Annotated in this window: 55 protein-coding genes, 1 tRNA gene and 1 pseudogene (1 of these 57 running past the window's edge); 45 read left to right on the top strand and 12 right to left on the bottom strand. The window is 65.8% G+C overall.

The genetic code is table 11. The features are described from left to right. From ACFV15_RS08585 to ACFV15_RS08550, 8 genes are all read left to right on the top strand, one after another. Positions 1-1,714 carry the 3' portion of a hypothetical protein gene (locus ACFV15_RS08585; protein WP_378349566.1) on the top strand. The gene continues 623 nt to the left of window position 1, outside the view, so the window shows 1,714 of its 2,337 coding nt (coding positions 624-2,337); its start codon lies beyond the left edge, outside the window; its stop codon occupies positions 1,712-1,714. A gap of 89 nt (positions 1,715-1,803) precedes the next feature. Next, positions 1,804-3,714, top strand: a complete 1,911-nt coding sequence (locus tag ACFV15_RS08580; RefSeq protein ID WP_378349565.1) for a hypothetical protein — start codon at positions 1,804-1,806, stop codon at positions 3,712-3,714. Between the two features lie 17 nt (positions 3,715-3,731). Beyond that, positions 3,732-4,172: a hypothetical protein gene (locus ACFV15_RS08575; RefSeq protein ID WP_378349564.1), complete on the top strand. Its 441-nt coding sequence runs from the start codon at positions 3,732-3,734 to the stop codon at positions 4,170-4,172. Positions 4,173-4,229: 57 nt separating this feature from the next. After that, positions 4,230-4,592: a hypothetical protein gene (locus ACFV15_RS08570; protein WP_378349563.1), complete on the top strand. Its 363-nt coding sequence runs from the start codon at positions 4,230-4,232 to the stop codon at positions 4,590-4,592. A gap of 45 nt (positions 4,593-4,637) precedes the next feature. Further along, positions 4,638-5,567, top strand: a complete 930-nt coding sequence (locus ACFV15_RS08565; protein WP_378349624.1) for an ADP-ribosylglycohydrolase family protein — start codon at positions 4,638-4,640, stop codon at positions 5,565-5,567. Positions 5,568-5,635: 68 nt separating this feature from the next. Continuing rightward, positions 5,636-6,046: a helix-turn-helix domain-containing protein gene (locus ACFV15_RS08560; RefSeq protein WP_378349562.1), complete on the top strand. Its 411-nt coding sequence runs from the start codon at positions 5,636-5,638 to the stop codon at positions 6,044-6,046. Then, positions 6,043-6,666 (top strand): prepilin peptidase, encoded by a 624-nt coding sequence (locus tag ACFV15_RS08555; RefSeq protein ID WP_378349561.1) that lies wholly within the window; start codon positions 6,043-6,045, stop codon positions 6,664-6,666. The genes ACFV15_RS08560 and ACFV15_RS08555 overlap by 4 nt, the downstream gene beginning before the upstream one ends. 1,180 nt (positions 6,667-7,846) lie before the next feature. Continuing rightward, positions 7,847-11,200, top strand: a complete 3,354-nt coding sequence (locus tag ACFV15_RS08550; protein ID WP_378349560.1) for a hypothetical protein — start codon at positions 7,847-7,849, stop codon at positions 11,198-11,200. 183 nt (positions 11,201-11,383) lie between these two features. Here the strand turns inward: ACFV15_RS08550 and ACFV15_RS08545 are convergent, their stop codons facing one another. Next, positions 11,384-11,626, bottom strand: a complete 243-nt coding sequence (locus ACFV15_RS08545; protein ID WP_378349559.1) for a hypothetical protein — start codon at positions 11,624-11,626, stop codon at positions 11,384-11,386. Positions 11,627-11,805: 179 nt separating this feature from the next. Here ACFV15_RS08545 and ACFV15_RS08540 point away from each other — a divergent pair, with 179 nt between their 5' ends. Together ACFV15_RS08540 and ACFV15_RS08535 are read left to right on the top strand one after the other, a co-directional pair. Continuing rightward, the gene (locus tag ACFV15_RS08540) at positions 11,806-12,048 is read left to right on the top strand and encodes a hypothetical protein (RefSeq protein ID WP_378349558.1); all 243 of its coding nucleotides are present in this window, start codon (positions 11,806-11,808) and stop codon (positions 12,046-12,048) included. A gap of 148 nt (positions 12,049-12,196) precedes the next feature. Further along, entirely contained in the window at positions 12,197-13,450 is a 1,254-nt protein-coding gene (locus tag ACFV15_RS08535) for a pentapeptide repeat-containing protein (protein ID WP_378349557.1), read from the top strand. An 18-nt stretch (positions 13,451-13,468) separates the two neighbouring features. Here ACFV15_RS08535 and ACFV15_RS08530 read toward each other — a convergent pair whose 3' ends face one another. Then, positions 13,469-14,542 (bottom strand): hypothetical protein, encoded by a 1,074-nt coding sequence (locus ACFV15_RS08530; protein WP_378349556.1) that lies wholly within the window; start codon positions 14,540-14,542, stop codon positions 13,469-13,471. A 165-nt stretch (positions 14,543-14,707) separates the two neighbouring features. Between ACFV15_RS08530 and ACFV15_RS08525 the strand changes: the two genes are divergently transcribed. From ACFV15_RS08525 to ACFV15_RS08505, 5 genes are all read left to right on the top strand, one after another. Then, a complete protein-coding gene (locus tag ACFV15_RS08525; protein WP_378349555.1) occupies positions 14,708-14,995 on the top strand; it encodes a hypothetical protein in 288 nt (95 codons plus the stop codon). A 144-nt stretch (positions 14,996-15,139) separates the two neighbouring features. Next, positions 15,140-15,463 (top strand): DUF6355 family natural product biosynthesis protein, encoded by a 324-nt coding sequence (locus ACFV15_RS08520; RefSeq protein ID WP_378349554.1) that lies wholly within the window; start codon positions 15,140-15,142, stop codon positions 15,461-15,463. Positions 15,464-15,886: 423 nt separating this feature from the next. After that, entirely contained in the window at positions 15,887-16,576 is a 690-nt protein-coding gene (locus tag ACFV15_RS08515) for a DddA-like double-stranded DNA deaminase toxin (RefSeq protein WP_378349553.1), read from the top strand. Further along, positions 16,569-17,033 (top strand): Imm1 family immunity protein, encoded by a 465-nt coding sequence (locus tag ACFV15_RS08510; protein ID WP_378349552.1) that lies wholly within the window; start codon positions 16,569-16,571, stop codon positions 17,031-17,033. Before ACFV15_RS08515 ends, ACFV15_RS08510 begins: the two co-directional genes overlap by 8 nt. 109 nt (positions 17,034-17,142) lie before the next feature. After that, on the top strand, positions 17,143-17,790 hold the full coding sequence (locus ACFV15_RS08505; protein WP_378349551.1) for an HAD family hydrolase: 648 nt from the start codon (positions 17,143-17,145) through the stop codon (positions 17,788-17,790). A 6-nt stretch (positions 17,791-17,796) separates the two neighbouring features. On the opposite strand, the gene ACFV15_RS08500 is transcribed toward ACFV15_RS08505, so the two are convergent. The 3 genes from ACFV15_RS08500 to ACFV15_RS08490 form a co-directional block, all read right to left on the bottom strand. Continuing rightward, positions 17,797-19,056, bottom strand: a complete 1,260-nt coding sequence (locus ACFV15_RS08500) for a helix-turn-helix transcriptional regulator (protein WP_378349550.1) — start codon at positions 19,054-19,056, stop codon at positions 17,797-17,799. Between the two features lie 655 nt (positions 19,057-19,711). Continuing rightward, a complete protein-coding gene (locus ACFV15_RS08495; protein ID WP_378349549.1) occupies positions 19,712-20,611 on the bottom strand; it encodes a phosphotransferase in 900 nt (299 codons plus the stop codon). A 1-nt stretch (position 20,612) separates the two neighbouring features. After that, positions 20,613-21,959: a helix-turn-helix domain-containing protein gene (locus ACFV15_RS08490; protein ID WP_378349548.1), complete on the bottom strand. Its 1,347-nt coding sequence runs from the start codon at positions 21,957-21,959 to the stop codon at positions 20,613-20,615. A 194-nt stretch (positions 21,960-22,153) separates the two neighbouring features. On the opposite strand from ACFV15_RS08490, the gene ACFV15_RS08485 reads away from it, so the two are divergent. The 7 genes from ACFV15_RS08485 (at position 22,154) to ACFV15_RS08455 (ending at position 29,175) form a co-directional block, all read left to right on the top strand. Beyond that, the gene (locus ACFV15_RS08485; RefSeq protein WP_378349547.1) at positions 22,154-23,290 is read left to right on the top strand and encodes a radical SAM protein; all 1,137 of its coding nucleotides are present in this window, start codon (positions 22,154-22,156) and stop codon (positions 23,288-23,290) included. After that, positions 23,287-23,904: an exonuclease domain-containing protein gene (locus ACFV15_RS08480; RefSeq protein ID WP_378349546.1), complete on the top strand. Its 618-nt coding sequence runs from the start codon at positions 23,287-23,289 to the stop codon at positions 23,902-23,904. Before ACFV15_RS08485 ends, ACFV15_RS08480 begins: the two co-directional genes overlap by 4 nt. Next, positions 23,901-24,500 carry an AAA family ATPase gene (locus ACFV15_RS08475; RefSeq protein WP_378349545.1) on the top strand — a complete coding sequence of 200 codons (600 nt, stop codon included), beginning with the start codon at positions 23,901-23,903 and terminating at the stop codon, positions 24,498-24,500. The genes ACFV15_RS08480 and ACFV15_RS08475 overlap by 4 nt, the downstream gene beginning before the upstream one ends. Before the next feature lie 50 nt (positions 24,501-24,550). Beyond that, positions 24,551-24,982, top strand: coding sequence for a hypothetical protein (locus ACFV15_RS08470; protein WP_378349544.1), 432 nt, complete (start codon positions 24,551-24,553; stop codon positions 24,980-24,982). 57 nt (positions 24,983-25,039) lie between these two features. Continuing rightward, positions 25,040-25,891 carry a helix-turn-helix domain-containing protein gene (locus tag ACFV15_RS08465; RefSeq protein WP_378349543.1) on the top strand — a complete coding sequence of 284 codons (852 nt, stop codon included), beginning with the start codon at positions 25,040-25,042 and terminating at the stop codon, positions 25,889-25,891. Then, complete coding sequence (locus tag ACFV15_RS08460) at positions 25,891-26,322, top strand: NUDIX domain-containing protein (RefSeq protein WP_378349542.1); 432 nt, start codon at positions 25,891-25,893, stop codon at positions 26,320-26,322. Before ACFV15_RS08465 ends, ACFV15_RS08460 begins: the two co-directional genes overlap by 1 nt. A 168-nt stretch (positions 26,323-26,490) precedes the next feature. After that, entirely contained in the window at positions 26,491-29,175 is a 2,685-nt protein-coding gene (locus tag ACFV15_RS08455; RefSeq protein ID WP_378349541.1) for an MFS transporter, read from the top strand. Here ACFV15_RS08455 and ACFV15_RS08450 read toward each other — a convergent pair. Beyond that, the gene (locus ACFV15_RS08450; RefSeq protein ID WP_378349540.1) at positions 29,159-29,548 is read right to left on the bottom strand and encodes a winged helix-turn-helix transcriptional regulator; all 390 of its coding nucleotides are present in this window, start codon (positions 29,546-29,548) and stop codon (positions 29,159-29,161) included. The genes ACFV15_RS08455 and ACFV15_RS08450 overlap by 17 nt on opposite strands. Before the next feature lie 284 nt (positions 29,549-29,832). Here ACFV15_RS08450 and ACFV15_RS08445 point away from each other — a divergent pair, with 284 nt between their 5' ends. The 14 genes from ACFV15_RS08445 to ACFV15_RS08380 all read left to right on the top strand — a co-directional run bounded on the left by ACFV15_RS08445 (position 29,833) and on the right by ACFV15_RS08380 (position 41,294). Next, positions 29,833-30,006, top strand: coding sequence for a hypothetical protein (locus ACFV15_RS08445; RefSeq protein ID WP_378349539.1), 174 nt, complete (start codon positions 29,833-29,835; stop codon positions 30,004-30,006). Further along, the gene (locus ACFV15_RS08440) at positions 30,003-30,650 is read left to right on the top strand and encodes an SAF domain-containing protein (RefSeq protein WP_378349538.1); all 648 of its coding nucleotides are present in this window, start codon (positions 30,003-30,005) and stop codon (positions 30,648-30,650) included. Before ACFV15_RS08445 ends, ACFV15_RS08440 begins: the two co-directional genes overlap by 4 nt. Positions 30,651-30,721: 71 nt before the next feature. Beyond that, positions 30,722-31,297, top strand: coding sequence for a hypothetical protein (locus ACFV15_RS08435; protein ID WP_378349537.1), 576 nt, complete (start codon positions 30,722-30,724; stop codon positions 31,295-31,297). A gap of 209 nt (positions 31,298-31,506) precedes the next feature. Continuing rightward, positions 31,507-32,157, top strand: a complete 651-nt coding sequence (locus tag ACFV15_RS08430; protein ID WP_378349536.1) for a hypothetical protein — start codon at positions 31,507-31,509, stop codon at positions 32,155-32,157. A 2-nt stretch (positions 32,158-32,159) separates the two neighbouring features. Next, on the top strand, positions 32,160-32,828 hold the full coding sequence (locus tag ACFV15_RS08425) for a flagellar biosynthesis protein FlgA (RefSeq protein WP_378349535.1): 669 nt from the start codon (positions 32,160-32,162) through the stop codon (positions 32,826-32,828). Between the two features lie 6 nt (positions 32,829-32,834). Beyond that, complete coding sequence (locus tag ACFV15_RS08420; RefSeq protein WP_378349534.1) at positions 32,835-33,719, top strand: hypothetical protein; 885 nt, start codon at positions 32,835-32,837, stop codon at positions 33,717-33,719. Beyond that, the gene (locus tag ACFV15_RS08415; RefSeq protein WP_378349533.1) at positions 33,709-35,088 is read left to right on the top strand and encodes a CpaF family protein; all 1,380 of its coding nucleotides are present in this window, start codon (positions 33,709-33,711) and stop codon (positions 35,086-35,088) included. The genes ACFV15_RS08420 and ACFV15_RS08415 overlap by 11 nt, the downstream gene beginning before the upstream one ends. Further along, positions 35,081-35,944 carry a type II secretion system F family protein gene (locus ACFV15_RS08410; protein ID WP_378349532.1) on the top strand — a complete coding sequence of 288 codons (864 nt, stop codon included), beginning with the start codon at positions 35,081-35,083 and terminating at the stop codon, positions 35,942-35,944. The genes ACFV15_RS08415 and ACFV15_RS08410 overlap by 8 nt, the downstream gene beginning before the upstream one ends. Further along, the gene (locus ACFV15_RS08405; RefSeq protein WP_378349531.1) at positions 35,941-36,801 is read left to right on the top strand and encodes a type II secretion system protein; all 861 of its coding nucleotides are present in this window, start codon (positions 35,941-35,943) and stop codon (positions 36,799-36,801) included. Before ACFV15_RS08410 ends, ACFV15_RS08405 begins: the two co-directional genes overlap by 4 nt. 10 nt (positions 36,802-36,811) lie before the next feature. Beyond that, complete coding sequence (locus ACFV15_RS08400) at positions 36,812-37,021, top strand: hypothetical protein (protein ID WP_378349530.1); 210 nt, start codon at positions 36,812-36,814, stop codon at positions 37,019-37,021. Further along, positions 37,018-37,404, top strand: a complete 387-nt coding sequence (locus tag ACFV15_RS08395; RefSeq protein ID WP_378349529.1) for a hypothetical protein — start codon at positions 37,018-37,020, stop codon at positions 37,402-37,404. Before ACFV15_RS08400 ends, ACFV15_RS08395 begins: the two co-directional genes overlap by 4 nt. Further along, complete coding sequence (locus ACFV15_RS08390; protein WP_378349528.1) at positions 37,401-37,844, top strand: hypothetical protein; 444 nt, start codon at positions 37,401-37,403, stop codon at positions 37,842-37,844. The genes ACFV15_RS08395 and ACFV15_RS08390 overlap by 4 nt, the downstream gene beginning before the upstream one ends. After that, complete coding sequence (locus ACFV15_RS08385; protein WP_378349527.1) at positions 37,841-38,263, top strand: pilus assembly protein TadG-related protein; 423 nt, start codon at positions 37,841-37,843, stop codon at positions 38,261-38,263. The genes ACFV15_RS08390 and ACFV15_RS08385 overlap by 4 nt, the downstream gene beginning before the upstream one ends. 175 nt (positions 38,264-38,438) lie before the next feature. After that, positions 38,439-41,294, top strand: coding sequence for a LysM peptidoglycan-binding domain-containing protein (locus tag ACFV15_RS08380; RefSeq protein WP_378349526.1), 2,856 nt, complete (start codon positions 38,439-38,441; stop codon positions 41,292-41,294). A gap of 466 nt (positions 41,295-41,760) precedes the next feature. Here the strand turns inward: ACFV15_RS08380 and ACFV15_RS08375 are convergent, their stop codons facing one another. Both ACFV15_RS08375 and ACFV15_RS08370 read right to left on the bottom strand, forming a co-directional pair. Next, entirely contained in the window at positions 41,761-42,501 is a 741-nt protein-coding gene (locus ACFV15_RS08375) for a DUF2637 domain-containing protein (RefSeq protein ID WP_378349525.1), read from the bottom strand. Between the two features lie 832 nt (positions 42,502-43,333). Next, positions 43,334-43,912, bottom strand: coding sequence for a hypothetical protein (locus tag ACFV15_RS08370; protein WP_378349524.1), 579 nt, complete (start codon positions 43,910-43,912; stop codon positions 43,334-43,336). On the opposite strand from ACFV15_RS08370, the pseudogene ACFV15_RS08365 reads away from it, so the two are divergent. Beyond that, positions 43,913-44,593: pseudogene (locus ACFV15_RS08365) on the top strand (recombinase family protein); the annotation flags it as partial. It lies immediately after the preceding gene. Between the two features lie 165 nt (positions 44,594-44,758). On the opposite strand, the gene ACFV15_RS08360 reads toward ACFV15_RS08365, so the two are convergent. Together ACFV15_RS08360 and ACFV15_RS08355 are read right to left on the bottom strand one after the other, a co-directional pair. Further along, on the bottom strand, positions 44,759-45,046 hold the full coding sequence (locus ACFV15_RS08360) for a hypothetical protein (RefSeq protein WP_378349523.1): 288 nt from the start codon (positions 45,044-45,046) through the stop codon (positions 44,759-44,761). Between the two features lie 137 nt (positions 45,047-45,183). Then, positions 45,184-45,257 (bottom strand) — tRNA-Leu (locus ACFV15_RS08355). 180 nt (positions 45,258-45,437) lie between these two features. On the opposite strand from ACFV15_RS08355, the gene ACFV15_RS08350 reads away from it, so the two are divergent. The 7 genes from ACFV15_RS08350 (at position 45,438) to ACFV15_RS08320 (ending at position 52,207) form a co-directional block, all read left to right on the top strand. Beyond that, positions 45,438-46,049: an ANTAR domain-containing response regulator gene (locus ACFV15_RS08350; RefSeq protein WP_378349522.1), complete on the top strand. Its 612-nt coding sequence runs from the start codon at positions 45,438-45,440 to the stop codon at positions 46,047-46,049. Positions 46,050-46,319: 270 nt separating this feature from the next. Then, positions 46,320-47,495 (top strand): branched-chain amino acid ABC transporter substrate-binding protein, encoded by a 1,176-nt coding sequence (locus ACFV15_RS08345; protein ID WP_378349623.1) that lies wholly within the window; start codon positions 46,320-46,322, stop codon positions 47,493-47,495. 94 nt (positions 47,496-47,589) lie between these two features. Continuing rightward, positions 47,590-48,597 (top strand): branched-chain amino acid ABC transporter permease, encoded by a 1,008-nt coding sequence (locus ACFV15_RS08340; RefSeq protein WP_378349521.1) that lies wholly within the window; start codon positions 47,590-47,592, stop codon positions 48,595-48,597. Beyond that, positions 48,594-49,700 carry a branched-chain amino acid ABC transporter permease gene (locus tag ACFV15_RS08335; protein ID WP_378349520.1) on the top strand — a complete coding sequence of 369 codons (1,107 nt, stop codon included), beginning with the start codon at positions 48,594-48,596 and terminating at the stop codon, positions 49,698-49,700. Before ACFV15_RS08340 ends, ACFV15_RS08335 begins: the two co-directional genes overlap by 4 nt. Then, positions 49,697-50,617 (top strand): ABC transporter ATP-binding protein, encoded by a 921-nt coding sequence (locus tag ACFV15_RS08330; protein ID WP_378349519.1) that lies wholly within the window; start codon positions 49,697-49,699, stop codon positions 50,615-50,617. The genes ACFV15_RS08335 and ACFV15_RS08330 overlap by 4 nt, the downstream gene beginning before the upstream one ends. Then, positions 50,604-51,317, top strand: a complete 714-nt coding sequence (locus tag ACFV15_RS08325; RefSeq protein WP_378349518.1) for an ABC transporter ATP-binding protein — start codon at positions 50,604-50,606, stop codon at positions 51,315-51,317. The genes ACFV15_RS08330 and ACFV15_RS08325 overlap by 14 nt, the downstream gene beginning before the upstream one ends. Before the next feature lie 122 nt (positions 51,318-51,439). Continuing rightward, complete coding sequence (locus ACFV15_RS08320) at positions 51,440-52,207, top strand: alpha/beta fold hydrolase (RefSeq protein ID WP_378349517.1); 768 nt, start codon at positions 51,440-51,442, stop codon at positions 52,205-52,207. On the opposite strand, the gene ACFV15_RS08315 is transcribed toward ACFV15_RS08320, so the two are convergent. After that, positions 52,179-53,132: a LysR family transcriptional regulator gene (locus tag ACFV15_RS08315; protein ID WP_378349516.1), complete on the bottom strand. Its 954-nt coding sequence runs from the start codon at positions 53,130-53,132 to the stop codon at positions 52,179-52,181. The two genes, ACFV15_RS08320 and ACFV15_RS08315, sit on opposite strands and share 29 nt — an antisense overlap. Next, entirely contained in the window at positions 53,132-53,536 is a 405-nt protein-coding gene (locus tag ACFV15_RS08310) for a PaaI family thioesterase (RefSeq protein ID WP_378349622.1), read from the bottom strand. Before ACFV15_RS08310 ends, ACFV15_RS08315 begins: the two co-directional genes overlap by 1 nt. A gap of 98 nt (positions 53,537-53,634) precedes the next feature. Here ACFV15_RS08310 and polA point away from each other — a divergent pair, with 98 nt between their 5' ends. After that, positions 53,635-56,376: a DNA polymerase I gene (gene polA / locus ACFV15_RS08305; protein ID WP_378349515.1), complete on the top strand. Its 2,742-nt coding sequence runs from the start codon at positions 53,635-53,637 to the stop codon at positions 56,374-56,376. The last annotated feature ends 122 nt before the right edge of the window (positions 56,377-56,498 follow it).

Raw genomic sequence — 56,498 nt, 5'->3', positions numbered from 1 at the left:
CGCGCAAGCCGACTTCACCTCCGCGCTCGCCGCGCTGGACACCACGACCGGCGCCCACCCGGACGCGGTCGCCGCGTTGATCGCCGCCGAGAACAGGCTCGCCACCGCGCACAACCCAGCGCTCAGCAACGACCTCCAGCACGCGGTCGCCACCGCCCGACACCAGACCGACCAAGCCCTCACGCATGTCCAAGCGCACGAACTGGCCGTGGCCATCACCGCCGCCGAACAGGCTGGCCAGCTCACCCCGTCGCACGCGCAGGTCCTCAACCCACAACAAATGCTGAAAACGCTGCGTGCAACAACGTCCGCGGACGAACGCGGTGAACTCGAGAAGCTCGCCGCGGCACGCGCCGACCAACTGGCACAGCTTTCAGACAGCGCCGCAACCCTGCATCAGATGCTCGACGCCTCGGGTGGCAAGCTGCAGGCCCTCGACAGCGTTGACGCGATCAGCAAGGCGGCTACCTTCGTCGACGCCACGCATCAGCTGGCGACCGCCACCGCGGTGTCGGCTTCCTGGAATCCTGTGGCGCCGCTGGTGGACCACTCGGCTCTCCTCACGACGTGCACGACCGGCGTCGACTCCTGGGCCCACCAACAGCAACTCGCTGAGCTGCGCGCCTTCGTGACCGGCATCGGCCTGATGAGCAGCGAGCACGTCGGTGCGGCAACGAAGTCGCAGCTGGTGAAGTCGCTGTTCCAGCACGTCTCCGGCGTCATTCCGCAGGCGACAAAGCCGGCAAGTCCACCGCCGATTGCGCCGCCGAAAGGCACATTCGGTGCGCAGCACGCGCAGATGCTCGCTGCGCTGCGCCACGCTCAGGCAGGACATGCCGCGGCGCCGAAACCTGTCGACCCCGCCACCGTCGCTGCATGGGACTTTGGACCGGGCCAACCGGCCACCCTCGGCGGTACCTACCCGAAGACGCTCCACACAGGCCCGGACGGAACGACGTGGCTGGCGAAAGGCGAAGGCGGCCAACGCGGCGGCACCGTGATCCACGCCGAGTCCGCGGCGTCTCGCGCGCTCGCCCGTGCCGGCCTGCCCGCGGTTCCGGTGTACGCGACAAAGATCGGCGGGAAGCCGGTCTCGGTCCAGCCGATGCTGACCGGCGCCACCGAGATGTCGCCTTCGCCGTCGAGTTGGTCGCAAGCCGACGTCGACGCCATCGTCGGGCTGCACGTCACCAGCTGGGCATTGGGCAATCACGATTCCCATCACAGCAACGTCCTCCGCACCAAGGACGGCGGGCTCGTGCCGGTCGACTACGGCCAATCCTTCAAGAACTACGGCCACGATCAACTAGCGGTCGACTACCGGCCCAGCACCACCACGGTCTACCACCAGCTCTACGACGCCCACCTCGCAGGAAGGCTGCCGAAAGGCATCCACGTCAATCCCGGCGCGGCGCATGCCGTGATCAAACGCCTGGAAGCCGTGCCCGACGCCGAATGGCGGGCCATGCTGCACTCCGCCGCCCACGTCGGTGCCGCACAAAGCCAGGTGACATGGGTCGCTCCCATGCGAGCGCGCGCGGCCAAACAGCATGGCATCGCCGCGTCCGCGGTCAGTACCGCGCAGATCGCCGAGGCGTTCCTGGACTATTCGGTGGAACGCAAGAAGAACCTGCGCCGCGACTTCGCCAAGTTCTTCACCGGCGAGCTCGGCGTCGCCTCCGCCAGCGCGCTCGAGTACCTCGGGACGTCGTAGTGGGAACCAATTCCAAGACCGCGCACACCTCGTACGTGATCGCACCGTCCACTCCGAACACAGAAGACGGCCCTGCCGACACCATCTCAGTGGAGATCGACCTGGACGAGACTTCCTCCGAGACCTGCGAGACAGAGACCAGCTCGACTAGCGAGACGACCGAGAACGCAACGGTGCCGGACTCGGGACCGCTTCCGATCACGCCGATCCCCGAGACACCCGACGTCGGGAAAGCCTTCGGCGAACCGATCCTTGTCGGCGGCGCCGACCTTCACGCGTCCAGCGCGACCGTCGTCAGCTACGACAGCCCGGAAGGCCCGCGCACCGTCCTGCACACGCTGGTCGCAGAGGAAGCCGAGGAGAAGCTCCTCGAAGCCCTCCACATCGCCCAGACCCTCGTTCCGACACAGGTCGAGCAGACTGTCCACGGAAGACTGCCCATCGACACGAAAAATGAGTTAGCCGACAAGATCATCACGGCGGCCAAGAGCGTGAACCACCACGTTGGCGCCGGCAGCATCACCGCAGGCACAGCGCCGGTCACCACGGAGCAGAAGGTCAAGGACGCCGAGCTGGCGCTCACGACGGTCGAAGCAACGGTCGGTGCCGAACCCAGCGCCGCCGAAGCCGCGATGCTCGCGCACTACCAGCAGAAACTCAACGCCATCAACCACGCTGTCGCCACCGCGACCACAGTGGACCCGGTCGAACCGTTCCTGCACGAAGGCACCACCGTAGTCACCAGGATGATGCCGGCTTTGCCGCCGGAAGCCAGCGGCGACGAGGTCGTGGCCGTGCTGCGCGAAGCCACCCGGATCAAGCCGACGCTCGATTCGGCCACCGGCCAAGCCAGCTGGGACGGCAAAGCCCGATGGGACGGCGCAACGGGTAAGGAGTACGCCATCGACCTCGGCGACGGCTTCCACGCCGTCTACCGGCCCTACAGCCTCAACGACCCGAACAACTCCGAGTACTCGTTACGCGGGAGGCTGGAGATCGTCGCCCCCGCAGGGAAAGGTCACGGGCCCGACGTCGTCCGCCGCCTCGGCCAGCTCAACCTCGCCAACTGCCCCATGACGCACGACGAAGGCGAATACAGCTACCTCACGGCCAACATCACCGCTCAGGAACTCGGCGGGCACAGCGGCATCGAGCAAGCCATGATCACCGGCAAGAACATCGAGGACATGGTCCGCCAGGAGCTCTTCCACGAACGTGCCCACCAAGCCGTCGGGATGACGGACACAGAACTCGCGCACTTCGCCAAAGACCTGCAGCTCGAAGCTCACACCTGGGCCCTGCCCGCAAAAGTGAAAGTCCTGCGTGACGCTGTCGCATCCGCCACCGGACACGCCAGCGGCGCCGAGCTCGCAGCGAGCCCCGGCTACGACCCGGCGCCGCGCAGAAACGCCGGATGGCTCAGCTGGAGTCGATTCGACGTCGGAAACCGCCTCGGCGAGCTCAGCCAAGCGGTTAACGGCAGATCGCTGGTGCACCAGACATCCGCGAAGGGATTGAAAGCCATGCTGGCCACCGGCGTTTTCGCCTCAACCGAACGTCGCACCCTCATGGGCATCACGCGCGGCATGGGTATGAGCGAAGAACAGGACAAACTCACCGGGGGAGCCAGCTCCGTCTTCCTGCGGATCAAGGACACCAGTTCGATCGACGGCGGTCCCAAGCTCATCTGGGACAAGCCGGAACGCCTGCTCGCACGCGCCGACTACTACGGCGCCAACGCCGACACCTACGGAGTGGTCAATCCGGCCAAGAAGGAAGTGTATGTCCACTCCACACGCGACCCTTTCAAGATCGCCAAGTTCCACGCCGAAACCAACGAAGTCATGTTTGGAGACGGCATCGACCTGCTCGGCGCCGAGGGACCCAGCCGCATCATCTGCAACAGCCACACGCAACGAAAGGAAATCCACGCCATGCTCACGGCCAAAGGCGTCACCCACATCGCCGGCAAGCCAATCGACGACGTTCTCAAAGTCTGAAGAAAGGGTACACGATCATGCTCACGTCGTCGCACCTCATAGCCGCTCTTCTCGACCTGCTCACCGGTCGCAAGCAACCTGAAGTCGACGGTCAGTTGCCCGGCGCCGAACTCGTCGTCACCGACGGTGGCACCGAGGTGTTCCGCGCCGCCCTTGCCCGGCACGCTCGACTCGAGCATGAAGGACTCATCTGGATCCGGCCCGTTTTGCCCGGCGGACGCGACCCGGACAGCCAGCTGCCAGTGTTCGATCCCGTGGTCGCTCGTCGCCGTGCCCTGCAGATCTCCAGCGCCGAGCTCACCGATGCGGGTCTCGACCTCGAGCTGGTCACCGGACAGCACGCGAGCATCCAGCCCGCTCAGGGTGACCAGCTGGCCATCCTGCAGGACTTCGACACCTGGATGGCCACGTTGCCCGCCGACGAACGCCGCGATCTCGAAGGACTCCGCCACGACTGAACTGCCGGCCGCTGGTTCCTTGCATCAAACGGCGGTTCCCGACCGCATGTCTTGACCATGAACCGGGTAATGCAGCGTCGTTCGGGCGCCGAGCCGCAGCTCGAAATCGTGGAATGGGTGGCCAACCACCTGGAAGCGCATGGCCAGCTCCTGGTCCACGGTGCCACCCTCAACGAGATCGTCGACCGCGGTACCAACGCGATTCACCAGCGCCTGCCGGGCCTGGACGCGGCGAGCCTCCGCCTGCGTATCCTGCGCCCTGGCTGGTGGAGCGCCACCGCGTGCCGCTGCCGTTCGGCGCTCGCTAGCTCCAACCACCCCACCTGGCACTACCGCCCAGCACGATCGGGTGAACCTGGAGCCTGGTACGGCGCGGAAGTGCGCTTTCACCTTGTTGCTCGGCGTGAACGCGCCTCATGAGGCGTAGCATGTACTCAGAAAAAATGAGTACAAGGGGTGGTGGATATGTCTCCGATTACGACGGAGGACCGTGCCCGCGGTGGCCTGCTCGGTCTCGCGGCAGGCGACGCTCTCGGCGCGACGGTTGAGTTCTGCGCACCAGAGAAGATCGCCGCGACCTACGGACGGCATACGGACATCATCGGAGGCGGCGCATTCCGATGGCGTCCCGGGCAGGGCACCGATGACTCCGATATGACCGCCGCGGTTGCCCGCGCTTACGCCGACGGGTACACCCTCCGCGATGTCGGAGACCACTTCCTGAGCTGGTATCGCGGCCGACCACGCGACATCGGCGGCACCACTGCCTTCGCTCTGTCCGAGCTCGCCGCCACGGGTGATCCCATGAAGAGCGGACAGGTCGCTCTTCGGCAGATCGGTCAGGGCAGTGCCGCGGGGAACGGCTCGTTGATGCGGGCGCTGCCGACTGCCCTGGCTCGAAACACGCCCGCCGTGCGTCGACGTGAAGCCGCGGAAATCTCCGCGATCACCCACGCCGATGCTCGCTGCGTGCAGGCGTGTGTCGCCTACGTCGAGGTTGCGGCACTGTTGCTCGACGGCCGTGAGCCCGCCGATGCGGTCGCTGCTGCGCTCGACGGTCTGGAACTCGACAACGACGCGGTCCGGCAGGCACTGCAGATCGACCCGAACCTCCCGGTGGAGCAGCTCTCGACCGGCGGCTACGTCGCTGACTCCCTGGCCGACGCGGTCTGGGCGATCCTGCAGCCGCAGTCGCTCGAGGAAGTTCTCGTTGACCTAGTCAACCGCGGCGATGACGCAGACACCACGGGCGCTATCGCAGGCGGCTTACTCGGTGTCCGCGACGGCGCCGCCGCCATCCCCGAGCGCTGGCTGACCACCCTCGAGTACCGCGACGAATTCGAGAAGCTCGCGGACCAACTCCTGACCATCCGATCCGGTGAAGATCCACACTGACGTGTCCCGCTACCGCGCGGTATACGTCCTAACCTGGAGTTTCGCCCGACAGCTGATGGAAACTACGCATGCCGCACCTGAATCCGCGACGTCTTGAGCAAGCTCGCCGAGCCGCAGGTCTGTCACAAGCCGGTCTGGCGCGGCTTGTGGGTGTCGGCCGCAGTCGCATCTGGGACTGGGAGAACGGCCGCCAGTCCCCGTCGCCGCGCGGACTGGCCACCCTCGCGGCCGTTCTCGGCGTCGCCGTCGAGTATCTGATGGCTGACGACGGACTTTCACTGCGCGCACTTCGAGTTCGAGCTGGGCTCACCATCGCCGGACTCGCCCAGCGCGTGGGTGTCCCGACCAGTACCTACAGCGGCTGGGAGCGGGCGCCGCGCCAGCAACCCCAGCAGGTTGTCACTGGCTTAGCTGACGCATTGCGCGTATCCCCGGGGATCGTCCAAGATGCGCTTCGTCGCCAAAGCGCGCGCCCATGAGCTTCGTCCGCGCGGCCGTGGGTGCTGGTATCGCGATCGTGATGTCGCCAATGCTGCTCCAAATCGTTTGCTACACCGCCACAACTGTGCCGTCTCGCCGGCATATCGGCGCGTTCGTGGCCGTTGTGGCTGCCGCCGGGGCTTGTGTGGCCACCTGGCCACCAACATCAATAACTGCTGGAGCTTTACTCGTCGTGCTTGGCGTCCCTGCGGCGACCGTCGACGCACTCGAGCACCGGATTCCCAACCGCCTCAGCCTGTCGTTGGCCGCAGGAACTGCTGTTGCGCTAGGCGCAGTGGCGGTCATCGAGGGGGCACTGCCGGAATGGACGCGCGCGATGGCTGGTGGTGCGATCTGGAGCGGGCTTCTCGCTGCGTCGTTCCTTGTCACTGGCCACCCCGGGCCAGGCGACATCAAACTGGCAGTGTCCTTGGGCATGACGCTCGGCTGGCTCAGCTGGAACGCGATCATCTCTGGAGTTGTGCTGGCGTACCTGCTGGCAGCGGTTGCCGGCGCCATCGGCTTAGTCACCCGACGCCTGTGTCTGGCCGATGGCCGCCTGCCGATGGCTCCGCCCATGCTGGCCGCCACGATCGCCACCGCTATCGCGCTTACTTGAGCCGGTTGTTGGCCGCGGGGAACTCGCGGGAGCCCGAGGTCGGATCGGCGGACGCCGCCTGGTCCGGTGGGCAGCTGTACCTGCGCGGTGCGCGGTGATCTCGAATTCTGGGTGTAGCAACGCTGACGCGATCTACACCAGCACCAAAGACGGCAAGCGCTGACGGCCTAGTCGCCAACGTGTGCAAACGGGGCAGGATAGTTCAACGGCGTGGAGCCCCCGGGAAGTGCCCCGCCAGGTTTCGAACGTGTCCTGATGATCAAGCTGGAGAATTCCGTCGGGCCGGGAATGGCGTATGGGTATCCGTGGAGACATTCCTCAAAAGTGAGCCGAGGCTGCAAGCCTGCCAGAATCTGTGCGGCCCCAGCGGGGAGAGACTCGTGGACCGGCTTGTGATCGTCAACGCCGCCGGAACCCACGAGTGGACTGACCTGGGCAAGCCCCTCGGGATCCCTTGCTGATCCGACTCCGCCGCAGGATCGCACCGCACGTGGCCATACTCGGCTGGATGGTAGAGCGCGCTTGCAATTGGCGTTGCGCTAATTGTATCCCGTGGCGGAGGCGGTCACATGGCAATGGTGAAGGAACGATGCATGCACGGGAGTGCATCGCCTGGCTTTCAATTACCAGATTGCGCGGCGGCGGGTTGTCACTCACTTGGGTAGCCTCGTTGAACTGTCGTCTCGGCGCGGCGAAACGACGGCGGAGACGGGTCGGACAGTGCTGACTCTGCGTCGTGAATTGTGTGATCAGTCTTCCGCCGAGTGCCGTGTCGTCGCAGAACCCGGCGATGTCGGGCCGCAGGTGGATGTTTGTTTGCGGTGGAGGTTACCGGTGTTCACCGCAGTTCGAACGTCCGGAGCACGCCGCCTGATGGACTAGGCAGATGACGATGTCAGTAGCCACCGCTCAACGAATTCTGTGTGCCGCTGGTCGCGCGCGCCTGGTCGGCGGCTTACGCAAGCGTCGTTGCTGTCCAAGATGGATCTCGGGGCCGTGATCCGGCCTCGGTGTTGTCCTGGTTAGACAGATAGCTTTGTGAGGTCCAGTTGCGCCCCGCTTCACCGCGGTTCTCCACGTTGTCGCTCAGTGCTCGCGAAGGACATGACTGTTCGGACCGCGAGGTTCGTGTGCTCCCAGCTAGCCGTTCCACTGGTGTGGTAGCGGTGGAGGGTCGGTCGTGAGGGGAGCGAGTTCGAGTTCGTCGGATGGCGGCCACGATGTTGTCGAGGGCGAGGTCGTCCACACGGCCTCGACCGCGACGTCGTCGGTCCCCGGGCGGATGGTGGGCGAAGGGGACGCGTTTGGGCTCGGTGTCCACCGATTGTCGCCAGCGCCGCTGATGGATGTAGCTCAGCTCGTGCCGTACTTTATGCGCGACTTCGATGGCAAGCTGCGAGGCAGGGTGTCGATTGCTGCTGCGGGCACGAGCACTCTTGCCGTGCTTGTCTATGACGCGCCGAGCGGTGCCACTCGCGCTTGCTGGGAGGCCATACACCAGACCACGCTTGAACGCGAAGAAATGCTGTTGAACGGATGGTGGGTGTGGCCAGAGCTAAGCCCTGAAACGCCGGAGAGGTTGCTGGAGTTCTTAGAGCGCATCGAATCGAGAACCGTTTTGTTTCTTGATCACCTTGAATGGTATCTCGATACCGAAGAACCGAGTCTGGGGGAACGGGTCGCTGAGCGGCTTCGTCAGCTGCTGCGTGATCAGCACCGGACCCCTGTGCTGATCTTGGGCATGATGCCTCGCCAGCACTGGCGGTCCCTGATGGAGGGGGAGGACGTCACGGACTCACGTCGGCGGGCTCAAATACGCAGCTTGCTCGGCTCGGCCGATATCTGGATGCCTGCAGAGATGAACGACGACGAGATCGCCACCGTTCAAGTCTGGCCGGATAGCCGGATGCGGTCCGCCGCGCGCCACTGTCGCAAAGGACGTGTAATTCAGCGTCTTACCGCTGCACCTGACCTGGAAGGTCGGTATCGCCATGCTTCGGCGGCCGGACAGGCTGTGCTGCGTGCGGCGATAGCGTTGAAAAACCTCGGCCATGGTGACTGGATGCCGGCGATGTTGCTGCACGACGCTGCCCGAGCCCACCTGGGAGCAGAGCGCACAGCGATCGGATCCGAGTTGTGGTTCGATACTGCGTTGAACGAGCTCACACGTTCCGGTGTGGCCGGAACCAGTCCACTGATTCCGCGCACTGGCACATTCGGTTCTGGAGCGGGCGAATATCGTCTCGACGAGTATGTGGCCGAGATCGGATGCCGGGAACGACGCGCCGAACCTACCACCGACGAGCTCTGGGCCGCGGTGCGTGATCACGCGGCGCTCGACGAACTGATGACGTTGGCTCGCGCCGCATGCCACCGCCGGCTGCTGCACGTCGCGGCGAGCCTCTTTGGCAGGGCGTTCGAACTCGGCGACTACGGCGCGGTCGGCGAGCTCGCCGACATGCTCGCGGCGGCAGGTCAGGTCGAGGCCGCTGCCGAGCACTACGCAGTCCTGGCCGAGGCCGGAGATCGTGGCGCGATCCGTCAAGCGGTCGAGATGCTGATTGCCGCGAAACGCACCACGGCCGCATTGGAATGGCTCGACAGGTACTGCGCGCCCGACCGGACGGAGCTGCTGGGCATTGCCGCGCAGGCCTACGCCATCGCGGGGCGTCGTGACCAGGCGATCGCGTGCGGTCGCTGGGCGGCCGCACGCGGCAACTGCGAGCCGATGATGGCCATCGCGGGCATGCTCAACGAGGAACGGCGCCTGGCCGCAGCGCTCGAGCTGCTCTCGGAACTCGCTGACAATGGGCATCATGCCGCGCTGAGTGCCGCGGCCGAGTACATAGCCGATGCCCACGGCGAAGACGCCGCGCTGGAATGGCTGCAACGGCGCATCGACGGCCAAGACGTCAACGCCTACGTCCCCGGAGCCGTGCTGCTGGCGAGGTCACGGCAGATGGAAAAGTGCGTGGCCTGGTTCGATACCGCATGGCGCTCCGGCGCCCCTGGTACGGCCGGAACTGCGGCGGCAACGTTCGCCGGATTGCGGCACTTTGACCTGGTCCAGCTCTACGCCGAACGCGCTGCGGAGACCGGCGAGTACGAATCGATGGTCGAGACCGCCGTCCTGCTCGCCTCAGCCGGGTTCTACTCACGTGCGTCCACGCTGTTCCGCGGCGCGGTGTCCGCGGGACACCACCGGGCCCTCGCAGCGGCCGCGCGGACGTTCGCGGCGATCGGCCAGGTGAGCGAGACCAGGCACTGGTTCGAGCAAGCCAGGTCAGCGGGAGTTGCCCCAGCACTGGCCACGCTCGTCGCCGAGCTCGCTGGGGCCGGGCATCAGGAAGAGGCGATCGACTGGTACCTCGACGAAGCCGACGCCAGCGCCGACGCCGGACTCGCGCCGATCATCGGGATCATGCACAACGCCGGCCGTGTCGAGGTTCCCCAACACGTCACGGACCTGCGGGCCGGGCGGGACGCGGTAGGCTGGTATCGGACACACACCGACCTCGATGTAGCTGACGTCTACCTACGGATCGGGGAAGAGCTCAACGCGGCCGGTCTCGCACTCAAACACAGCCCGCGGTCTGCGGCGCAATGGCACGACGTGCACGATAGCGAAGCGAGCATGCTCCAGTCGGCCGGGGCCGGATGGTGCCAGCGTGCGGTGGCAAGGGTACGGGCCGAGGTAAAAGAACGTGCCGAGGCGAGAGAACGTGCCGAGGCGACGAGGCGTGGCTTGGGTGAGGACTATGTCCTGCCGAGCGCCCGCGCTCGGGTAAAGGACTTTCCGGTGCCGAAGGAGCGTGCCGCTGTGCTCTTGCGCGCGGGGGAAATGCTCATCGAAGTCGGTCGCCACGCCGAGGCTTTGCCGCTACTGCGCGAGGCCGAACAGTGGGGGGAGGCCCGTGCGATACCGCTGCGCGCGCTGTGCCTGGCCCGCCTCGGCAACCCCGAGTCCTTCGGTGAGGTGGACACCCTGCTGCACCAAGCCCTCGCGCTGGGCGAGATGTCGGAATTCGCCGCAGCCGCCGCAGTCCTTGCCTGGAGCACACCGTCTCTCGAGCAAGCCTCGGACACCGACGAGCCCAAGACGTTGCAAGGACGGCAAACACCGCAAGCACGGCTTGCGCTGCAAGCGCAGGAAGCGGCCGCCGCCGAGGTCGCGGCAACGGCACGCAAGATGGGCCTGGAGCTGCTCAACCTTGGTGCGCGGGCGGGTGACGCCGAGTCGCTTCGGCAGCTGCAGCGGCGACATCAAGCCGACCGGCAAGGGGTGAAGGCGGTTACGGTGTTCCGGACTTTGGTTGAACGGGGCTTCTGCGATGCACGAGAGCTTGCCGAGGGCTGGGACGAGGTGGCGGTGAACCTCAGCGCCGAGCAACGCGAACTGTTCAGGACCTACGGTCTTGAACCTGGTGGTGCGCCCGCGCCGAAATGGCGCCTCGCACCCCCGGATCCGCGAGCCGTGTTACGACTGCGCCCCAACCAAGCGCCCCAACGTGCCAGCATCAACACCAATGACTAGTGGGCTGGCCGTCCATGTCTTCGGTCGCGAACGGGTGGGCAACGCCTTGGCCAGCAGGCTTGAGCTCATGCGGGCGGTAGCGCTTTTTCGGTGCTTCCAAATGGAGGGAGCGTAAAAGGTGCGTAGCGGCGTCGCGGATATCGGATGAGTCGCCATGTCCGCCGATTCGCCAGAGGAGTTCGGCTAGCGCGCAACCAGAGTCTTTGTCATCGCGGCGAAGAAGCGAACGATGTTCGGGCCCCACTTCCCGTGCACGGTGACCAGCGGCTGCTTGGTAAAGCTGTCGCGAAGTACGGCTTCGGCGCCGGTGGCATCGACGACCCAAGCCGGCGTCGCGCTGGAGATCACTCGCCCCTCCTCGGCGAGCTGCGAGATTCGCTTGCGGATCTCGCGGTCCTCGGCTTCGCGCGCGGTCGGCGTGGCCATCTCCTTCGGATGGTGGCTGGTCGAGGTCTTCCCCACCTCGACCAGCCAGCCATGAGTCGAACACGTGTTCTAATCGTTGTCAAGTTGCCAATGGCTGAGGGGCTGCTCCGCGCGCATGAAACGCCTCGCTCGGCCGCCATGTCTTGGGCGTCAGGTAACAGCGAGCGTGGGAGCCCCTCATGTACGAACCGTGGTCCGACCAGGACTTGAACGACGCGGCGTCCAATGCCGCCGAGGGCTTCGACCTCGATGACTCCGAAGCCCGTGAGCTTGTCGACATGGTCGTTGAAGCGATCGAGGAGGGTGGTGACGCGGTTGACGATGCCGTATGGGAGGTGCAGGAACATGATCCGCGGGTGTCTGGCGAGGACTTCGTTGAAGACGTGGCGACCAGCCTGGGCTATGACGGTTTCGACCTGTGATTCAGGTGGTGTGCGATTCACGCTAATGCACGAGGTGTTCACCGGCTTGGCGGCTTCCCAGTAGCTGAAGATTTCGGTTGGGCAGGTCTTACCTGCTAACAGCCACCGGATTCTCTTTGTCAGGCCGGAAAAGTGCAATCCTGGAAGGATGGCAGGGGGAGAATCGGAACAGCGAGCGCTGTCGAATCGCGCAATCTTGATGTGCGCGGCGGGCCTGGTGGCCTTCGCTGTGGGTGCCAGCTGGCTGTTGCTGGGCTTGTACGGGCACGGCAGCGACGCTGAGAAGGCGCGGCTGGAAAGTATCCGCACGGTGGGGACCATCGTGCTCGGGGCGGGCGGGGCGATCGCCCTGCTGCTGGCAGCGCGTCGCCAGCAGACCGCCGAGCATGACCTCGCGACCAAGCGCCACGACCTCGTGCTGCGGGAGAGGGCGAACGACGACGCGCGCCATGATGCCGAGCAGCGTCGGATCACCGACCTGTACCACAAGGCGGTCGAACAGCTCGGCTCGGACAAGGCGCCGGTCAGGCTTGCCGGTCTGTACGCGCTCGACCGCCTGGCGCAAGACAATCCACCGCGGCGCCAGACGATCGTCAACGTCATCAGCGCGTACCTCCGCATGCCCTACGAGCTGCCGAGGCAGCCCGTTGCCCAAGACGCTGACAAGGACGTGCGCGACGAATACCGGAGCGAACTCCAAGAGCGCGAGGTCCGGATCACCGCCCAGCGCATCCTTACCGACCACCTGGCGCCCAATCACAGCGACGGAACGCGGTTCTGGGCGGATATCGACTTGGACCTCAGTGGTGCGCTGCTGATCGACCTCATGCTGCACGACTGCGAACTCAACGGTGCGCGCTTCATCAACGCGACCTTCACTGGTGAGACATTGCTGCTGGGAATTACGTTCAACGGGAGCACCCGTTTCGATGGAGCGACTTTCGAACGCGATGCGTGGTTCGCCGAAGCCTCGTTCAACGACAGCGTCCGTTTTGACAGGGTCACCTTCTGTCGCGACGCGCGGTTCGACGAAACGACCTTTGTCGGCAACACCTCATTCCGAGACGCGCGGTTCAGCCGTGACGCACGGTTCGACAAGACGACTTTCAGTGGAAAGGCGGTCTTCAGCGGTGCCGCGTTCGCCCGTGACGCCAACTTCACCAGCGCGAGTTTCTCTGATGACGCCTGGCTGCCAGGGGTGAATTTCGGCCGGGACGCTCGTTTCGTCGCGGCCACCTTCGCTGGCGATGCCTGGTTCAGCCAAGTCAGCTTCAGCAGTTTCACGACCTTCGCTGGCACGACCTTCACTGGAGACATCAGGTTCGAGGACAGCACACTCGACGGTGTCGCCTACGTTCCGCAGGAGCGAAACCCGAGGCCGGTGGATGATGATTTGACCTGATGAGTTCGGCTGGAGTGCTTAGTCGGAGCGCTTCGTACTGGGGGTGTCGACGAGGTTGACCTTGTTGCCGATGTGAACTGGTGCGTCGGCGGGGCCGCGCCAGTGTCCGGCCACGAGCGTCCATCGGCGCAGGCTGCGTTCGGGGCCGTATGGCTGGCGCCGAAGGAACGGCGCGACGGGGAACCGGACGCCGACGCTCCGGCCGCTCGGCTCGGCAGGCTTGGCGGCACGCGGGCGAGTCTTCTGGCTGACCGATACGACCCGAACCGTAGAAGGTGCGAGTCCGGCCTGTTCAGCTCGACGGCGCATCGTGCGGCGGAGCGGTTGTTCAGCGACGTCGGTGAAGGTGTTGGGTTGGCAGAAAATCCAACCGGCGTGGACGACGCGCAGCCAGTCGATTGTCGTTTTCGCGGCTGCCAGGGTGGTTGGGTCGACGATGCGTACGTCGAAATCGCGGGGTTCGGGCACGGCCGCCTGGGTGAGGCCCCACGGTAGGTAGATCTCGTTGTCCCAGGTCAGCTCGGCGTGCTGGATTCTCGCCTGTCGCTCCGCCTCGCTTGCGGGAACGCCCAAAGCGCGAGCGAGGCTGATGATCCCGGCGAAGTTAGTGACGCTCCAGAACGTCAGCCAAAGGCCACCGTGCTGATCACTCATGAGCTTGGTCTGGCCCCAAGAGACCGCCACGATGCGGACTGGCGTGCCGTCGTCCTCGCGGAGATACTCGGCAATGGGTTCGGCGAAGAGCATGAAGCCAGTCAGCGCGGGTAGATCTTCGGGCTGGATGTCCCAGGTGTCCTTCAGGTTGCGCGCTGCGTGCCGTACGAGCTTCGTGATGTCGGAGGTCACGTAGTACAGCCGTGCTCGGCTGAGCCTCTGGCGCTCGTCCTCAAGCAGTAAGGCTGCGCCGTCATCGGGGTCGGCGGCAGCTGGGCGGAGTGTGCCGCGGCCACGACGCAGAAGCTCGGCGGTCAACAGATGGGCTGGCACGCTGCGCAAGTAGTTCGAGAGATGTTCGCGAAGGGCTGGCAACTCGCGCGGGCTGGGTGGTGCCCAGGGGGTCGGCTCGCTGGACGGGTTTGGTTCGCGTGTCATGAGATCTCCTCGTTGACGATTGCGCGGGAAAACCTCGTGTACTTAGTGTGCACGGTTTACGGTAGCGCAAACTGTGCATACTTAGTCAACAAGGTTTTTGGATTGCGTTGCCGACGCGCTTCCAAGAGCGCTGCGATCTGCAGGAATGCTGCTAGCTTCGGCCGGGTGAGCGGCACTGTGCGCAACGTCGAGGACGGCCAACCGAGTGGTGAGGGCAAGACCTACCGCTACCTGGACATGGTGGAGATCGCCGGTTGGTTCGATGTGACGCACCGGACGGTCGCTACATGGCGCAGCCGATATGCCGGAAGTCATCCGTTTCCGGAGCCCGACGTCATCACGGGACGCACTCCTGGCTGGGCGCCTGCGCGAGAGCGTGAGATACGGGAATGGGAGAAGGCGAGGCCTGGCCCCGGTGTAGGCGGTGGGCGGCCGCGCAAGGCTTCCGGCTGAGGCTGTCACCTACTCGAGTGAGAATCCGTTCACTGAGGCCAAGCTCAGTGGCGCGCTTACGTTGCACTCAGTCGAGGTCCGCTCGCTAGACCAGGGCGAGTCCCGGCCAATCCAGAGCCGGGAGCTGATTGTCCTGGAGGAGCGATGAAAGCGAGAACTGCCTGCCGCCGAGTCGGTGTGGGGTTCATGGCCGCGGTGCTGGCCTTTGCAGGAAGCACGGTCGTGAACGGCAACGCGGAGGCCGCCGGACGGCCGGCACCCGAGTCGACCGCTGCGGTGTGCGGCTTCTACCCGATCGGGATGTACCGGCATTGCGATGCGGGAACCGGTATGTGGGTGACCGTGGACGCCGAGGACATCTGGGGCGGCATCCACGAGGTGTGCGTGCACCCCGGTATCAACGACCTGCAGCCGGGCATCCGCTGGCGAATCGTCGGTGCTTGGTGGAACGGCGGCATCCACTGCTGATCTCCGCACGTCCTGCTGGTCAGCGCGGTTCGGCGGCTGCGTCCACCGCGCTGACCAGGAACATGCGAATAAGTTGCTCTCTGCCGCCCACCGATCCGAGCTGGCAAGATCATTGGCTTGTTCGGGGGAAGGTGAGGGTGAACAGCGGCGAGATCGGTGCGACGGTGGCAACATCGTGCGGTCGGTTGGAGGCGATGCAGCTCGCAGCCACAGCGGAGCGTGCACGAACGGCCGAAGCGACCCTCACAGATACTTGGGCAACCAGTACCCACACCGAGACATCCGCTGCCGTGGCTGCCGTAGATGAGGGCGCCGCGCTCATCGAGGCGGCGGCGGCCAAAATCCTGGAGGCGGTAAGTCTCCTCGGCGCATACGCCGGGCGGCTGTAGCGTGTCGTCTCCGCTGGCCGTGTCCATTGGTCGTGTGACCGGCGCGCTTGACGACCTTCCGGTCGAGCAAACGCGGCAACAGGCCGGCGAACTAACGGATGAGATCGTGGCTGTGCTTCAGCAGGCCCTCGGCGGATCTGACGATCGCGGTGTCGCGCACGCCATGGAGCTGCTGCGCCTTGCAAGCGCCGAGCTCAATCGAGCGGCGGACCTGTTCATAAAGGCTCGCAGCCATGGCGCGTCTTGGATCTCCGCTGCCAACGGGCAGGCCGGTCAGCGCGTGAATGCACCCGGTGCCGTGACCGAATCCGAGGAGTCGAAATCACCCGCGTGGAGTTCGCGCAGGAAGACAGCACTGCCCCAGTGGCAGCGAGGTTCTCCGACTCGGGGCGTGTGGCGAGACGTTGACGGCGGCGAGCACGTGGTCGCCAGCGGAGCCGAGGACGACGGGCTCCATGCCGAACTCGCTGATTTCCTGGTCCGAACGGGTTTGGTGCCGCCGCACATGCGGCGGCCGGAGGTCGCGAAGCACGTCGAGCTCAAAGTCGCGTTCGGAATGCGGCGGTCGGAGTCATCCCGGGTCGAGCTGGTGGTGAACAAGCCGGTGGACACCGACTTGTTCGGATGTGACCGGCTATTACCCTTCGTGTTGAAGCCGGGCCAAACCCTGGTTGTGCATGATCCTGAAGGCACGAAGACGTACAAGGGGCAGCAGGGTGACTGAGCAGTACAGCCTGGAGTTCTCGCTGCAGGCGGGCAACGACAAGGGCCCGATCATCGCTACGACGGCCGCCGAGGTCGATGCCGCGATCGACCGGCTCGCCGCGGCGGATCCGCTGCTCCAGACACCGACGGTGTTCGTGCGGGAACGGCCGCGGTTCGGTCCCGCGAAGCTGCCCGATCATGGATTGAAGATCGCTCTGGACTCCGCACGAGCGGTTGGTGCTCTTGCCTACTACGGACCCGGTGACGAACTCGAGGACGAAGGCCCCTGGGTCACGCTCGGCGCGCTCTCGACGGCCGACGGCGCGGAGCTGTACCAGGATCTCGACAGCGGATCCGAGTTTCCTGCTGACGCGGCCGTCCCTCTCGACCTCGTTCGTTCCGCGATTCACGCGTTTCGAATGAACGGGGGCCAGCGGCCCGACGTACTTGCTTGGCGCACTTCCGAGACCTGGTAGATGGTGGCGCAGGTCGCTGCGCACGAGGACGAGGCTCCTGGTCCGTTGGTGCTTGCCGAGCCTGGAGCCCAGGTCGCCGCCCTGGATCGCCATGGCGTAGGAAGGTGGTGTGGTGAACGCGGTGGTGTTTGACGTCGGCGAGACGCTGCTGGACGACACGCGGGAGTGGAACGCGTGGGCGGACTGGCTCAAGGTCCGCAGGCACACGTTCTCGGCTGTTCTCGGCGCGGTGACCGCGGCGGGCAGGGACAACGCGGAGACGTTCCAGTACTTCCGGCCGGGCTTCGACCTCGCGCGGGAGCGGCAGCAGCGGGAGGACGCTGGGCTCGGCGAGCAGATCGACAGCGCCGACCTCTACCCCGACGTGGTGCCCAGCCTGACCCAGCTCCGTGAGCGCGGGTTCTGGATCGGCGTCGCCGGGAACCAGACCGCGAAGGCGGCGCGGTTGTTGCGTGCCCTGGATCTGCCGGTCGACGCGATCGCCACGTCGGCTGAATGGGGCGTAGCGAAGCCGAAGAGGGAGTTTTTCGAACGCGTGGTCGAGATGGCTGGTCGGCCTGCGGGTGAGATTGTTTACGTGGGTGATCACCGGGACAACGACATCGTCGCGGGCAAGAACGCCGGTCTGCGGACTGCTCTCGTGCGGCGGGGGCCGTGGGGGTACCTCTGGGCGGACGATCCGCTGGTCGAGCAGCATGCGGACTGGGTGATCGATTCGTTGGCCGAGCTGCCCGCCCTGCTCACTGTCGAGCGCTGAACTCGGTCAGCGCGCTCCTGCCCAGGTCGCGAAGTCCTTCAGATCCGCATTCGTCGTAGGACGGCTGCGCAGAAGGGCTGACAGTGCGAGCCTGACGCGGGGATGCTCACGGGTGTGCTGAGGTGCGATCTGGCGAGCAAGCTGCAGTGAGGCGTAGGCGTCGTCGGCGCGGCCGACCTCGAGCTGGGCGCCCGCGAGGTCGATGTAGTAGTGCGATTGCCGTTCGGCCGGGAGCTGGCGAGGCGGCCGCCAGTCGCGTCCGCGCTGGACCGCCGTCGGGCTGTCGCCGAGCTCGACGGCCACGGCGACGTCGTGGATCTTGACCGATGCCGGTCCGAAGGCAGTGCCGTAGTAAACGCCTTCGCTGACGTCCGCCGCCGCCGTGCGAGCTTCGTCGAGGTGATCGTGGGCTTCGTCGGCTTTGCCTGCGCGTGCCGCGACGACCGCCGCGCGCATGTGCAGCGAGCCGCGGGTCGCGGTGGCGGCGGCGTGCGACGAACTTGGCATGGCGTCGATGGCCTTCGCCAGTGCACGGCCGCCTGCATCCAGATCGCCGGTGGCGAAGAAGGTTTCCGTGCGGACGTAGGACACGGAAGCGGCCAACAGCCGATCATGAGACTCAGCCGTCGTGAGGCGCATGAGGTCTATGATGCGCGCGGACAGATCCGAGTACCCGAACTTGAACGCGACACCGTCCGCAGCCCGGTAGGCCATCGCGAGCATCTGCGTGATCTGCTCACGCTCCTGTCCGCGTGACTCGAGATGAGCGCGACCGAGTTCGGACAGCAGCTCCGGCAGCTTGCCGATGATCTGGCTGTACCGCGCCTCCACACGCTGCGCAACCAGATCGCTGACGGTCTTCTCGAGCACGGCCAGCGGTCGAACCGGACCATCGTCGGGAAGGTCGTGCGTCGCGAGCGCCGCTCGGAGTCGTGGCATCTCAGCGCGCACGGCCTCCGTCGCGAAAGAGACCGCTGGCGAGCCACCGAGCTGTGCACGACGCGCTCTTTGCTCAGCTTTGGCGGCTTCCCTAAGTTTCAGCAGACTGCCGCCCGCTTCGAGCGCTGCGTCGATTGCCTTAACCAGCTCGATTGATGGCAGGTTCTTCCCTGCACGCTCTGCCAGCGAGACGTACTGCCGCGTGTAGGAAATTTCTGCGGCCAGCTCCGGCTGGCTGAGCCCGGCTGCTTTGCGGCGCAACCGGATCTCGGCTGCCAAACGTTCGGCGGCCGACGTTGCCTCAACGCTGTCGATGTCTTCGGGCATGAGTACTCCGGGTGCGGTCCGGCTACGCAAGGGGGGCAAATACTACAGGTAGTTGATTTGCCTCGTTACGTGATCATAGCTGGTCCTGGTCGTATGGGGCAGTTCTGATTTGATGCTGACGATTGGAGGATCCTGGTGATGGCCTCGGACCGTGAGTTTCTGACTGGTGATGAATCGTTATGACGGAACCGATTGACCGGACGACGACGTGGATCGAACCTGGTGGCTTCGTTGAAGATGTGCACGCCGCGAACGCCGCGACCGAGCAGCAAGGCTCGGAGCAGGAGCGGTGAGCTCCACAGTCTTTGAGGAGCCTTTGGTTGGCGAACTGATCACCTATGAGGTCGTCGGCACCGGCGAGGTTCATATGTTTGGCGAGGTGATGTGCGGCGTGTGGGACAACTTGCCCTCGTGCCGTTATGCGAGGAGGGTTGCTTCGAGTCACGGACCTATCCACGTGAGCAGCTCACGCGTTGGTGTCGCTGCGGCGTAAGCGACTGCGATCGTCGCTGGCGATTGCTCGCAAGGATGGAGAACGGGTTGAGCGTCCAGTGGGGAGAACATCTGGCCGCCTACGGTGCGGAAAGAAAGACTGACCATTGACAGTTGAGTCCATATTCGATTCCGGAACATCGCAGCCGTACTCTGGTGGCTGTCATATTGCGTTCCATGCCCATGGGCGAGGAACTTCGCCACGTATACAGGCGAAGCGGTGTCTGGCTTCCTCTGCAAGAGTCCGCCTCTGATCGGCTTTGCTGAGGGCGAAACATACCCACCGTAATTCTTGGATGTCACCGAAGAGGCGGTAGTCGGCATCCGCGGTCACGTCATACCCGCCATACGCAGCGACGAAGCTGCAGTAGTCCGCTTCGGTGATCCTCGCGAAGTCCGTGTAGTCGACTGCGAGTTGGATCAGATCCCACGCGCGGTGGCCTATCGACACCGCCTCAAGGTCGAGCACGATCGGCTGGCCTGACTTCGGGACGGCGATGTTGCCTTGCCATGCGTCGCCGTGGATGACTACGGGTGCATCGTCGTCAAGACGCTGTCCGTAGCTTCGCTGCAATTCGTGCAGGTGGTCGCTTAGCCAGGCGAGTTCTGCTTCGCGGAGAACTCGTGTGCTCGAGATACGAGAGTCCAAGTCGGCGAAGGGATCGTGGCGTGGCAGATCCGGCGCGCTCGTGATGGGCAGTGCGTGGATGGTGCGTAGAACATCGCCGAGCTCTGCTGGAGAGGCTGGTCGGTGCTCCGGAAGCAGGGCCCACCATGTCACCGGCCGGTCGCCGACCACTGTTGGCTGCCGGATGCCGGGTAGAGTTTCCACCGCTGCCAGGCCCGATCCGCGAAACCATTCGGCGACAGCGACCTCGCGTCGCGCGACTGCCTCTGTTCCTGGGCGCCCAATTCGGGCTACAACGCCTGACGGCAGGCGATACAGAGCGTTGGACCCGTTGCGGATGAGCTCGGCGCCGGCGTAGTCGAATCCCGCGAGCCGTGCGGCCGCGGCGAGTGTTTCGTCGACGACGGCTTGATCCCAGGCAACATCTTTCGTCATCTCAGGTTTGCGCTCCTGCAAGCAAGGTGATGTCCCGGCGCAACTCGGCGACGTCTCCGATGCTCTCATGCTGTTCAGATACGTGTGCCAAGGTGCGGAGCTCGGCGGTGAGCCGTTGGGATCGGATAGGAGCCGCTTCAACGACAGCTTGACGGCCGACGTCGAGACCTTCATGCGGATCGCCCGTCGTCATCAGAAGTGCAGCGAGACGAGTCCGGGAGAACGTTCGGGAACGCGGGTAGGTCGAGCCGTGCAGTTCGATGGCGTTGCGGAGCCGTACGGCGGCTAGTTCGGCATGCTTGTTTTGGTGTGCGACTGGAATGAGCGCTTTTCCTGTGCTTCCTTGGTGTTCGGCTTCGTCGTAGTAGCACAGCCACGGTGGATCTCCGGCGGGGTCGCGGTCTGCGAAGTGGCTGTCCGCACGGTCCACTTCGGAGACTGCCTCGGCCGTTCGGTCGGTGAGCGCGAGGATGCGTGCGCGGAGGGCGGACAGCATGGCTCGTGCGGTTGCTGGGATTCGATCAGAGCGGACCTGGGCGAACTCGATCAACGACAGCGCTTTGTCGAGGTCGCCCAGGTAGATGACCATTCGAGCCAGTTCCGCGAGAGTGTTGGCACGCAAGGACCAGGAGTTTCCTTGTCGAGCACACCACAAGCTGAACCGGAAGCAACGGTCGGCCGCGTCGTAGTTCGCTATGTCGAATGCTGAATGTGCGACCACGCTGCTGAGGTTTCCGACGGCTTCGGACATGGCGTCGCGGACTTCGTTCGTGGCGCGCGCCTCGAGCAGGCGGCCTGCCCACCGAAGCTGCCCGAGCGCGGCGTCGCAAGAAAGGCCGCCGCCGAAGAGGTTCTCCGACATGGCGATCGCCCGCGTGGTGGTGCGGACGTGCTCAACGTCTGTCCAGCCTATTTGCTGGGGGACAGGCGTCTCGACCGACGTTTGCGCGAGGTACTCGACTGGGCTCACGTCAAGCTCGATCGCGCTGTACGGATCGAGGCCTACTGTGACCTGAGCAGCTGTCGGCGTAACCGCGGCACTGTCGAGGACAGGCAGATTGGTCGCCGTATCGTTGGTACGTAGCCGTTTCTGCTCCGCCAGTGCCGCTTCTCGCAAATTGAGGAGTTCGCCTGCGGCGTCGAGAGCGCTGTCCAAAGCGCTGACTAAGCCTCGCGACGGGAGGTTGGCCACTTTTCGTTCGGCCATGGAGACGTACTGCCGGCTATAGCCGATCCTCGCCGCCAGCTCGGGCTGGCTCAGACCTGCGTCTCGGCGGAGCTGCTGGATTCGCGTAGCGAGGAGCTTCGCCGCGGGCCGATCTGGCTCGGTAGTCGCATCGTCTTTCATTGGTTGCTCCGGTAGGCCGAGGGGGCAAATACGGCCGGTGGTTGATTTGCCTCGTTACGTGATCATAGCTGGTCCTGGTCGTATGACATCAGTCCTTAACCGGTGTCGACGATCAGGAGGTTCCCGTGGCGATGATCTCGGGGCAAGAGCTTCAGGCGGAGGTGCCGCCTCGCGCTATCCGGCGCCCTGTGCGGATGCTGACCGACGCTGAGCGTGCTTATGTGCGGCCTGAGCTGCTGGAGGTCGTGGAGAACCGCAAGTCGGGTTTGTCGTTGAACTGGATCATCGGCTGCCCGCTCGATTGCGGCTATTGCGTGCGGCATCTGTTCGACAACTTCAGCATGACCGTGCCCAGGGCGTTGATGCGAGAGTCGGAAGCGGCCGCGCTGCTGACCGGCCATCCGTTCTTCGAGCCGCATGTGACACCGATCCAGCTGCTGAACCGGGCGACGGACCCGATGCTGCCTGTGGTGAAGGAGCACACCTTCGAGATGCTGCGGCTGCTCGACGAGCAGGAGCTGACCAATCATGTCTTGGTGATCACGCGCTGGCGCCTCAGTCCCGAGGACTGTGCGGTGCTCAATTCGTTGCGGCACCTGAAAGTCACGGTGCTGATCACCTATTCCGGCATCGACGACGCTCGGGTCGAGCCGGTGAACTCCGAGATCGCCGCGACGTCGCTGCGGACCGCGTACGCGCACGCCGAGCGCTACCGGGTGATCCTGTACTGGCGGCCGATCGTGCCAGGTCTCAACGATTCCCCGGTTCATCTGCAGCGCGCGCTGGCACTGAGTTCTCATGCGCACGCGACCGTGTTCACCGGCTTGTTCTACAAGGACCAGATCCGCGACTACTTTCAGGCCCATGGCCTGCCCGAACCATATGCCGAAGGTGCGAGGAGGAAGGTCTTCCCGGAGCGGCTGGAGCAGGCCATCCTGACCGCCGCAGCCGCCCGGCCGCCGGGCGCCTCACCGCTGTTCCGCAAGACCTCGTGCGCCGTCGCCTACGCGCACGGGCTGCCGGACTACAACGGGCATGTCGGCGTCCGGGAGCTGTGCGACATCTGCCCGGCGGCGCAGCTGGGACGATGCACATCCGGCTGGAAGCAGCCGGAGGCTCGGGATGTCGCCGCGATGGCGGCGAGCCTGGGCGGCACGCTGATCGCGGTCACCGACCGCGCCGCAGTGGTGTCGGGGCTCGACGAGCAGCGCCGCTACCGGATCCAGCATCATTTCGGATTCCAGGTGCATGACGTGACCAAGCCGCACCACCCGCACCGGCACGGCCGAGCCGACCTCGGCTGGCCCGAGCCCGCCCCGGAGGCGTCATGAACACCCTGCCCAGCGCCCTGCACGGCCAGCGGCTGGCGGTCGTCGACGTCGAAGGCAACGGCCAGCAGCCACCCGAGATCATCGAAATCGCCATCCTGCCCGTCGACGACCAGCCGCCGACCGAACACACCATGCAGTCGTGGCTGATCCAACCGGCGAAAGAGATCACCTCGCTGGTCACGCGCAAAGTCCACGGCATCACCAACGAGGACGTCGCCCACTGCCCGCCCTGGCGCGGCGTCGCGCCTGAGATCGACGACGCGCTGGCGGGGCGGGTGCTGATCGCGCACAGCGCGACGGTGGAGCACCGGGTCCTCGGCGCGCACTTCCCGGACTGGAACCCGCCGCTGGTGCTCGACACCGCGCGGCTGGCCAAGCACGTGTGGCCCGGCATCGGCAAGTACGGGCTCGACGCGCTCATCGAGCACGCGAGCCTGGACACCAGCGGTATCTCCGACCAGCGTCGTCACCGCGCGCGCTTCGACACCTGGTGCGCCTGGCAGCTCTTCCACACCCTTGTGGCGGAAAGCGAGCTCGGCTGGGATGCGCTGGTGCGGGCCGCCGCGCTGCCCGCGTTCGTGCCGCCCGAGGATACTGGGGGCGGGCTGTGGTGACGACCGAGCAGGTGGAGCGGCCGGTCAGTATCGGCGTCCTCGGTACGCACTCCACCGGTAAGACGACGTTCCTCTCGCAGCTGACGCACGAGCTGAGGCGCCGCCGGATCCAGGTCGCCACCGTCGCCGACCTGGGGGAGCAGGCCCAGCGTCGCGGGATGCCGATTCTGTACAACCACACCTGGACCTCGACAGCGTGGATTATCACCCGCGGCATCAGCGACGAGCTGGAGGCCTGGCTGCACGCCGACGTCGTCCTCGTCGACCGCGCCGTCCCCGACGCGCTCGGTTACTACCGTGCCGCCCTCGAGTATCGCGACGAGTCACCCGATCCGACGGCACTGTCCTATCTCGACGGACTCGTCCGCAGCCATAGCGCCAGCTACGATTTGCTCTTCCGCACCACCTTGGATCCGAGTATCCCGGTCGGTGCGGAAAAGGCGCGGGACAGCAACCTCGACTTCCGATTGCTCGCGGACAAACACGTCCAGCAGGTCCTGTGCGACCTCGAGTTGCCGCACGATCCACTGCCCGCGAGCGGCCACGAACACGCACTCGAACGCGCGATCACCTTCATCACCGCACGCCTGGGCTAGCCCGGCGAACCACAGCCACGCCAGCGTTCAACCATTCCGAGAGAGCCGTCATGGCGCCTACTATTGTTACGTCCAAACAATTCCATCACTACAGCGTCGAGCTGGGGTGGCCGGTCCAGTTCGAGAACGGGCATTGCTACCTGCCGACCAACGCGGGCATGGTCGGGCTGGTGCTTCCGGTCGCGCTTGCGAGCGAGGTCAGCGCGGAGTTCACGCGCCGCGGGATGTTCGTTCCGACGCTGAAGAGTCCTGAGCGGCAGAAGCGATGGATTTTTCTCGCCGACACGCCCACGAGCGTGCCGCCCGATATTCCTGGCTGGACCGAGCTGATCTCCGGTCCGCAGCGCATCCTCCTGCCAGGCGGACCTGGCCTCGCGCGATGGATTCGCGAGCCGACCCGCGAACATCAACGTGCGCCTGGGTACGCCTTGGCTGTCAGTGCGATCCGCAGCGTTCTCCGCCGCTCAGCCGTCGGAGTGTAAGAGCTCCGCTTGCCCACCGGTTCATAGCAATAATTTCAATCTGTAGAAGGATTTCGCATGATGAGGCAGGTTGTTTCGCGTCGCCAGTTCGGTTCGGAACTGCGGCGCCTCCGGCTTGAAGCCGGTGTGCAACAACGTGAAATCGCAGAGGTCATCGAATGTGATGCAAGCCAGATCAGCAAGGTCGAACGGGGCGAGCGCACTGTTAAGCAGCTTGAGCTCAAAGCAATACTGCACAGGCTCGACGTTCGCGGCGAAGACTACTCCGACATGATGACGCTGGGAGAACGGGCTCGTGCGCGTCAGTCGAAGCGGAAGAGCATGCCCTTGATTCCTAATTCGCTGCTGCGGTTGAGGGATTTCGAAGAGGATGCGGTCGAGATCTTCTATGTTAGCGAGGGTTACGTGCCGGATTTGCTGCAGACTCCTGAATATACCTCTGCAATCTCTGAGATCGCTGCGCGTCCCGCGCGTGCGCCACTCGAGACCTTGCTGGAGTTCGCGGCAGATCGACAGTCCATTCTCGATCGGAAGACACCCCTGTGGTTCGGCGTAGGCGAAACCGCGCTACGACGCCAAATCGGAAGCCGTACCGTCATGCGTGATCAGCTTCAGTCTCTGCTGAGCGTGGCCGCCAAGCGTCCGTGGATTCAAGTGCAAGTCGTGCTTGCCAACGGAGAGCCGAATCCGCTGGCGGGCAACGAGGTGAGCGCGTTCCGCTTCGGTCCCAGGGCCGAGAACGTCATCTACCAGTCGACTGTCGTCGGTGGCGGTGTGTACTGGCATGAGGATGCTGATACGAAGCCGTGTTTGCGTGCGTTCAGGAATCTGCGCGGGAGCGCCCTCGGCGTGGAGCCGAGTCGGCTTCTCATTTCACGGCGCATCACGGAGCTGGCCGAGGGTGAGTGATGAGCGCTTGTCTGATGGAGGCTCGCGTTGCGGCAGTCATCTGCCGCGACGGCCATCTGCTGGCGTCTAGCTCAGGTTCGGGCGCGGCGTGCCTACTGCCTGGCGGGTTGGTGCACGCTGGTGAGCCGATCGAACTTGCCCTTCGGCGCGTTGTGCGAATGCTCATCGGGATCGCCGTGGTCGAGACCGAGTTTCTGGCGGTGGTTGAGCGCCGTTACCGAGACGATCGGGGGCGCGCCATCCACGAGATCACTTTCGTCTTCGACGCGTGCCTCGAACAGCGGCTCGACCAGAGCGAGGCACGGCCAGGGTATGTCTGGCTCGAGCTGGAAGAGCTCGGCGCGAGCGACCTTCAGCCCGTGCAGGTCAGGGAAGGCTTGGCCGCCGGCCGGTTCGATAACAGTCCGTGGTTGTCGATCACGTCGAGGTGAACATTACGCTTGGTAACAGCGTTACTACATTCGAGGGAACTGTAGCTGCACGTGTGCGTTTGACGACGCTCCGGGCATACCGTGGTTGGTCCAAGTGGGTCTAACGGGACCTGAAAACTACCAGCATGGCGCGCCCGCAGCGCCGCCTGGAGTTCGCAGGGGGGCGGTATGGCCGAACGTCGGCGCGTCAGTTTTGGCGAGCCATTGCGCGTGCGCGAGTTCCGCGCGCTGTGGTTCGCAGAGCTGTTCTCGATCGGCGGAGACCAGATCGCTCGCGTGGCGCTGTCGCTCGTCGTCTTCGCGAGGACTTCGTCCGCGGCCCTGACCGCGATGACCTACGCCTTGACGTTCATCCCGTCGGTGCTCGGCGGCTTCTTGCTGTCCGGGCTCGCCGATCGGTACCCGAGGCGCACCGTCCTGATCGTCACCGACGTCGTCCGCGGGCTGCTCGCCGCCGCGATGGCGCTGCCGATGCTGCCGTTGCCCGCGTTGTGGATCTGCACCGCGCTGCTCAGCGCCGCGGCCGGGCCCTTCAAGGCCGCGCAGTTGGCGATCATGCCGCAGATCCTCGGGCGGGAACGGTTTCCCGCCGGCGCCGCCCTGCGGCAGTTCACCGGCCAGATCGCCCAACTGGTGGCCTTCGCGTCCGGCGGCTTTCTGCTGTCCGTGATCGAGCCGCACCTCGGCATGCTGCTCAACGCGGCGACGTTCCTGCTCAGCGCGCTCATCATCGTGGTCGGCGTCCGCGCCGAGCAGCCAGCGATTGAGCCTTCAACCGAGAAAGCATCGCAAGAGCCAGCGACCAAGAGCGGCGGTCGACAGCAGCTCGTCCTCTTCGCCTTGGTGCTGCTGATCGGCTTCTACGTCGTCCCCGAAGGCTTGGCCGCGCCTTATGCGCACGCTCTGGGAGCGTCCGCTGTCGGCGTCGGCCTGCTGTTCGCGGCCGATCCGATCGGGAGTGCGCTGGGCGCCTGGTTGAGCACGCGACTTCGGATCCCGGTCTCGCCGATGTCGGCTGCTCTCCTGGCTGCCTCGGCCGGAATCCCGCTCATCTTGTGCACGTTTCAGGTCGGCCTGGTCGTCTCGATCGTCCTGTGGGCGATGTCGGGTGCCCTGTCAGGCCTCTACCTGATCCAGACGCAAACACTGGTCGTCGACCTCGTGCCGGATGCTCGCCGAGGGCGGGTCATGGGCCGGATGGCGACCTGTTTGTACAGCTCCCAGGGCATCGCGATCCTGGCTGGTGGAGTCGCGGCTGAAGCCGTCGGCCCATTCCGGGCGGTGGCACTGTCCGGCCTGGTGGCCACGGTGCTGGCGCTGGTGATCGGGATGCTGTGGTACTTCACTCGCTCCCGGCGGCGGACCGGGAGCGAGCGCGGTTCGTCGGCTACGGACGTGGGTGATCACCAGTCCTTGTTACCCATGGACGGAACCTCCTCCCAGCGAACGGACTGCCTGGACGGCCCATCCGCTGAGGTCACCGCGAAGGCGCCCACCGGTGGACCGCCTGGGGACGCAAGCCCGTCAAGTATGAAGGTCAAGTCGCCCATAAGAGCTGATCAGGGTCGAACGGTTACGCACCGCATCTGGATGATCAACACATGGAAACTATGGGCACTCCCGCCTCGAGTGCTCGCGTACGTGTTGAGTATCGAAGCCGTCGCGGTAGTGGCGACGGTTTTCCTCGCTGATTTTCACGTCGTCACGCAGCGGGATTTGCTTCGCTGCGGCGTGCTGGTGGTGCTGGGTTTGGCGGCGGCCGAGGTCACGCATCGGGTCGAGCAGCTGCGCCGCAGGTTCTCGGACACCCCGCACGTGAACATGAGCTCGGTCTGGACGCTCGCCGCAGCACTTCTGTTCCCGCCCGGCCTCACGGCGCTGGCCGCGGTCGTCCTCTACGGGCACATGTGGGCAAGGAGCTGGCGCCGAGTCTCGGGGATGAACCTCTACCGCGCGCTGTTCAGCGTCAGCTCGGTGATCCTCACTTGCTACGTGGCAGCCGCCTTCGTGAAGTGGTTCCCGGCTGCGGCTGCTCTCGACTTCTCGCGCCTTGCCGGGGTCGGCGGCCTCGTCTTGGTGATCGTCGTTTACTGGCTGATGAACTCGAGCTTGGTCGCTGGCGTCATCGCGCTTGCCCAGGGTGAGCGGTCCCTTGGCAGGCTGGCGGGCAGCTGGAGCGAGAACACCCTCGAGTTTGCGACCCTGTGCGTCGGCGTGATCGTCGCCCTGCTGATGTCGATGTTTCCTCTGGCGCTGGCGTTCGTCCTGCTACCGCTGTTCGTGCTGACCCGCAGCGTTCTCGTCCGGCAGCTCGAGCTGGCCGCGACGACGGACCAGAAGACCGGCTTGCTGAATGCGACAACCTGGCAGAGCCTCGCGCTTAAGGAGATCGACCGGGCTCGCAGGCACAAGACACCGGTCGGAGTGCTGATGGTCGACGTCGACCACTTCAAAGGGGTCAACGACACCTACGGCCACCTGGTCGGCGACGACGCTCTGCGCGCCATCGCGCGCACGATCAAGCAGAGCATCCGTTCCTACGACCTCTGCGGCCGATTCGGCGGGGAAGAGTTCGTCGTACTGCTCCCGGACACCGATACCGACGCCGCCGTCGAGGTGGGAAACCGGATCTGCGCGGCCGTGCGCGCTGTGCGGCTGAACGACCTGGAGCAAGGCGATCCGCTGAAGGACCTGCGGCTAAGCGTGTCCATCGGCGCCGCCGCCTACCCGATGGCTGGAGACGACCTCGAGGAGGTCCTGCTCGCTGCGGACAACGTGGTCTTCGCGGCGAAGGACGCAGGCCGAGACCGGGTCCACGCCATCACGCCCGGCCGGTCTAACTCTGCTGGTTGACGGTCTCGGTGTTCCCTTTGAGCTGGTCTCGGTTCTCTTGCGCCCACTCGGCGAGCGGCCGGACAGCACGCAGAAGCGAGCGACCTATTGGTGTGAGCTGGTACGAGACGACCGAGAAGTTGCCGGTCTCGGCCGCGTAGCGCTCGATCAGCCCGTCGTCGCGAGCGCGCTGGAGCGTGTCGGTGAGAACCCGGTCGGAGAGCTTTCGGCCGCGGCTCACGCGCTGCTCGACTTCGTTGATCGTGGTGATCAAGTCCTTGTACTGGGTTTCTCCGCGTGCCAGCGCGGCCAGCACCGCGACCGTCCAGCGCCCGCGCAGTACTTCGAGCGCGGTTTGCACGCTGTGCCGATACGGAACGTCCCACCCCTCCATGTCTGACAGCTAACACGATCCGCAGAGCTTCCGGTGGCCGTATTCGCCGGGATCGAGCGCCCGAATGGGTGAGAAACCGTCCACTGAGCCCAGGCTCAGTGGGGGACTTACGTTGCCCTCAGTCGACCCCTCCCCGGTATTCCAGAAGGCAGCCAGCAGAAACGGACTGCCTGGCGACGCAGGGAAAAGACGGACGCCGGCTGGGGCACTTGCCCCCTCGCAGTCGGACACGACGCCGAGTTGCCCCGGCTGGTTTCCGTCGAAGCAAGGGGGAGGAGCCAGGGATGGTCGCCGACTACATCCTCGAATGCGGTCATTGGGAGGAACTGCCCGCGACCGACGAGATGCTCAGCACGGACCCCAAGACGGTGGACGGGTACGTCTGGTGCACCGAGTGCAAGGACTGGCGGCTCGTGATCGAACGAGCTGATCCAGCCGACGTCGAGGTCGCGTCATGACGATCACTGACTCCGCGCCGCGGACTAGCACCTCAAGCCCGGCTCCGTCGACCGAAGAACCCGAGGAGAAGAAGTACGGGCCGATGATGCATGTGGCGGCGGCCGCGATCGCGGCCATCGTCGCGGTGCCGATCATCTGGGTGGTATCGCTCCTGCACGACAAGACGATTCCTGTCCTCGTGCTGGCACGCGACGTAGGCGCCATACAGAAAATCGCCGAACAGGACTTGACCACCGTCGAGCTTGAACCCGACCACGGAGTGCGATTCGTCAGGTCAGCTGACCGAGCCGATGTGCTGGGGCACTCGCTCGCGACCGGCTTGGCCAAAGGCACGATCTTGACCATCAGTGATCTGGCCTCCGACTGGTCCGCAGGACCTGGAGCCCACGTCGTCGGTCTTCTCGCCACCGGCGCGCAGCGCCCAGCACAGCCTTTGCGGTCTGGGGCGCTCGTCTGTGTTTGGCTGCCGTCGGCGAAAGCCCCGTGTGGCGGCGACGGGTCGTTTCAGGCCCGCGTCGCCGAGGTCGGCCGACCGGACCGGGACGGATCAATGGTCGTCGACGTGATCGTCAGCTCGGCGCACCTCGAGCAGGCGCTGGCCGCGAGCGGCGGCAACGCGCTCATCAGTCTGATCGGAGCATGACGATGAGCCGTGAACGGAAATTCTCAGGACAATCAGCGCGGCCAAATCACAACGAGAAGGACGCGTGCTCAATGAAATGTCTTCGTATTTCGGTGCTGGCGATTGTCGTGATCAGCGCGACGAGCTGCTCCAACAGCGGAACACCTGCACCGAGCCCGGAGACACCGCCGCCGGCTTCCTCGACTTCGGCGCTCCCGCCGTCGCCGGAGGAAATTGCCAAGCAGGCAGCGCTCGCCGCATACGACGGCTACTGGAAGACCAGCACGGCCGCGGAGAAGGATCCGCGAGCCAAGGACTGGCGCCAAGACCTCAGCCAGTACCTGGTGGATCCCGAACTGACCAAGCACCTGGCGGAAATCCAGAACCTGGCTTCGGTGCCAGCGCATATGGAAGGCGACTACGGACGAGCGCCGGTCGTGAGCGAGGTATCGCTGAAGGACGCCGATCCGCGCGTCAAGATCACCGACTGCCTCGACCGGACGCAACTCCATCTCATCAGCGACAAGCCGGGTGACAACCGCAAGGTCTTGGACAACCCGGACCAGCCGCGCCGCTACGAGTTCCGAGCGGAAGTCGTCCGCTACGCCACCTTGGACAACCGCTGGCTCGTCCAAGTCGTACAAGCCCAACTGGACAAGCCATGCTGAAACACACGAGCCTGCTCGTCGCGCTGGTGATGACGTGCGGGCTGCACCCGACAGCAGCTCGAGCCGACGGGCCCGGCGGATGCAAGTCATCCGGGGTCCGAGGGACATGCTGGGTAGACGCAACCGATCCGGGACGTCCAGGCGCAGGAACCGGAAGCAAGCCGGGCAAAGGCGGGAGCAAGGGCGGCTCCGGCCCGCAGTGCCCGCTGATGGAGATCCCGCAACCTGGCTCCGGCGACCCGATGTGGGCAGGCCGCGACCCCGCCAAAGGCCACCTCATGGTGCAGATCTGCGGCGTCGGCGGGCCTGGCGGCGGATACGGCGGCGACGCGCGCGTCGTCTACGTCGCCAATGGCGGAGGACCGGTGGTTCCGCAGGTTTCGCCCGTCGAGCTCGCGCAACGCGCGATCGAGCAGATGGGGCTCGCCGCGCCGGAGATCAAGCTGGCCCCGCCCGCGGATTCACCGCACGGAGCGACGATCGGATTCCCGGTGTGGATGTGGACCGCGCGCAGCGAGGCGACGACCGGCCCGGTGACCCGCACGGCGAGCGCGGGCGCGATCAGCGTGACGGCGACGGCCAAGCTGGCGCGGATCACCTGGTCGATGGGCGACGGCTCGGCAGTGACGTGCGGGCCGGGCACGCCATTCATCGAAGACCGCGCCGGCCAGCCGTCACCGACCTGCGGCCACATCTACCTCAAGAAAGCAGCCGCCGGCGCGTTCGGCATCGCCGCGACCAGCCACTGGGAGATCAGCTGGTCCGGGGGCGGGCAATCCGACTTCCAAACGATGGCGCTCACCTCGAACGCCCAATTGCCGGTGCGGGAGATCCGCACCCTGAACATCCAGGGAGGCTGACCATGCTGACCACCACGAAGGCGCCGGAAGCTGGAGTCTCGTCCGCTGACGCGCAGCTTCTGGCGCCGCCTTCGCCTCGGCCGCTCCGCCGACGCCCGTCGAAGATGCTGATCCTGATCGGCCTCTTGCTGGCCGCGCTCTGCGCCGCGGGGGCGGTGTTCGTCTACCAGAACAAGGACCTCCTCGTGTCCGTGGTCGGTGTCGCCAACACCGTCCGCTATGGGCAGACGATCACCGAAAACGCACTGCGTGAGGTGCAGGTCCGACCTGATCCGGGGCTGTTGCCAGTGCGGTGGGACCAGCGATCCAGGCTCGTCGGAAAGCGAGCCACCACGGACCTCCTGCCTGGCGCGGTCATCACTGAGCAGGTGGTCAAGGACGCCTTGCCCCCAGGTCCGGGCCAACAACTGGTCGGGGTCGCGGTCAAATCGTCTCAGCTTCCGGCGACGCCATTGGAGCCTCGGCAGGCGGTTCTTCTTGTCCCGTCGAGCCAGGCCGGTGTGGGCGCGGAGCCGTGGGAACCGGTGCGTGGAACGGTCACGCGGGTGGGGGAGCGGGACCAATCGGGGATCCGAGTGGTCGACGTGGTGGTGCCAGAGCGTTCTGGGCCGCAGGTGGCCACGAAGGCCTCGACCGGCGGCGTCGCGATCGTCCTGCTGCTGGGGAGCTGACGAGTCATGTTGATCTCGCTCGCCTCGCTGTGCGGTAGTCCAGGTGTCTCGACGGCCGCGCTCGCACTGTCGTGGACCTGGCCGCGGCACGCGATGGTCGCCGAGTGCGACCCTGCGGGCGGGAGGGGCCTGGCGGTGTTCGATCCGAACGGCGCGTTGGGGCGGCGCGGGATGTTCGAAGCGATGCTCGCCGCCAGGACGGCGCCGATGCGGCAGGCGGTGTGGCGCCAAGCGATCACCCTGCCGGACGGCACCGGCACACATTTCCTGTTGCCTGGCGCGCATTCACGCCGCGAAGCGGAGAGTTTGCAATGGCAGCGGCTGGCGCCGGTGTTCCGAGAACTGGATCCGATGGACGTGCTCGCGGACTGCGGCAGGCTCCGCTCTCGAGGAACACCGCACGCCGTGCTCGCGACGTCGGATTTGACCGTGCTGCTGGTGCGCAATGACCGCCATTCTCTGCGCGCGGTCGTGTCCTCCATGGACATCGTGCGCGAAGAGCTAGGCCTTGTCGGAGTCGCTGACGACGGGCTGGTGATCGTCATGGTCGGCACGGCGCACGGTTTCCCGCTATCGGAGGTTCGGAGCCAAGTCGCGGTGCCGGTGCTTAGCGAGCTGTCGTGGCACCCGGCGACGGCCGCAGCGTTCACCGAAATTTTCAATCCCAGCAGCAAGTTCGAGGCGTCGCCGCTCCTCGCACGAGCTCGTGAGCTTGCAGGCGAAGTCGGCCGCCGCGCGCTGGCTCGGGCTCGCCGCATCCAGCGCACGGTCCGTGTCGAAACGGCCGCGCGGGCGGGCCGGGTACGTCCGCATCGGGAGCCGGTTCCCGCGCATCAGCTGGCGCCGATTCCCCGGCCGCCCGTCGTGCAGGGAGGTGCCCGTGTCGTCTGAACTGATCGAGCGCAACGACTCCGACGAACTTGTCGATCGAGTGCAGCAGAAGCTCGCGCTCCGAGTACAGGACGAGCTGACCCGCCGCGACGGTCCTGTCGCCGACGGGGTGGAGCGCGCCGTCGCGGGCAAGCTCATCGACGCCGTCATGTCCGAGGTCATCGAAGGCTGGGTGGTGCAAGGTCGGCCGTTCCCTGGTCCGGAGCAGGAGTGGGCCGTCAAGGAAGGCGTGATGGCCGAGATGTTCGGCCTCGGACGGCTGGAGCCTTTGCTCGCCGACGACGAAGTCGAGAACATCGACATCATCGGCAACGAGCCAGCATGGCTCTCCTATGGCGACGGACGTGTAATGCGCGGTCCGCGCGTCGCCCCGACCGATGAAGCGCTGGTGCGGTGGTTGCAGCGGCTGGCCACGCGGCACAGCCGGACTGAGCGTTCGTTCAACGGCGCCCATCCGCTGCTGAACATGGAGCTGCCCGGCGGGGAACGTCTGGCCGCGGCGATCGACGTGACCGACCGCCCGCACGTCTCCATCCGTCGCCACCGCCTGCCCGCCGCCAGCCTCGAGGTCCTCCGCGACAAAGGCGTGCTGTCCACTGCGCAGCTTGCGCTGCTGCGGGCGGCGATCCGCGCTGAGAAGAACGTCGTGATCTGCGGTCGGCAGAAGGCGGGCAAGACGACCCTGCTCCGAGCGCTGTGCTGGGAGATCCCGGCTGACGAGCGATTCGCTACCGTGGAGACCGAGTTCGAGCTCGGCTTGCATCGCTACCGTGATCGCTTCCCCGCAGTCGTGCCGTTCGAGCAGCGCGAAGGCAACTCCGAGCGCATGGAGAATGGACGACCGGTCGGCGGCATCGACCTGCCGCGCCTGGTGTGGCACTCCCTGCGCATGCACACCTCGCGGATCATCGTCGGCGAGGTGCGCGGCCGGGAGATCATCCCGATGCTCGACGCCCTGTCCACCGGCGGCGCTGGCTCGTTGTCCACCTTGCACGCTCGCGGTGCCGGCGACGCCATCAACCGGATGGCCCGGCTGTGCCTGGAAGGCAACACTGCCTGGACGCCGGAGCTGGCCTTCGACACCGTCGCGCACACGATCGACTTGATCGTGCACCTGGACCTCGTGCGAACTTCCGACCAGCTCGACCGCTACGTCTCGGAAGTCATCTCCATCGAAGCCGGCGAATACGGTCGACCGGCCCGTACCTACCTCTTCCAGTCTCCGCCCGACGGCCGCAGGTCCGTCCCCACCGGCAACCTGCCGACCGACATCGCCGACTACGAACGCGCCGGATTCGACCGGAACTGGCTGACCCGCGGAGGCGACGGCGACTGGACGCCCGAGCAACCGGGAGCCCGTGATGCCTGAACTCGTTCTCGCCGTGCTCGGCGCCGGCTTCGGCGGAGGCCTCACGCTGGCTGCCGCTGGCTTCTACGGCCGAGACGCGGCCGCGTTCCGGAGGAGGCCGGTCTCGAGTTGGTGGCGCCGCCGATCCCGACGAGATGTTCGCCTTCGCTGGCCACTTGCCGCCGCGGCCGGCGCGGTCGTGTGGTTGGTGACAGGCTGGCCGGTCGCGGGCATCGCCGTCACCGCGCTCGTCGTCTTCCTCCCGTGGTTGTTCGCCGCAGGCACCATCGCCGCCGAGCGCATCGAACGCCTCGAAGCCCTCGAGGACTGGCTGCGTCACCTCGCCGACGTTATGGGACCCGGCAACATCGGCCTGGTCAGCGCCATCGCGGGCTCTGCACACGATGTGCCGCCGAAGATCGCCACCGCGGTGACCACCTTGGCACAACGGCTGCGGACCTGGGACATCCAAGCCGCGCTCCTGGCCTTCGCCGATGAGATCGACGACCAGATCGGCGACGCCGCGGCAGCCGGACTCTGCGTGGCCTATCAGCAAGGATCCGGCGTCGCGGAACTCTTGAAAACCCTCGCGACGCAGGTCGCCGAGGAAGTCACCGCGCGCCGCGCCACCGAAGCCGAACGCGCTCGTCGCCGCTCGACCGCGCGGATCCTGCTCGGCATGTGGGCCGCCATGTTCGCCGGCTTCGCCGTGTTCGGCAGCACCACCTACATCTCGGCGTACAACACCGCCGTCGGCCAGCTCGTCCTCGCCGTCATCCTCGGCATGGTCGGCGCTTCCGCGGTCTGGCTGCGCCAGCTCGGGATCGAACCTCGCGTGCCGCGCTTCCTGATTTCGAGCCCAGGGAGAAAGCTGTGACCCCGCTCGCGCTGCTGATTCTGCTGGCCATCGGCACCGCGGCCGGGCTCACGCTGGTGGTGGCCGCGTTCGTCCCGTTCCGGCCTCGCCTGAGCGACGTCTTGCGCGACCGCGACCTGCTACCCGTCACCGCCGGCGGCCTGGCGAACCCGGTCATGCAGCTGGCGGGTCGACTTCGGCTCACCGTGCCTGACACCGACCTTGATCTGGTCGGCCTGCGTCGAGAATCTTTCGTCCTGCAGCGCATCGGGTTCGCCCTGGGTGGTGCGCTGTGGATGCCGCTGCTGGCTTGGATCCTGGAGCTCGCCGACGTCGCGCCGCCCTTGTTCCTCACCGGCATGGCGTCGCTCGGCGCCGCTTTCATCGGCTGGACGGTGCCGCCAATGCTGCTCAAAGGGAAGGTGACGCGGGCGCGCGCGGCGTTCAAAGGCGCACTCGCCTCGTACTGCCAGCTCGTCGCGCTGGGGCGGCTTGGCGACCGCGGCCCCGCTGAGGCGATGCGTTACCCAGCCCTGCTCGGATCGGGTTGGGGATTCCGGCGCATCCAGATCGCCATCGATGAGGCCGCGTTGCGCGGCGAGATGCCGTGGGAAGGTCTGCAACGCCTCGCGGAATCCATGGGCGTACGCGAGCTCAAAGACCTTGGCCACATCATCACCAACGCCGGGCAAGGCGGGGCAAGCATCGTGGACACGCTGCGCGCCAAGGCGTCCTCCCTTGCCCAGCAACAACTCGCCGCACAGAAGGCCGGGTCGTCGATCCGATCCGACCGCATGGACATGCCGGTCGCCGTCATGGGCCTGGCCTTCATCGGCTTCCTGGCCTTCCCCGGCATCTACACCCTGCTCGGAGGATAAGGAGAAGATCATGCTCATCACGAGGCTCTACCTCGCCATGCTGGCACTAGGGGAGCTCCTTCACGAGCGCCGCTCCCAGTTCGCGCGTGAGAGCGAACGCGGCGACGAGAACATCACCAAGGTGTTCTACGCCGTCCTCGGCGTCACCGTCGCTACCCTGGTCGCCGCCGCGGTCACGGCGTTCGTCAACGGCAAACTACCGTTGATCGGCGGCCAATGAACCGCCTCGCCGCGCTGCACGGTGAACGCGGCGACGAGAACCTCACCGCGGTCTACGTCTTCAGCGCGTTGCTGTTCTTCACCTGGGCCGTGCTGCAGGTTGTCGCGGTGTTCCTCGGCAGCAACGTCGCACTGGAAGCAGCCCGCGACGGCGTCAACGCGGCGAGACTGCCGCCGGTCGACACCGCGGCCGCGGAAACCCGGGCCCGCGACTACACCAGCAGCGTGACGCTCGGCTGGCTCACCAACGTCGCCGCCCGCGCATCCAGTGACGGCCAGAACGTCACCGTGACCGTCAGCGCGGACGCCGCGTCCTTCGTGCCGTTCCTGCGGTTCCCGGTCAGCCAGACCGCGTCCGCGCCGATCGAACAGCTCACGTCATGACCACCCGGCTTCACGACCTCCGCCGTAGCGACCGCGGCGACATGAACGTCGAGGTCGCCATCGGCGCCGCCGCGCTCATCGTCCTCTTCGGACTCGCGATCGTGGCCATGCGAATCCAGACCGCCGAATCCGCCATCGCCGAGGCCGCTCGTTCAGCTGCCCGATCCGCATCGCTGGCTCACGACGGAGAAACCGCTGCCGCAGCCGCACGGCAACGCGCGACGGATGTTCTCGCCCAGCAGCACCTGTCCTGCTCAGGTTTGCAGATCGATGTCGATGCTCACGACTTCGCCAAGCCGCTCGGCGAGACCGGGTTCGTCATCGCCACCGTCACCTGCGAAGTCGGCTACAACGACCTGCTCATCCCAGGAATGAGCGGATCCCGAACGACTCGAGCGGAATTCCGCTCACCGATCGACCGTCACGGAGCCCGCCAATGACACCCGCGCGCTCATTGCGAGACCTGCGCGGCGACCGCGGGTCGGCGTCGGTCTGGCTGATCGGCCTCAGCGTCGCATTGGCCATCGCGATAGGCGGTGCGGTCGACGGCAGCCGCAAAGCCCAGGCACACTCACAAGCCACCGCGATCGCCGAGGAAGCCGCCCGCGCGGCCGGCCAAGCCCTCCGAGCCCAATCCCTGGCCACCGGCCGGGACGCCGACGTCAACCCCGAACTCGCCACCGCCGAAGCCCGCGCCTACATCAATGCGACCGGCGCGACCGGCATCGTGTCCGTGCAGGGGACCCGCATCGAGGTCGAGACAACGATCACCAAACCCACCGTCTTCCTGGGCATGATCGGCATCGCGGAGATCACCGTCCACGGCCACGGGACCGCCAACCTCATCTCGGCCGGGTAAAACCATGCGACCAGCCGCCAAACTCGCCCGGACGGTCACCGCGTTACTCGCGCTGATCGCCTTGATCGTGGTGCCTCCCGCTCTGTTGTGGACACTGCGCTCCACATTCCTGCCTGACCACCTCCCGATCGGACCGGAGCTACTGGGCTGGTTCACCGAACGCGACAGCGGGCAGGTGTTCCTTGGCCTGCTGGTCCTCATCGGCCTAATCGCCTGGCTGCAACTCGTCGTCGCGGTCCTCCTCGAAGCGGTCGCCGCCCTGCGCGGTGTCTCTGTCCCGCGGCTTCGTGGCTTCGGCTGGGCCCAGAAACTCGTCGCCGGACTCCTGCTGACGTTGCTTGCCAGCACCGCCACAGCCACCGCCGAAACCATCCCGCACACGTCAGCCAGCCACCTGCTCAGCACGACGCCACCCACGACCGCGTCACCCACCGGATCGGCGCCTGCGGAACCAGCGACCTCGAAGGAGCCACAGCCGTCAACGCACACGGTGGCGCCGGGGGAGTCCTTGATGAGCATCGCCGCCGACCAACTCGGAGACGAAAACCGCTACCGCGAGATTTTCGACCTCAACAAAGACCGTCGCCAACCCGACGGCGCCGCGCTTCGTGATGTCGGACTGATCAAACCGGGCTGGACACTGCTCCTGCCTGAGAACGAGGCGTGTGATGAGGTCCGTGTCCGTAAAGGCGACACGTTGTCGAAGATCGCCCGTGACCATCTCGGCGACGCTCGCCGGTATCGGGAGATCTTCGAGCTGAACAAGGGCCGCCAACAGCCCGGCGGAGCATCGCTCACCACTCCGAACCACATCTACCCGGGAACCGTCCTGCGGCTTCCCAGCACTGGCCCGCGCCCAGCGGGCAGCTCGACATCCCAGTCAGCCTCGCGGACAAACGCAGACCCGATCGCCGGTGGCACTCCACCGCTGATTCCGAGCTGCGCCGCATCAACGCCCGTCATGCAGGGCCAGCCGACGAAACCAGAATCACCATCCGAGTCCAACCCGATCCCACCATCACCCGGCCGGTCAACCACCCCCGTTCCTCCCGCGCCGACGACACACCGCGCTCCAGCCGCCGAAGTCGATGACAGCAGCCCGATGTCGTTGATCGGGTTCAGCATCGGGGGGCTGCTCGCCGCAGGCCTTCTCGCAACCCTCGGTACCCGCCGCATGCGCGCCCAGCGCCGCCGCCGTCCAGGACACCGGATCCACACGGACCTCCCCGGTGACTTCGAAACCGCTCTTCGCGTGGCCGAGCAACCGGCCACAGTCGACGACCTCGACGCCACCTTGCGCTCGCTCGCTCATCACGTTCACCAAGCAGGCCAGGCGCTCCCCGCGATTCTGGCCGTGACCGTCGGCGCTGGCGGCGTGGTTCTGCATCCTCAAGAACCCGGCAAGCCCCCGTCGCCGCTCGTCGCACTCCGAGAAGAACCTGGCGCGTGGACGGTCGATCCCGCAGCCGAAGCGGTGGAACCAGATCTGCTGCGCACCGTCGCAGCTCCTTACCCAGCGCTCATCTCGCTAGGCCACGATCAGCACCACAATCTCATCCTGCTCAACCTCGAACAAGTCGGAGCCATCACGCTGACCGGTAACCCCGACGACATCGAAGCCGTCCTGCTGGCCATGGCCTGGGACCTCGCCGCTTCCAGCTGGGCCGACCACCTCGTCGCCACCCTCGTCGGCTTCGGCCAAACCACCGCCGCCCACAACCCAGGCCGCCTCCGCTACGCCGCCACCATCGACGACGCCCTCGACACCTTCGAACGCCGTGCACGGGACGTCCGCGAAGGCCTTCAGGCTGCGGATACCTGTTCGATCGACCAGGCTCGCGGACTCGGCCTCGCCGAAGACACCTGGAGCCCGGAGATCATCCTCTCCGCCGCGCCCTTCAACCGCTGCCAGCAAGACCGGCTCTACAACCTCGTCTCCTTCGACCGCCCCACGTCGAGCTTGGCCGCGGTCATCACCGCCGCCGAAGTTGCAGACGAACTGCCCGGCGCCTGGCACTTCGACCTCGGCACGAAGCGCACGCGGATCGAGCCGCTCGGGCTCGAGGTCGACCTGCAACGGCTGAGCCCAGCGCAGGACCGCGAACTCGTCGCCGCGCTCGCCTCCGCGGACAACGCCATCAACGTGCCGGCCGAGGACTATCGCAGCATCCCGCCTGAGCCCGACACTCTTCCGGTTCCGCTTGATCCCGATGAAATCGATGTCCAGCCCGAGGACAGCCAGCTCAAGTCGGTGCCCTCCGACGTTCCTGAAGTCCGGGTTCTCGGCCCGGTCACCTTGGCCAACGTCGACCCGGACCAGGTCGAAGCAAAGAAGATCAACAGGCTCACCGAACTCGCCGCGTTCCTTGCCCTGCACTCCGGCGTCACCGCCGACGAAATCTCCCGCCAGATGGGCACCGGTACCCAACCGTGGTCCGCCTCAACCCGCCAGGGCTACATCTCACGGCTGCGCACCTGGCTCGGCCGCGACCACGCCGGCGAGCTTTACCTACCCAACGTCGACGTCAAACGTGGCGGCTACCGGCTTTCTCATTCAGTGCGCTGCGACTGGCATCGCTTCCAGAGTCTGGTTCAGAAGGGACTCGGCTATGCGCCTGCAGACGGGCTGTCCTACCTCAAGCAGGCTCTTAGCTTGGTCACCGGAATGCCATTCAGCGGCATCCCCCACGGTAGATACGTGTGGAGCTCTTGGATCCAACGCGAGATGATCGACGCGATCGTCGACGTCGCCCACGCCATCGCCGACACATCCCAGAGGACCGGGAGCCTCGCAGCAGCAAGGAAAGCCCTCGCCCACGGGCTTCAAGCGGACCCCGCCAGCGAAATCCTGTATCGCGACCTGCTTCGTGTGGAGTACCGAGCCGGCAACCTCACCGCAGTAAAGGAAACCGCGGACAAAATCGCCAATCTCGCGGCGGCGCTGGATATAGATCTCGACGAGGAGACCAGCGCGCTGGTGCACAAGCTGCTGGATCCGCGATACCGAGCATCGTTAGGAACGCTCCAATAGAAGCGTGGGTGAAGGTGTCTTGCTCCTCCGCGTCCGCCGGATCGTGCTGGGTACCGACCTGGTCTCCTGTGTGAATCGCCTTCCCGGGATGTGTGCGGATACTCAGGAACGTGGTGCCGTGATAAGGCGCCGGGAGCAGGCCCGCTCGCGCGCGGACAACTTCCGTCAGGTCCATCGCCCCGGCCAAGTCGAGGGACCTGCCCCGCTCGAGCGGGGACGACTGATCGGGGAAGCGAGGCGCCAGCGGCGTTCGCGGGACCAGCCCACTCGCGCGGGGACGAGCTGGACCTGCTGGCCGAGCTGCGCGTGCACGTGGGACCAGCCCCGCTCACGCGGGGACGACCTGTTCGACAAGTACCGCCCGCGTCATCAGCCGGGACCAGCCCCGCTCGCGCGGGGACGACCAGTCGTCGCACTGGTAGACCGCGCCGGAGGGGGGACCAGCCCCGCTCGCGCGGGGACGACACTACTTGACCAGCGACTCTAGCAACGGAGACGGTGTTTTTGTATCACTTTGATTCTCGTGTGGAAACGGGATGGGAGGTTGGCCGGTTTCTCGCCATCGGCGAAGTATGCGACGACCGTAGTTGTTCGTGCCAGCGATGCGGTCGAGTTCGGCGCCGGTTGGCGTTCGGCCTTTCGACTGCTCGGCGGTGTAGTGGGCCCACATGCGCTGTTCGGCAGTGAGTTCCACGTCCACGTCCGCGGGCTCGGGCGGGTTTGCAACTAGCGAGAGGTGCCCGGTGCCGGCCCGATCGGAGTCGAAGCTGGCTGCGTTGGATTCCGGTGCAGTCTCTTTCAGGCCAGCACTGCGACTCCGTTTGAGTGCGCGGTTGAGCAGTTCGACAGCCAGCAGGAGGGCAAGCGGTGGGCAAGCTGCTACGGCGATAGCCGGTGCGTTCAGGACCGGTGCCGCGTTGATGTTGGCGCAAAGCGAGAGCGCGATCCCGAATGCAAACGCGAGCCATGCCTTCCAGTGGCCGGAGCCTCGGGCCGACTTCCAGAGTTCGACGGTGGCCGTGGTGAGGAGGCCGTCGACGATCAGCGGCCAGATCGCCGCGGTCGATTCGTCGGCGCCGAACCGCAAGGCGAACTCGCGTCCGTGGCGATAGGAGGCATAGGCCGCTCCAAGAGCGACTAGTGCGGTGCACGCACATTGGACCCAGAGCGAGCGATCCCCCTGGCGCGAGGCTGCTGATGTAGTCATCGGGTGCCACCGCCGGGGGCGCGGCGGCGTCGCTTGATCTCGACGGTCGCGGAAACTTGCAGCTCACCGGTGGTTTGGCTTCGTGTAGATGCTGTCCGAACCGGGTCAGCGGTACGGAGCGGCGCGGAAGTTGGCGTGCCTATATCCCACAGATCTAACGCTGGCATTCGCCCTGCTTGTGGTGAATATGTAGTCAGAATCTCTGAGGCGTCACGATGGTGGCGTCCGCGACCGGTCTGTTGTGCTCTGAGTGAATCAAACTCCGGCGCAGGGGAGCATGTCTTAGGCGAGCTCGTATTGAGCTGTGCTCCGTCGGTCTCGCCCCAGCGAGACTCCGTCGAGACTGGCACGAGAACGACGAGATTTCGCGAGACGGACGAGTCTCGTCGTTTCAGGGCCAGGTCTCGTTGTGGTTGATGGAGATCGTTGCTGTCGATGACAAGTGCTTGCTCCTCCCGCTTTCGCGTGAGATTGCGAGCGCGGAGGAGCCGATGAATCACGTGTCAGTTTCAGGGAATCCACGCGCTCGGAAAGATGCAGCCGTTTCGGCTTCTCGTGCTGAGTTGGATGAGACTGCGGCTGACTTGCAGACCGATTCTGACGCGCCGACCTGGTGGTACGCTCAAAAATGTAATCGTGGGCGCAGCCGCACGTATTCTGGTTGTGTTACTCACGTCCATGGTGCGGAAGCCGAGCGGCTCCGAGGTCGACTCGCAGCTGTGATCGTTGATCTTCTCCGCTGGGCCGCGCAAGCTGCAGAGGACGACAAACCAGCATGACAGCCTCCGATGAGGATTTCGCTCGCCCGGCGACATTGCCAGGCGTTACCAGATCAGTCCCGATTTCCGGGCCGTCCGGTCTTTCCGACTACGCCGTTTCGCCGCTGGGCATGTCCACGGCAGTGCTGCGCGACGAGGTGCGCGTCGCGTTCCTGGGGCGTACCTCCACAGAGGACCAACAAGATCCGCGGCAGTCCCTCATGCGGCAGCTCGGGAACTGTAAGGCGGCCATACCCGAGGCTTGGGTGATCGTCGCCCACTTCTACGATGTCGAGTCCGGGCGCATGGAGCTTGACGCACGGGGGAGGGGCAGCAACTACGAGCGCTTCGACATCCCGATCGCCAGGGACGGCGGAGTCGCCGACCTGCTCGACGAAGCAACCCGTCCTGGGCGCCGGTTCGACGTGGTGATCTGCGAGGGCATCGCCCGCGTCGCGCGCCGAGCGTTCGAAGGCTTGTCGATCGAGCGCGCGCTGGAACAGTGCGAGGTGCCGCTGTTTGCGTCGAATGAACCGATCACGCTTTCGGGAAGCCGGGCGCAGCGAATATTGCAACGACGGATCAATCAGTCGGTCGCCGAGTACGAGGTTCTCAACACGCTCGAGCAGTCTTGGGGCGGGCTGTGCACGCACGTGCGCGAAGGATGGAACATCGGAAAGCCGTGCTACGGCTATAAGGCGAAGTCGTACAGGCATCCGAACCCGTCCAAAGCCGCCAAAGGGCTCACCAAGACCCGACTCGAACCGGACGGAGTCCGCGCCGAGACGGTCACTCAGATCGCGTTATGGCGTTTTCACGAAGGACTCGGCTACGACACCATCGCCGAACGCCTTAACGCGGACCCGGCGAAGTACCCGCCTCCTGAGCCGCCGGGAAAGGTGCGAGCGCGAGGTGCCTGGGGCAAAACCAGCGTCTACGAGATCCTTCGAAACCCCAAATACACCGGCTACCAGGTGTTCAACCGACGCGCGCGCCGCTCTCGCAACGGGAAGGTCAACGACCCGATCAAGTGGGTGTGGTCGCTCGAACCCGCACACGAGCCGCTGATCCCCAAGACGATGTACGACGAGCTGAACGCGCGCAGCAAAGCCAAGCGCGGCTCTCGAGACGGCAACGCGCCAAATGCGCGCCCAGGAACTCAACGCACCTACGTCCTGAGGGGCGTGATGTTCTGCACCTGCGGCCGCCGGATGTTCGGCAACTACCGACACGACGCGCCGTACTACATCTGCTGGCCGCGCAACAACAACCGCGGACGCGAGGACAAGTTCGCGGAGCACCCGAAGGCGACCTTCCTCCGTGAGGACGCCATCCTGGACGCGGTGGGGCGGTTCTTCGCCGAGCGTGTGTTCGGCACCGACCGTCATGCGATCCTGGCGGCTGATATCGCTGGGATCGATGACCGTGCCAGTCGTGAACGCCAGACGGAGCGGGAACGGCTCCAGCGGACATTGGCTGACATCACCCGCCGGCAGGACTCACTGCTCCGTCAAGCCGCCGACGGCGATCCCGCCGATCCGTTCACCAGAGCGCTCCGCGGCAGCTACAACGAGCTGGAAGTCGACAAGTTGGCCGCCGCCAGGGCGATCGCTGAACTTGACGCGGCTGACGAATCGGAACCGGGCCGACCGAGCCCCGACGACACCGCGCTCTTGGATGCTCTGCCCTACCTGAAGCTCAACTTGGCCAGTGCGCCTGAACCGCTGCTCCGTACACTGATCGAGATCACTCAGCTCGAAGTCAGGCTGCATGGCGACGGCGACCACGTGACCATCGCGATCCGGTTGCCCGCCGACCATCTGCCTGAAATCGCCGACGCGGCGGAGAGGATTACCGAGTTCATGACAACTACACAAGAAGTGCCTGCTCCGAGAGCAGACGGTGCTTGTGTAGATGCTGTATGTGCCCCCGGTGCGACTCGAACGCACACTGGACGGTTTTTGAGACCGTTGCCTCTGCCGATTGGGCTACGGGGGCGCGATGTGGGAACTCTACGGGACAGCCCGTGACCCTCCGCAAGCGGGTTACCGGTCAACCCCAGGTGGGCGGCGTCACTCACGTGGTGAACGCCATCTGGCTGACTGGATCGTTCCCGGTAGGCTTTTGGTTCGCGGGAAACCGCGTGTCACATCCCCTCGAGCCCTCAGGAGGACCCCGGTGACCGACCAGGCTGCCGAGGCCAACGGTGTTGCCACCGTGCCGCAACGTCGGGTGCTCGTCGCGGAGGACGAAGCGCTCATCAGGCTCGATCTCGTGGAGATGCTCCGCGAGGAGGGTTACCAGGTGGTCGGGGAGGCCGGCGACGGGGAGCAGGCCATCAAGCTGGCCACCGAGCTCAAGCCCGATCTGGTGATCCTCGACGTGAAGATGCCGAAGCTCGACGGGATCGAGGCCGCGGCCAAGATCACCGGGGATCGGGTCGCTCCCGTTGTCATCCTGACCGCGTTCAGCCAGCGTGATCTGGTGGAGCGTGCGCGGGACGCGGGGACCATGGCCTATCTTGTCAAGCCGTTTGCGAAGCGTGACCTTGTTCCCGCTATCGAGTTGGCCGTTTCCCGATTTGCTGAACTTCAGGCTCTCGAGTCCGAGGTGGCCGGTTTGACCGATCGGCTGGAGACTCGGAAGGTCATCGACCGGGCCAAGGGACTGCTCATGACCGGGCAAGGTCTGAGTGAACCCGAGGCGTTCCGCTGGATCCAGCGGACGGCCATGGACCGGCGGACGACCATGAAGGCGGTCGCGGAAGCGGTCGTGGAGAGCATCGGCTGATCGTTCGGCCCTGACGACTGCCCACTCGGGCATAGTTACCCATCGTTATCACCCTATTGTTGCAACCCGACAATAGGGTGTTAAGTATCCGTACTTACTCATGACGACCGTCACGATGTGGATACAAGACCCTGGGTAACTCTGTGCAACCCACCGCCGGGCGGCTACGTTCAGCGCCCAGTCGGGTCCCGAGCTGGGACTGCCGCTGCGACAGCGGCCAGTCTGTATTTGGAGGAACGAGTGTCAAGAGCACGACTCACGAGGATCATCGTGCTGGCGGCGGCCGCATCGCTTGCCTTGTCCGCCTGTTCGGCGCGTGACACGGGAAGTTCGGGCAACGCGAACCAGACGTCCGCCGCCGAGGCCCCCAAGCAGGCAGCGGATGCCGCGAACCCCGCGGGCGACGGCAAGGCCGTCTGCTCGGGTGTCACCCTCGCCTACGCCGGCACCATCAACGGTGGCAGCGCCGCGCTGGGGCAGAACATCCTCTACGGTGTCGACCTCGCCATCAAGCAGCACAACAAGGCGAACCCTGGCTGCCAGGTCGCTTTCAAGCAGTTCGACACCGAGGGCAAGCCTGACAAGGCGCCCGGTGTCGTCACCCAGGTGATCTCCGAGGCCAGCATCATCGGCGTCGTCGGCCTGCCGTTCTCCGGCGAGTCGAAGGCCACCGGCAACCTGTTCGAGCAGGCGGGCCTGGTGCACATCACCCCGTCGGCCACGAACGTGCACCTGACCGAGAACGGCTGGAAGACCTTCTTCCGCGGCATGGGCAACGACGGCGTGCAGGGTCCCGCCGCCGCCAAGTTCCTCACCGGGACGCTCAAGGCCAACAAGGTCTGTGTCATCGAGGACGACTCCGAGTACGGCAGCGGCCTCGCGCAGCAGGTCCGTGACGCGCTCAAGGAAAAGGCCACCTGCTCCGACAAGGTTAAGACGGCGCAGACCGACTTCTCCGCCGTCGTCAACAAGATGGTCACCGAGAAGCCGGACGCCATCTTCTACGGTGGTTACTACCCCGAGGCCTCGCCGCTGGCTCAGCAGCTGGACGACAAGGGTGTCACCGCCAAGTTCGTCGGTCCCGACGGTGTGAAGGACGATGAGTTCGTCAAGGGCGCCGGTGCCGCCGCCGCCAAGGCGTACTTCACCTGCCCCTGTGTCCCTGAGGACAACTTCAAGGACTTCACCGCCGCTTACAACGCGACCGAGGGCCGCGCGCCGGGCACCTACTCGCCTGAGGGCTACGACGTCGCGACCATCCTGCTCAAGGGCATCGACAAGGGCATCAAGGACCGCGCGGGCCTGCTCGACTTCGTGAAGAACTACGACGGTCAGGGCCTGACCAAGAAGTTCAAGTGGAACGACAAGGGCGAGCTCTCCGAAACTCCGGTGTGGAGCTACAAGGTCGAGAACGGCAAGATCGTCAACAACGGTCAGATCAACTAGTAACCTGCCCGCTTCCGCGGGTGACTCGGGCATGCACACGGGGGCCGACCGCCTCTGTGTGCATGCCTGAGCCGTACCTGGAGAACGAGAAACCGTGCACCCCACGCTGACTCCGTTCCACACCGCTGGCGAACAATGGATCCACTTCAACGTGGACGCGTTCTTCCAGCAGTTCTGGAACAACACCGTCGGAGGGCTTACACAGGGCGGCATCTACGCGCTGATCGCCCTTGGCTACACCCTCGTCTACGGTGTCCTCAAACTCATCAACTTCGCCCACTCCGAAGTGTTCATCGTCGGAACCTTCGCGACTTGGCTGACTTTCTACGTGCTGGGCTTCCGGCCGGGTACGAACCCGGAACTCGGTGTCGCCGAGCTGATCCTCTACCTGGCACTCGCGCTGATAGTCGCGGTGGTGTTCTCCGGCGCGACCGCGGTGACCCTCGAACGGGTCGCCTACCGGCCGCTGCGTAACCGCAACGCGCCGAAGCTGGTCTTCCTGATCACCGCGATCGGCGCCTCGTTCGCCATCCAGCAGATCCTGAAGCTGATCTTCGGCCTCAACGCGCAGCGCCAGATCCGCCTGCTGAAGCCGGAGCCGCTGTTCGAGATCTTCGGGGCGACCGTGACGAACCTCGACATCATCATCGTCGCGGCGTCGATCCTGCTGTGGCTGCTCGCCGACTACTTCGTCAACAAGACCAAGGTCGGCCGCGGTATCCGCGCGGTGGCTCAGGACCCGGACACGGCCACGCTGATGGGTGTCAACAAGGAACGCGTCATCGTGGTGACCTTCGTCGTCGGCGGCCTGCTCGCCGGCGCGGCGGCCTTGTTCTACATGATGAAGATCCCGCAGGGCGCGATCTACAACGGTGGCTTCCTGCTCGGCATCAAGGCCTTCGCCGCCGCGGTGCTCGGCGGTATCGGCAACCTGCGCGGCGCGCTGCTCGGTGGCCTGCTGCTCGGCGTGATCGAGAACTACGGCCAGACGCTGTTCGGCGGCGAGTGGAAGGATGTCGTCGCGTTCGTCGTGCTCATCCTGGTCCTCATGCTGCGGCCGACCGGTATTCTCGGTGAGTCCTTAGGAAAGGCGCGGGTGTGAGTACTCAAACGATTCCCGCGAAGCTGTCGATTCGCGAGCGCTGGAACAACCTGAGCCGTCCCGCTCAGTGGGCGTTCCTGATCCCGGTCGTCCTCCTGATCTACGTGTTGCCGTGGCTGAACCCGCCGCTGATCGCGACGACCGGCACGGACTTCCCGACGGCCATGTTCGACGTCGCCCGCTACGCGCTGGTGGCGGTCGGCCTGAACGTCGTGGTCGGCCAGGCCGGTCTGCTCGACCTCGGTTATGTCGGCTTCTTCGCCGTCGGCGCCTACGTCGCGGCGATGTTCACCAGCCCGAACTCGACGCTGACCAAGCTGCCGTACCTGTGGACGCTGCCGCTGGCCATGGTGATCACCATGATCTTCGGCATCATCCTCGGCACGCCGACACTGCGATTACGCGGCGACTATCTCGCCATCGTGACGCTCGGTTTCGGTGAGATGATCCGCCTGATCGCCGACAACGTCACGCCGCTGCGTGGCCAGTCCGGCTTCGAGCGGGTCGCCACGGACGCGGCGGGCAAGTCGTTCCTGCCCAGCGCCAGCTGGTGGTACGTGCTCACGGTGACCCTGATCATCGTGGTGCTCCTCTTCGTCGGAAACCTCGAGCGCAGCCGTGTCGGCCGCGCCTGGGTGGCCATCCGCGAGGACGAGGACGCCGCCGAGATCATGGGTGTGGCCACCTACAAGTTCAAGATCTGGGCGTTCGTCATCGGCGCCGCGATCGGCGGGCTCTCCGGCGCGCTGTACGCGGGCAAGCTGGGCTTCGTGAACAACCAGTCCTTCGACGTCGTGACGTCGATGCTGTTCCTCGCGGCCGTCGTGCTCGGCGGCGCGGGCAACAAGGTGGGCGTGCTGCTCGGCGCGGTCGTGGTGGCGTACATGCCGCTGCGGTTCGTGCAGATCGCGGAGTACAACTACCTGATCTTCGGTATCGCGCTCATCGTGCTGATGATCTTTCGGCCCCAGGGTCTGCTCGGCGCTCGCCAGCGGCTGCTCGCGAGAGGCCGCCAGGCGTATCAGCGCCTGCTCGGCAAGGGTGAACAGATCAGCGGTGACAGTGCGCTCACCCCGGAACCGACTGCGAAGGGCACGATATGACGCAGCCTGGTGGCGCCGACGCGCCGATCGAAGGCGGCCTGGTGGCCGAAGTCGAGCAGATGTCCCCGGAAGAGCGCGCGGAGCACTTCGCCGAAGTCGCCGAGGTCGTCGCGCCCGACCGTGAGATGTTCGTCAGCATGGGCCAGACCCTGCTGGAGCTGGACGAGCTGACCGTCCAGTTCGGTGGCCTGGTCGCGCTCGACCACGTGTCGTTCTCGATCAAACGTGGCGAGATCCTCGGCCTGATCGGCCCGAACGGCGCGGGCAAGACGACCTGCTTCAACGCGATGACCGGTGTCTACCGGCCGACTTCCGGCCGGGTGCTGCTGGAGGACAAGCCGCTCGGCAAGGCCGCGCGGCACAAGATCACCCAGCTCGGCATCGCGCGCACGTTCCAGAACATCCGGCTCTTCGCGGAGATGACCGCGCTGGAGAACGTGGTGGTCGGCGCGGACGCGCGGCACAGCACGAGTGTGCTGGGCGCGCTGCTGCGCCTGCCGAAGCACCACAAGGAAGAGAAGGAAGCCGTCGACAGGGCGATGGCGCTGCTGGAGTTCGTCGGCATCGCCGACCGCGCCGCGGAGAAGGCCAAGAACCTTCCCTACGGCTACCAGCGCCGCCTGGAGATCGCCCGCGCGCTGGCGACCGAGCCGAAGCTGCTCTGCCTCGACGAGCCCGCCGCCGGCTTCAACCCCGCTGAGAAGGAAGATCTCATGGGGTTGATCCGCACGATCCGCGACGACGGGTACACCGTCCTGCTGATCGAACATGACATGAAGCTCGTCATGGGCGTGACGGACCGTATCGTGGTCTTGGAGTTCGGCAAGAAGATCGCCGAAGGAGTGCCGGCCGAGATCAGGGAGAACCCCGCTGTGATCGCCGCATATTTGGGAGTGCCCGACGATGACGTTGCTTGAGTTACAGGATGTTTCCGTCCACTATGGACGGATCCAGGCCGTGTCCGGGCTGACGATCACGGTCAACGAGGGCGAGATCGTCACGCTGATCGGCGCGAACGGTGCGGGCAAGTCGACGACCATGCGTGCCATCTCCGGCATCCGCCCGGTGTCGAACGGCAAGATCACCTTCGCGGGCGAGGACATCACCAAGCTGCGTGCCGACCTCCGGGTGGTGCGCGGTATCTCTCAGGCGCCGGAAGGCCGCGGGATCTTCCCCGGCATGACGGTGATGGAGAACCTGGACATGGGGGCGTACGCCCGCAAGGACAGGAACAACCTCGGGCCCGACCTCGACCGTGTCTTCGAGCTGTTCCCGCGCTTGGCCGAGCGCAAGGACCAGTTCGGCGGCACCATGTCCGGCGGTGAGCAGCAGATGCTGGCGATCGGCCGCGCGCTGATGGCCAAGCCGAAGCTGCTGCTGCTCGACGAGCCGTCGATGGGCCTCGCGCCGCAGTTCATCCAGCAGATCTTCCGGATCATCACGGAGATCAACAAGCAGGGCACCACGGTGCTGCTGGTGGAGCAGAACGCGCAGCAGGCGCTCTCGCGCGCGCACCGCGCGTACGTGCTGGAGACCGGGCGGATCACGAAGTCCGGCACCGGCAAGGAACTGCTCGCCGACAACAGCATCAAGGAGGCCTACCTGGGCGTCGGCTGATCACAACCACTGGTTGTCATCGGCGCCTGAAAGGCTGTTGGACCGGAACCCCGTCTGAGCGGTTTGCTTGTCTCAGACGGGGTTCCGGCATATCCGGAGTCCCACGAAAATGGGGAGTTCCAATGGAAAAGCGCATCGAAGGCGTGGCGGCAGGCGTTCCGTTCGTGGCTCTGGGCCCGGCGGAAGGATCGGCGCCGCTGGTCGTCACCTGGCACTTGATGCCCGGTAGCGCCGAGGAAATGGCGTCCGCGCTGCCGATGCGGGACCTGCACGCGTGGAAGGTGCACTTCGATCTGCCGATGTTCGGCAGGCGTCAGCTCGAAGGCGGCTTCGAGGAGTTCTTCCGGCTCGCGAGCGAGGACAACGTGCTCAACGTCGTCGAGCCGGTCACGGAGCAGGCGGCCGCGGAATTCCCGGCAGCGGTGGAAGAACTGCGCAAGCAACTGTCCATCTCGGACGGTCCGGTCGGTGTGGTCGGCGGCTCGGCGGGAGGCGGGATCGCGTACGAGGTGCTGGCGCGAGCCGAGGTCGCCATCGCGGCGGGCGCGCTGCTGAACCCGGTGACCCAGCTGCCACCGGTGATCGCCGCGAACGAACGGCGTTTCGAGGTCACGTACACCTGGACGGAAGCCTCGCGCGCGGTCGCGGACCGTTACGACTACGTGCGTCGCGCCGCCGAGTTCAAGCAGGATCTGCTGCTGATCATCGGCGAGGAGGACGACATTTCCATCACCGAACCGGCGGCCGCGCTGCACCGCGTGCTCACCGGCAGTGAGCTGGTGCTCGTGCCGGGCCTGGCGCATGAGGTCTACGACGAAACCGGTGTTCCGACGGCGTCCGCGGGCGTGGTCGACAAGCTGCTCACCGAGTGGTTCCAGCGTCACCTGTAGGCAGCCAGCTGCGTGCGGGATCGTGGTCGCACCAGCCTTCGGCCCGGCTGGTGCGGCCGGCGATGGCCAGCAGCCTGCGCAGCGCCGGGTGCGGCTTTTCCTTACGCCACACCAACGACCATGGGAACAGCGGTGACGGCTCGAACGGCAGCACCCGCAGGTTGAGATCGGGCGCGAGTTCCATGTCGGCGCCGGCCAGCGTGACGCGCTGCTTGCCGTAACGCGTCTGCTCCAGCGTGTGCCGCAGGTCGAAGCTCACGCCGGAATCGTCGATCGGCACACCGAACGCGTCGCACAGATGCCGCAGGTAGGACAGCCATTCGACGGGACCGGCAAGGCCGGGCAGCCAGATGCCGTCTTCGCGCAGATCGGTCAGTTTCAGCACGTCGTTGCCCGCGAGCGGATGCTCGGGCGCGAGCAAAGCGACCAGCGGTTCCAGCCGGACGAGCCGGTGCTCCAGCTCGTCCGGCAGCGGGCGCCCGAGGTCGTGCACCCGGCCGAACGCGAGGTCGATCTCGCCGCGGATCAGCGGATCGAGTGAATTCGCGAGGCCCTGCCTGGTACTGCGCTCGACGCGCAGCCCCGGTTCCTGCTCGGCGAACCGGCGCAGCATGAACATCGGCGAGAGCCGGTTGTCGATGATGTCGAGCCGGACCGGCTGTTCTTCGGAGCCCATCGCGGCGACCGCGGCGTCGGCGACCCTGATCAGCTCACGCGCGTGCGGGAGGAACCGCTCGCCGTCCTCGGTCAGCTCGACCGTGCGGTTGGTGCGCAGGAAAAGCGGCACGCCCAGCGCGTCCTCCAGCTTGCGGATCCGCTTGGACAGCGCCTGCTGGGTGAGGAACAACGCCTCGGCGGCACGGCTGAAATGCCGCTGGTCCGCGGTGACCAGGAAGGCGCGCACCTGCGCCAGGTCGAGATCCATCAGGCACCCGGTGGCTTGTCCCTGACGACGCAGGTCAAGCGGGCGGTGCAGGTACGGCGGCCCTGGTCGTCGGTGATGACGATGTCCGTGGTGATCGTGCCCCTGCCGACGTGCAACGGCGTCGCGACGCCGGTGACCACGCCGGAGCGCACGGCGCGGTGGTGCGTGCAGGACAGCTCGAGCCCCATCGCGGCGCGGCCCTCACCGGCGTTGATCGCGGCGAGTGTCGAACCGAGCGCCTCCGCGAGCACCGCGTTCGCGCCGCCGTGCAGCAGGCCGTACGGCTGGAGGTTGCCTTCGACCGGCATGGTGCCGACGACGCGCTCGGGCGAGGCCTCGACCAGCTTCATCCCGACCTTCTCGTTCAGCTGCTGGCCTGCGACCGCCGGGTCGATCCCCGACATCCGCTCCAGCTCCGCCAGGTCGATTTGTTCCGTCACGCATTGACTCCTTACCGATGCGACACGTAAGAGTGTCGGACCCTGACTCTAGACTCGGGCCCGTGAGCCCGAGTGAAACCCAGACAGTTGCCAGTGTCACATCCGGCGCGGACACCCTTGAGCGGCCGAAACTGCTGCTCATCGACGGTCATTCGATGGCCTACCGCGCGTTCTTCGCGGTGCCCGCCGACCGCTTCCGCACGTCGACCGGTCAGGTCACGAACGCGGTCTTCGGGTTCACCTCCATGCTCATCAACCTGCTGCGCGACGAGCAACCGACGCATCTCGCCGTCGCGTTCGACCTCTCGCGCCAGACGTTCCGCTCGGAGACGTACGCCGAGTACAAGGCGGGCAGGTCAGCCACGCCCGACGACTTCAAGGGCCAGGTCGCGCTGATCCAGGACGTCCTGGCCGTGCTGGGCATCCCGGCGCTGACCAAGGAGAACTTCGAGGCCGACGACGTCATCGCCACGCTGACCACGCAGGCGGTCGCGGATGACTACAGCGTGCTCATCTGTACCGGGGACCGCGACGCGTTGCAGCTGGTCAACGGCCAGGTCACCGTGCTGTACCCGAAGAAGGGCGTGTCGGAGATGACGCGCTACGACCCGGTGACCGTCGAGGAGAAGTACGGCCTCACCCCGGCCCAGTACCCCGACTTCGCGGCGCTGCGTGGCGACCCGTCGGACAACCTGCCCGGCATTCCCGGGGTGGGGGAGAAGACCGCGGCCAAGTGGATCAAGCAGTTCGGCTCGCTCAACGAGCTGATCGACCGGATCGACGAGGTCAAGGGCAAGGTCGGCGACGCGCTGCGCGCGCACCTGTCGAGTGTCACGCTGAACCGCCAGCTCACCGAGCTGGTCCGCGACGTCGAGCTGGAGCTCACGCCGCAGGAGCTGGAGTTGCGCCCGTGGGACCGCGACGCGGTGCACCGGCTGTTCGACGAGCTCGAGTTTCGCGTGCTGCGGGACAGGCTGTTCGCGACGTTGTCGAGCGCGGAGCCCGAGGCGGAGGAAGGGTTCGACGTCACCGGCGCCGCGCTGGCGCCCGGCGCGCTGGCCGGCTGGCTGGCCGAGCATGCGGCCGGCGCCGACCCGGTCGGGCTCGCGTTCCGCACCACCGGCGTTTCGGTGCTCTCGGACGTCCAGGCGATCGCGTTCGCCGCGCCGGACGGCCAGGGCGCGCACATTACGGTGTCCACAATGGACGCCGCGGACGACAAGGCGCTGGCCGACTGGCTGGCGAACCCGGCCGTGCCGAAGGTCGGCCACTCGATGAAGGTCGCGCTGCACGGGATGCTCGCGCGCGGCTGGAAGTTCGCGGGCCTGAGCATGGACACCGAGCTCGCCGCGTACCTCGTGCGGCCAGGCCAGCGCTCGTTCGAGCTGGACGACCTGGTGCTGCGGTACCTGCAGCGTGAGCTGCGCGCGGAGTCCGACGGTGGCGACGGCCAGCTGTCGTTGCTCGACGGCGGCGCCGAGGACGCGGACGCCAAGCTCGTCGACGCCGAGCTGGTCAAGGCGCGTGCGATCGCCGAGCTGTCGGCCGCGCTGCGCAAGGAACTCGACGACATCGGCGGCCGCGAGCTGCTCGCCGACATCGAACTGCCGCTGCTGGAGGTCATCACCGACCTCGAGGCCGCGGGCATCGCGGTGAACGTCGAGCAGCTGACCGAACTGGAGGAGCACTACGCTTCGCGGGTCCGGCTGGCGGCCGACGAGGCGTACAAGGTCATCGGCAAGCAGATCAACCTCGGCTCGCCGAAGCAGCTGCAGGTCGTGCTGTTCGACGAGCTCGACATGCCGAAGACCAAGCGCACCAAGACCGGCTACACCACGGACGCGGACGCGCTGCAGGGCCTGTTCGAGAAGACCGGGCACCCGTTCCTGGAGTTCCTGCTGGAGCACCGGGACGCCACCAGGCTGCGCGTCACGGTCGAGGGCCTGCTCAAGGCCGTCGGCGACGACGGCCGCATCCACACCACCCTGCAGCAGACCATCGCGGCGACCGGCCGTCTGTCCTCTGTGGACCCGAACCTGCAGAACATCCCGGTCCGCACCGAAGAAGGCCGCCGCATCCGCGAGGCGTTCGTGGTCGGGGGTGGCTTCACCGAGCTGATGACCGCCGACTACAGCCAGATCGAAATGCGGATCATGGCGCACCTCTCGCAGGACGAGGGCCTGATCGAGGCCTTCAACACCGGCGAGGACCTGCACACCTTCGTCGCGTCGCGCGCGTTCTCGCTGCCGCCGGAGGAGGTCACGCCCGAGCTGCGGTACCGGGTCAAGGCCATGTCGTACGGCCTGGCGTACGGGCTCTCGGCGTACGGCCTCGCGCAGCAGCTCAAGATCGGCAATGACGAGGCCAAGGAGCAGATGGAGGCGTACTTCGCCCGCTTCGGCGGCGTGCGCGACTACCTCCAGTCCGTGGTCATCGACGCGGCCAAGGTCGGCTACACCGAGACCATCTTCGGCCGCCGCCGGTACCTGCCGGACCTCAACTCCGACAACCGCCAGCGCCGCGAGATGGCCGAGCGGATGGCGCTCAACGCCCCGATCCAGGGCAGCGCGGCCGACATCATCAAGGTCGCCATGCTCAACGTCCACAAGGCGCTGGCCGCGTCTGACCTGCGCACCCGCGTGGTGCTCCAGGTGCACGACGAACTCGTCCTCGAGGTCGCCGAAGGCGAGCGCGAAGCCGCCGAAGCCTTGGTACGCAAGGAAATGGGCTCGGCCTACGAGTTGGCGGTGCCGCTGGAGGTCTCGGTCGGCTTCGGCCATTCCTGGAACTCGGCCGCGCACTAAAGGGTCGTGAGCGTTGCGGGCGGTTCTAACCCAATGCCGGGTAGTTAGGGCTGGGGTTGTGGTGTCAAGGCTGTGATAGACGCGGCTCCTGGTAGAAGAGAAGTCGACTAAGATCCACTCTT

It is taken from the genome of Amycolatopsis sp. NPDC059657 (genome assembly GCF_042734395.1).
Taxonomy (GTDB): domain Bacteria; phylum Actinomycetota; class Actinomycetes; order Mycobacteriales; family Pseudonocardiaceae; genus Amycolatopsis.
The sequence above is the reverse complement of the archived record's forward strand: the minus strand, read 5'-3'. Positions and strand labels throughout refer to the sequence as shown.

Excerpts from the sequence above, each read along its gene's own strand:
- ACFV15_RS08465 (WP_378349543.1), top strand. The coding sequence starts at position 25,040 with ATGATGAGGCAGGTTGTTTCGCGTCGCCAGTTCGGTTCGGAACTGCGG.
- ACFV15_RS08330 (WP_378349519.1), top strand. The coding sequence starts at position 49,697 with ATGACGCAGCCTGGTGGCGCCGACGCGCCGATCGAAGGCGGCCTGGTG.
- ACFV15_RS08555 (WP_378349561.1), top strand. The coding sequence starts at position 6,043 with ATGAGCTTCGTCCGCGCGGCCGTGGGTGCTGGTATCGCGATCGTGATG.
- ACFV15_RS08535 (WP_378349557.1), top strand. The coding sequence starts at position 12,197 with ATGGCAGGGGGAGAATCGGAACAGCGAGCGCTGTCGAATCGCGCAATC.
- ACFV15_RS08560 (WP_378349562.1), top strand. The coding sequence starts at position 5,636 with ATGCCGCACCTGAATCCGCGACGTCTTGAGCAAGCTCGCCGAGCCGCA.
- ACFV15_RS08485 (WP_378349547.1), top strand. The coding sequence starts at position 22,154 with ATGCTGACCGACGCTGAGCGTGCTTATGTGCGGCCTGAGCTGCTGGAG.
- ACFV15_RS08520 (WP_378349554.1), top strand. The coding sequence starts at position 15,140 with ATGAAAGCGAGAACTGCCTGCCGCCGAGTCGGTGTGGGGTTCATGGCC.
- ACFV15_RS08545 (WP_378349559.1), bottom strand. The coding sequence starts at position 11,626 with ATGGCCACGCCGACCGCGCGCGAAGCCGAGGACCGCGAGATCCGCAAG.
- ACFV15_RS08460 (WP_378349542.1), top strand. The coding sequence starts at position 25,891 with ATGAGCGCTTGTCTGATGGAGGCTCGCGTTGCGGCAGTCATCTGCCGC.
- ACFV15_RS08450 (WP_378349540.1), bottom strand. The coding sequence starts at position 29,548 with ATGGAGGGGTGGGACGTTCCGTATCGGCACAGCGTGCAAACCGCGCTC.
- ACFV15_RS08385 (WP_378349527.1), top strand. The coding sequence starts at position 37,841 with ATGACACCCGCGCGCTCATTGCGAGACCTGCGCGGCGACCGCGGGTCG.
- ACFV15_RS08410 (WP_378349532.1), top strand. The coding sequence starts at position 35,081 with ATGCCTGAACTCGTTCTCGCCGTGCTCGGCGCCGGCTTCGGCGGAGGC.
- ACFV15_RS08575 (WP_378349564.1), top strand. The coding sequence starts at position 3,732 with ATGCTCACGTCGTCGCACCTCATAGCCGCTCTTCTCGACCTGCTCACC.
- ACFV15_RS08440 (WP_378349538.1), top strand. The coding sequence starts at position 30,003 with ATGACGATCACTGACTCCGCGCCGCGGACTAGCACCTCAAGCCCGGCT.
- ACFV15_RS08375 (WP_378349525.1), bottom strand. The coding sequence starts at position 42,501 with ATGACTACATCAGCAGCCTCGCGCCAGGGGGATCGCTCGCTCTGGGTC.
- ACFV15_RS08455 (WP_378349541.1), top strand. The coding sequence starts at position 26,491 with ATGGCCGAACGTCGGCGCGTCAGTTTTGGCGAGCCATTGCGCGTGCGC.
- ACFV15_RS08430 (WP_378349536.1), top strand. The coding sequence starts at position 31,507 with ATGGAGATCCCGCAACCTGGCTCCGGCGACCCGATGTGGGCAGGCCGC.
- ACFV15_RS08470 (WP_378349544.1), top strand. The coding sequence starts at position 24,551 with ATGGCGCCTACTATTGTTACGTCCAAACAATTCCATCACTACAGCGTC.
- ACFV15_RS08530 (WP_378349556.1), bottom strand. The coding sequence starts at position 14,542 with ATGACACGCGAACCAAACCCGTCCAGCGAGCCGACCCCCTGGGCACCA.
- ACFV15_RS08480 (WP_378349546.1), top strand. The coding sequence starts at position 23,287 with ATGAACACCCTGCCCAGCGCCCTGCACGGCCAGCGGCTGGCGGTCGTC.
- ACFV15_RS08565 (WP_378349624.1), top strand. The coding sequence starts at position 4,638 with ATGTCTCCGATTACGACGGAGGACCGTGCCCGCGGTGGCCTGCTCGGT.
- ACFV15_RS08325 (WP_378349518.1), top strand. The coding sequence starts at position 50,604 with ATGACGTTGCTTGAGTTACAGGATGTTTCCGTCCACTATGGACGGATC.
- ACFV15_RS08400 (WP_378349530.1), top strand. The coding sequence starts at position 36,812 with ATGCTCATCACGAGGCTCTACCTCGCCATGCTGGCACTAGGGGAGCTC.
- ACFV15_RS08390 (WP_378349528.1), top strand. The coding sequence starts at position 37,401 with ATGACCACCCGGCTTCACGACCTCCGCCGTAGCGACCGCGGCGACATG.
- ACFV15_RS08435 (WP_378349537.1), top strand. The coding sequence starts at position 30,722 with ATGAAATGTCTTCGTATTTCGGTGCTGGCGATTGTCGTGATCAGCGCG.
- ACFV15_RS08395 (WP_378349529.1), top strand. The coding sequence starts at position 37,018 with ATGAACCGCCTCGCCGCGCTGCACGGTGAACGCGGCGACGAGAACCTC.
- ACFV15_RS08320 (WP_378349517.1), top strand. The coding sequence starts at position 51,440 with ATGGAAAAGCGCATCGAAGGCGTGGCGGCAGGCGTTCCGTTCGTGGCT.
- ACFV15_RS08425 (WP_378349535.1), top strand. The coding sequence starts at position 32,160 with ATGCTGACCACCACGAAGGCGCCGGAAGCTGGAGTCTCGTCCGCTGAC.
- ACFV15_RS08540 (WP_378349558.1), top strand. The coding sequence starts at position 11,806 with ATGTACGAACCGTGGTCCGACCAGGACTTGAACGACGCGGCGTCCAAT.
- ACFV15_RS08570 (WP_378349563.1), top strand. The coding sequence starts at position 4,230 with ATGAACCGGGTAATGCAGCGTCGTTCGGGCGCCGAGCCGCAGCTCGAA.
- ACFV15_RS08420 (WP_378349534.1), top strand. The coding sequence starts at position 32,835 with ATGTTGATCTCGCTCGCCTCGCTGTGCGGTAGTCCAGGTGTCTCGACG.
- ACFV15_RS08495 (WP_378349549.1), bottom strand. The coding sequence starts at position 20,611 with ATGACGAAAGATGTTGCCTGGGATCAAGCCGTCGTCGACGAAACACTC.
- ACFV15_RS08490 (WP_378349548.1), bottom strand. The coding sequence starts at position 21,959 with ATGAAAGACGATGCGACTACCGAGCCAGATCGGCCCGCGGCGAAGCTC.
- ACFV15_RS08445 (WP_378349539.1), top strand. The coding sequence starts at position 29,833 with ATGGTCGCCGACTACATCCTCGAATGCGGTCATTGGGAGGAACTGCCC.
- ACFV15_RS08310 (WP_378349622.1), bottom strand. The coding sequence starts at position 53,536 with ATGTCGGGGATCGACCCGGCGGTCGCAGGCCAGCAGCTGAACGAGAAG.
- ACFV15_RS08315 (WP_378349516.1), bottom strand. The coding sequence starts at position 53,132 with ATGGATCTCGACCTGGCGCAGGTGCGCGCCTTCCTGGTCACCGCGGAC.
- ACFV15_RS08500 (WP_378349550.1), bottom strand. The coding sequence starts at position 19,056 with ATGCCCGAAGACATCGACAGCGTTGAGGCAACGTCGGCCGCCGAACGT.